Origin of the sequence: Vibrio sp. Of7-15, from assembly GCF_022347565.1 — a bacterium.
Classification (GTDB): domain Bacteria; phylum Pseudomonadota; class Gammaproteobacteria; order Enterobacterales; family Vibrionaceae; genus NORP241.
Genome location: NZ_JAKRGH010000025.1, coordinates 1 through 57,408, shown reverse-complemented (window position 1 = coordinate 57,408; position 57,408 = coordinate 1). Strand labels below are relative to the sequence as shown.

Genomic DNA, 57,408 nt, shown 5'->3' with positions numbered 1-57,408 from the left:
TGTGTTTGGGATCAGGTTACTTGTGTCGACGCAAAGCTAAAAAGTTGTTGTGGGTAGGTAGTATTTAAATTAGCTCACGAGATAAAGAAACGAAATCAGCGTCACTGTCATCATAAACTTGATAGCCTAATTTCTGATAGAAAGAAATCGCCTTATGGTTCACTTTAAAGCTGGATAACGTTACGCGACTGCGTTGTTCAGTTAAAGTGAGCTGATGAACATGCCTCATCACTTTTGAGCCAATGTTCTGATTCTGGTAGTCAGGAAAAACCAGTAATAAGTGAACATGGTATGCGTTTTTATAGGGTTTGAAACAGAGCAAGCCAACACGTGTATTGTTGATGATAATCCAATAAAACCAAGAGGGTTTGTAGTCTTTTTTTAGCCTAGCACGTTGAAAATTATCATCCCAGCCAAAGACGGCATCCACATAAGGGTAAAGCCCCTGTTTTACCGTTGAAAATAACGCTTCAAATTCACTATCTCGTACTGGTTTAAGGTTCATTGAGAAGCCTTCCTATTTTTCGCTGGTGGTAAATCGAATGAAATGCATCATCAGATCAATATCGAGTTCTTGAGATAAGACGTATTCTTGCTCGACTATGTTGGTAATCGCGGATAACCAAAACTGTAGACCGTCGCTGTTTTCAACCAACACCCGTACTTGCCATTCTCCGCTAAACTGTGTCGTCAAAAGTTTTAGCGCTTTTTTGCCAACGCCTTTTCCTTTAAATGCCTTCAAGACAAAAAATTGCTCGATATCATAAGTAGATAATTGAGTAGGGTAGCGCCGAATTAAAGCAAACCCTGCGATTTCTGAGTCCACATAAATAAAAAATGGGGTGTGATCGTCTCTTTGCCAGTATATGTCTAGCTGAGAGTGATTCACGTTATATTGACCCATTTCATTTGTTGATAAAGCGAGAAAGCCAGACATGTCATAAACGTAATATTGAAATAGGTTTTCCAGTACTGGACGGGAGGACAGATCAATTTCGACTAACGAGACTTCCATGTTTAATCAACTTATTTTTATGAATACCGTGGGTTTATTATCTTACTTAAGTTATCAATTTTGTCGATATCATGGATGGGCTTATTCAAGTTCGCCATAACAGCCTAAAACAGCAAGTTAATGGGCCAGTTCATACCGTGCATAACTGTTGGAGTCATTTTTCGTCGCGGTTAATGAGGGAGTTTTGGTAATGGGGTATGTCGGATTTTCAATGAGGTAAAAGCAGTTCGGTGAAGTGACAAAAGAGTGTATGAAGCAGGTGAGCCCCTCCATTGTTGTTTATTTAAAAGGTTACAACGCTAGAGGGGATATCGTTGGTTATTTTGTCATTACAGGGCAACAGGTTTTTGGAGACTGTTTTAATTCTTGGTGTTCAGTAAATGCGCATATTATCAACATGGTTTAGCATTTGATGACTTTTGTACCCGCGATTCTTTCATGTAAACAACGTTTCTGCTTACCAAAAATCATAGCTATACCGATGAAACTCACTATTGTTCCAATAAACGGGATATAGGGGATCAATACGTAAGGGGCATAGCGTTTGACTAAAATATCAGTACGACTTGGCTGGGTTCCGTCTAGGTTCACAATTCGCATATCCATGACGTTTTTACCGACTGTTTGCCCTTTCTTGGCCAGAAGACTCCAGTTAATCGCACAATAAAGCCCTATGCTTAGAATTGAGAGCAATATTTGGTAGGAAAGAGGCATTGCTACCGGGGGATTTTGAAAAAAGCCATCAAAGCCACCAGTGAAGTAGATTAAAGGTAGCAGGAAAATCAGTGAAATGATCATGTCGATCAAGGCTGCGCTGAGTCGAGACCATCGTGATGCAAGTTGAGACTCATCAGACAGGTTAAGTTCTTGCTTTTTTTGTTGCGTCATTTGTATTGCGGTTCCTTATTAATAGTTCGCCATGTATCAATGTAAGGTTGTGAAACTCATTTTATGATGGTTTCAGTTTAACCAACTTAATATAACTTATAAATATGCATATCAATTAGTATTCGGGCTGTGGAGACAATATTAAAATTCGTGATTTGATTGCATTGGTTGAGTGATTAGAAAAGTCTGGCGAAGAAGAGATCAAATATCAGGCCTTTCTGTCATGTTTGACATTCGTGAATTTATTCAGGGGAAAATAGAGGCAGAGGCTGACTGATTATCTACGTTGTATTTTGTTTTTCCCTTTTCTATCTTTTGAATATAGGGTTAAAGAGAGAGCTTTTTCGTTGGTGAAATTATGAATAAATTAGTCGCTATTTTATTCTCTTTAATACTTTTTAGTGCGCAAAGCTTTGCAGATACAATAACATGGTGCGCCTTTTACAATTGGCCTCCTTGGATCTATCCGAGTAAAGGTAGCTATGCTGGTATTTTGATCGATCAGCTAGAAATTTTTAAGAAACGCAACCCAGATATTCAGGTAGAAGTCCGTGTAATCGAAAACTGGAAGCGCTGTCAGGCAGAAGTAGAAAGAGGGAGAGTGAGTTTAATTTTAGGGGCTTACAAAAGTCCATCTCGTGAAGCCGTACTCCATTATCTAGAAGAAACCGCTTTGATAAATAAGTCGACTGTAGGTGTTTATACGTTAGAAGGTAATAATAAGGTGGGTAAGGTCAGTACCCTCGATGATTTGAGAAATTATAAGCTTGGTGTCATCAAAGGGAATTCTCTTGGGGTTGAAATTGATGGTTATATTAATAGTATTTCCAGTAGACGGGTGATTGAGTTAAGTTTACAAGCGCAAATCCTAAAAATGACGAGCGTTAACCGGATTGATTATTTCTTTCTGGAAGTTGAGCTGGATGAAGCGGTAACGGAGAGCATTGTGCTATTTCCAGAACTTGCTCACGTTAAGTTCAATAAAGTACTGGAAATACATAGAGAAACACCAGCGTATTATGTAATGGGAAAAAATTCTGAACAATATTCCAGATATTCAGGTTTATTGATTTCGGCAATTCGTGAATATTATGATACGGTGGATATCGAGGCGGAGATTACCCGGCACACAACCGCGGCAGAATAGTGCTTGTTCGGTACTATAATTTCCCTCATTTATTTCTTCCTTCTGCATCCCCTGTCTTGATTGTTTAGTGTGTGGCTTTATCACTTACTTGTAATATGCTGCTGTATGATAAGAAATACAGTCATAAAACGACTAATGCGGCAAGCATGTTTTAACGCTTTGCGTATAATCCTTAAAAATAAGCAATAAATGAGTAACATTTTGAATATATTGATCATTGAAGATGAACCCGCCATTGCAGAGAATCTGATCCACGTTTTAGAGGTGGATGGTTACCAAGTTAGCTGGTTTACTACCGCTGGAGCAGGGTTAGCTTACCTTAAAGAGCACAACCCTGCGTTATTGGTGTTGGATGTGGGTTTGCCAGATGGTAATGGCTTTGAATTGTGTAAAACCATTCGTGAGTTTTCCGCCATTCCCATCATTTTTCTCACTGCTAGAAATGACGAAATAGATCGAGTTGTGGGGTTAGAAATAGGAGCCGATGACTATGTTACAAAGCCTTTTAGCCCAAGAGAGATGTTGGCTCGTATAAAGCTGCGTATTAAATCCCGAGCCATTTCTGAGCATGAGCTCGTTGGTTCTCCAGCCGTCACTCCAATGGCAACCACAGTCGAAAATAGCGCTGAGAGTTTGTACGTAGAAAACTTCGATTATGGCTTTGCAGGCCAAATGCTGGGGTTAACAGCGGTGGAGTTCAAAATATTACATAAATTGATCCAGGTGTCGGCGAATGTTCTCAGCCGTGAGCAATTAATGATAGCAGCAGACATGGCTCCAGAAGCGGTGTATGAAAGAAATATCGACTCTCACATTAAGGCCATTCGCAATAAGCTCAAGGGTATTGGTATGGCAGATCGGATCCGAACCAAGCGTGGTTTTGGTTATTATTATAGTCGTCAGGATCAAGAATGAATCGTTGGCCCAGAATCCCACTTGGGATCCGATTGTTTTTCCTGTATTTCATTTTAGTGGGAATGACCGCTTACTTTGTGAGCAAAACCGTCATTCAAGAGATGAAACCAACAGTTCGCCAAGCAACCGAAGAAACTTTAGTTGACATGGCGAACTTACTGGCAGTCCTAGCTGAAGAAGAAATGGCAAAAGGGAATATGAGCGACAGCCGGTTTTCTGATCTGCTTACGGCATATGGTATTCGAGAACCAAATGCGCGAATTTGGGAGCTAGGCAAAAAAGTCATTAATCACCGTATTTATATTACGGACAAGCAGGGGATCGTTGTTGCAGATTCTTGGCAACAAGATGTCGGTAAAGACTATTCCCAATGGAACGACGTATACCTGACATTACGCGGGCGTTACGGCGCTCGCAGTACGGCGTCAGATCCACAAGATCCGCTTTCCACTGTGATGCACGTAGCCGCGCCGATTTATCACGAAGGGGAAATCATAGGCAGTGTAACTGTTGCAAAAGCCAACCGTTCGGTTCAGCCATTTATTGACCTTTCAAAGCGTAAAGTGTTGTTCTGGATGATACTGATGACCGTTTTAGCTTTGATGGTCGGGGCGTTAATTGCGTGGCGTATTCATTCGGCTCTGCATAAATTGGAAAATTACGCTGATAAGATGGGGCGAGGAGAAAAAGTTGCTAAGCCCACTTTTCGTATTTTTTATGAGTACACCACGTTAAGCAACGCTTTGGAAAAAATGCGGAATCAGCTCGATGGCAAGCAATATGTCGAAGAGTACGTGCAAACACTGACCCATGAGTTAAAAAGTCCAATTTCTGCTATTAAAGGGGCCAGTGAAATTCTGCAAATGCCGCTGCCTGAAGAGAAAACCCAACGTTTTGCCAGTAATATCGAACGTGAAAGTGAACGAATGCAGCTCTTGATAGATAAACTACTTGAGTTAGCACGATTAGAAAAAATGCCCCAGCTAGATCAGGTTGAATCACTTTCTCCGAAAATGATGCTGGAGGAGATCTTAGAATCTTCGGCGGCACGATTAAGTCAAAAGGCAGTAAATAGTGATCTCATTACCGATGCGAATATTATGGTTCACGGTGATCGTTTTCTTTTGCAACAGGCACTGTTTAACTTAATGGATAACGCTGTCGATTTTGTCTTCGAGGGTGGTGTCATTCATTGGCGGATCCAGAAAAAGTTAGATAAGGTAGAAATATCGGTTTTTAATCAGGGCCCACATATTCCCGATTATGCCTTGAGCCGGTTAACCGAGCGGTTTTATTCTTTGCCAAGAGAGAATGGCGTAAAAAGTACTGGGCTTGGACTTAACTTTATTGAGCAGGTGATGAAGTTACACCAAGGAAAGTTGTGTGTGGAAAATGTCGATGAGGGTGTCAAAGTGACGCTTTGTTTGCCAACTCCATAAAAACTCCACATTCCCTCCATCCACTCTCCAAATTGTTTTTTTAAAGTAAAAGAAAACTGAGGAGAGTGGTCATGAAAAAATGGTTAAGCAATGAGCTGGGCACTAAGTTCGGCTTCGTATTATTTCTTTTTCTGCTGTTGCAGATCCCCGTAAATATGATTGAAAGCCTGATTTCCGAGCGATCGTATCGTATGGAAGAGGTACGTAATGATATTGCTCGCAGCAGTAGCGGTGAACAGCGCATTATGGGGCCTTTTATCAGTGTCTTATATAAAGAGACAATCTCTGGAGATGAACGTGACTATAAGGTAACGCGCCAGGCCTTCATTTTACCTGAACGATTTAACCTGACTTCGGAACTGAATAGCTTTGAGAAGTACCGTAGTATTTATACCGCGCGTTTATATCAGGCAAATACTCAGTTAACAGGTCATTTTGATTTGTCAGATCTGGAAGATTTTGATCCTGATTCAATTGTGGATGTGAATTTAGTGGTGTCGGTGAGTGATAGCCGTGGGTTAATTGACATTGGTGAGTTGAAGTTAAACAAGCAGTCGATCTCGGTAGAACCTGGTACGGGGTTGAAGCAGCTAGCACAAGGGTTCCACAAAACACTGCCTTTTCATTTGCTGGATCTTACCAAGCCGTTGCAGTTTGACTTTAATTTTATGTTACAAGGGATGGGGCAGTTACAGGTGACACCAATGGGGAAATCCACTCGGGTTGAATTGTCTTCTGCTTGGCCACATCCAAGTTTTATTGGTGATTACCTTCCAATCGCGTCTGATATTTCTGAATCTGGTTTTAAAGCAAGTTGGGCGACAAATAATTTTTCTAGTAATATCAGCCAGCTTTTTTCTCTTTGCATGTCGGATACCTCGCAGTGCCATGAACTGGATGGGCGTCAGATGGGCGTTAGCCTGATTGATCCGGTGGATCATTACTTGAAATCACATCGAGCGGTGAATTATTCATTACTGGTGGTGACGTTGATTTTTGCCAGCTTCTTTTTATTGGAGTTGTTTCAAGCACGACCAATTCATCCGGTTCAATATGGCTTTGTAGGTTTGGCTCTAGCGCTGTTTTATTTGCTGCTGATTTCATTAAGTGAGCACATTGGGTTTAACTGGGCTTATCTTGTGTCTGCCTTGTCCTCCACTGGGTTATTAAGTGTGTATGTGGCGGGGATGCTTAGCAATAATAAACATGGTTCTCTTTTTGGCGCGAGTTTACTGATGCTATACGGCCTGTTGTTTGGTTTGCTACAGGCAGAAAGTTACGCGTTATTGATGGGGACGTTGCTTTGTTTTGCTGTACTTAGCCTAGTGATGGTATTAACCCGAAATGTGAATTGGTATGAGCGCCGTGCAGTGGCTCAAAAAGCAAATAAGGAGAGCGATGATGAGCAGTCGTAGCGGATGTACTCATAATCAAAGTGCTGAGATGACAAAGTCACAAGGTGTTTTTCGTATTTGTTATAAGCGTAGTGGGATCAGCCTTATATTACTGGGAATATTGGTTTTTATTGCTTTGTTTGTGCGGGATGATTTTATTCGGCCTTTTGTAGGAGATGTGCTGGTTGTCGTGTGGCTTTATAGTCTGCTCGGTAGCTTCTGGCGCTGCCAGCCTTTGATGTTGGCTGGATTAGTGTATGGGATCGCGTTTATGGTGGAAATTAGTCAGTACTTCCAAGTATTGAATTGGCTTGGCTGGGGAGCTCATCCTGCGTTACGAGTGATCTTCGGGGCCACATTTGATTGGATGGATTTAGTAGCGTATTTCATCGGGACTGCGGGTTGTGTCATCGTTGAAGCGACGCAGAAGAAAGCTTAAAAATTCGGTGTTAATCAACATTCGAGTAAAATAAGGTAGGTTAACAGTCATGTTATAACATATAACTCATTGTAAATAAGAGCCTTTTACTGTTAGCATGGCGCAGGTCATTAAAGATATCAATGTAAATGCATATTCATCGCTGTAAAGTAGGGTTGAATAGCATATTTATAAGAAAAATGGTTTGTGTAAGGAGATACAAAGTGAAGCAATTTGTAAAAGGCTCTATTGCGCTTATGCTGGGAGTGAGCTCGGTGACGGCGTTGGCAGCTCAACCACCAGCAAACTTAGGGCCTCGTCCTCTTTTTTTAGTGAATAATATGGACGAAGGGCCGCTAAAATCTAAGTTATTGAGTTGCAGTGAAGGGCCTTTTTATCGAAGTGAATTTTCAATTGGTCACCGCGGCGCGGCTATGCAGTTTCCTGAACATACTAAAGAGTCGTACTTAGCGGCGATTCAAATGGGAGCAGGCGTGGTGGAGTGTGACGTGACTTTCACGAAAGACAAACAGCTCGTTTGCCGCCACTCGCAAAGTGATCTTCATACAACAACAGATGTATTAGCTCACCCAGAACTTGCGAAAAAATGTTCTGTGCCATTTAAGCCAGCCAACCCTGCGACGGGGGAAGAGGCTCAAGTAGAGTGCCGCACGTCTGATTTTACTTTAGCAGAGTTTAAAACGCTGAAAGGGAAAATGGATGGTGCAAACCCCAAAGCCACCACGGCTGAAGAATACATGAATGGTACTCCGAGTTGGCGAACTGATTTGTACAGTCAAAACGGTACATTGATGACTCACGCAGAAAGTGCGGCCTTGTTTAAAAAGCATGGCGTAAAAGTGACTCCCGAATTGAAGTCTGCCGCGGTTGAGATGCCCTTTGATGGCTTTACTCAGGAAATGTATGCGCAAAAGTTGGTCGATGAGCTGAAAGCGGCTGGTTTCAAGCCATCTGAAACGTATTTGCAATCTTTTGATTTAGGTGATGTGAAATACTGGATTAATGAAACTCCAAGTTTCGGTAAACAAGCCGTATATTTGGACGCTCGTATGTATGAACAAAAAGATTTTATTGCGTCAGCCGAGAATATGAAAGATCTGCGTGATGCTGGTGTTAATATTATTGCGCCGCCGCTGTTCGCTCTAGTTGAATTGGATGACAAAAATGAGCTGGTGGCATCTCACTATGCGAAGTTAGCCAAAGAAGCAGATCTTGATATCATTGCGTGGACGTTAGAGCGTTCTGGCCCACTAGCACAAGGTGGCGGTTGGTATTACAAAAGTGTTCAGCAGGGTATTAATAATGATGGTGACATGATGAAAATGCTGGACGTGCTTGCTCAAGATGTTGGTGTAATGGGGGTATTCAGTGATTGGCCAGCAACAGTGACTTACTATGCCAACTGTATGGCTAGCCAATCGTAACTGAACCTGAATTCTAGATAATAAAAGCTGGTTCTAAGATCAGAACTTTCGATTAAGAAAGCTTGATTACCAAGGAACCAGCTATCCGTCAGTGAGTAGACCAATTTTTTATGTCGATGATTGTTATCAGGCCTTTCTACCTAAGTGGAAAAAGTGGTAATTAAAAAATGAAGAGCGCAAGCATAACCACAAAGGTTGAATATTAGAAATAACGACCATAAATGACAGGGTCTAAATTAAAAGACGCCATGACTTACAGAGATCTATATCAACTCTTTAAAGTCTAAAAGGTGCTCGTTAACAATTAGTAATCCAGCGACCATTCAATAACCTCTTCACTTCCTTCGACTACTGCATCTAAATAAGCCATATGAGCATTAATATCGAGCATGGTTGTTTGCATCGTTTTGCTCATGTCTTGTATTTTATCAATATAATGTCTCACTTCATGGTAACTCATGGCGAGCTCTCCGCGGGCAGTCTCTATTTTTCTTTCCCATGTACTGCTATTTGCTTGAAGATGACTATCAATCGAGAATTGCCTTTCGATTAAAAGCTCTAGCTTACTTTGACGTTGATTTAACATGGCCGAAGCATGTTTTAGCTTATGCAGATTTCGTTGAATTTTCGGTCCCAGCTCGGATATATCTTTAGCCTGCCACTTAGCTACTTTTCTCAGTGCTTTTTCTTCACCTAAGCTAGCTGTTAACTGCTCTATATTATTGTGTCCATACTGCTCTTTTTTACGTTTTCTTCTTGCTTTATCTACCCCTCCTCCTATTGCATTAATGGTATTGCTGACAAGCTTGCCATAGGGAAGGAGAGTCAAAGGCATTGTTAGTATCTTAAGTGGCTTCTTTTTTTGCTCGCGAATCATATGCACAAGTTTTTTCTTAATCCTGTAGCCTTTACTTCTAGTTGCTATGTCATACGCCGATTTCGTTGTTTCCATGTAGCTTCGAGTAACTAATTCATTTTTATTCGCGTCAAACTTAAAAGAGGGTTCAAATGAGTTAGTAAAATTCATTTTAGGTACAAGCGCGGATTGTATTTTTTGAGCTGCAACCTGACTTATTGATGCAGAAAACTTCATCTTGGCATTGTTAAAAATCATCGTCTGTTCAAGTTTACTAATAACAAGGCTATCTAACTCGGCACCAATTGGATCAGCTACAAACCCTGGAACCATAGGCCCTTTTTTTAGCTGTTGATTTATTTTTTGACCAACATCAACTGGCATAATTTATTTCCTTCTATCTAGTTTTGTGGGTGAATGTTTTGTGAGAATAGCTTTTTCTAGTGCATAGTGAATGATTAGTTATATATATGTCAATATCGGTTTTTGATATTTTGAATATTGTACATAATAAATAAAAATACCATTTATTATCTAGAGGTTATAGTTATGGCTCAAAATCATATATCGCTGGAATAATTTAACTTTTAGCCGATAGAGTGGAGTTGTATTGGTGTGGTTGCTTAATTAGGCTTATAGTTCAGTCCTGCTTTATTGGCTTTTATTTATATTTGCTATAGGTTATATCGAACTAGATTATTATATTTTTGAGTGATAAATGCTTTCTTTGATTTATATTTTCTCTATAGTTTATGTTGATGAACATGGAATAGCCTCAACTGCAATTCTATATCAGTGAAAACATAGGGTAGAACCATGAGGCTAGACGTTTACTTTTGAATAAGCAAACCGTTGTCCGCGACAACAGGATGCCCAGAGCCACGAGTGGTTAATGCTAGATACCGTGATGTTTTGCTGTTTTGGTGTATGTCTACTTATCTGAGATAAATCTTTTAGACATTAACTTGGTATTTGAGATCGTTCACTTCATCCCCTGTGATACCACGAAAGCCCCAGCAGTGTGCTGGTTGTTCTTTGATGGTGATTTCGATATCGATCGGTGAAATACCCAGCTTACTCTCAATATGGGTAAATAGAGATTTGATCAGGGCTTTTTTGGTTTCAACTTTACGGCCTTCCATCATGTTAATTTCAATCACCGTATAAACATCACTTCTTCCTCCGGGGTAATAAAAATCGTCTCGGTTCATGGGAATAAAGCGGTGGGCACGTTTGTCTTCTGGTAAGCCAATAACGGATCCCATACAAGCGTGAATAACCTCGGATAGGTCAGCTTTGATGGGATTTAACCGTTCTTTAATTCCGTATATAAGGATCATCTTGTCTCCTGTCTTTAATGGTAATGCCTGAATGATCGGCGGAGAATAATTGTTGTTAACTTTTCCGTTCTATGTACCAAATCCCTTGGCATGGGCCATTGGTTAAATGCCATTTTCCTTGAATTTTATTGTTGATTGCCTTCCCCGAGAAACGATAGTCCCACTGTTGATGGTTGGCATAGAGCCTTAAGTCGCCACTTTCAGTGATCCACCCTTGAAGCGGTGTACCGTTATAAGTCAGTAAAAGAGAGACTTTGCCATCGACAACCCTTCCGGTGATGGTGGTGCGTTCGCACATGTTGTTATTGGTGGTGTTGATCCTTCGCCCTAGCCATTGGCCATCAAATTGATGGGAAACGGTGAAATCAGGCTTTGATGGAAGCTTTGGAAAGGAGTCTGCATTACTGGTTCCAAATAAATTAAATTGGTTCCCAATCAAGACAAAAAAGGCAAAACCAAGAAAAAAAAGAATGAGCGGTTTTTGGTTCATCACAACTTTTCCATTTGAGTGGGAGGCGGCTACTATCAGCATTAGGGATAAAAACTGAACGGAACTAAAAGCTGGTTCTGCGATCAGATTTTTCGACCAAGAAGGACTCATCACAAAGGAACCAGCTATGCGTAAGTTAGTAGACTTATTTTGTCATGTCGATGATTTTTGTCAGGCTTTTCTACCCCAGTGGCAAAAGTGGCAGCTAGAAAGTGGAGAGCGTAAGCGCAACCAGAAAGAGCGAATGCCCGAAAGTGAAATAATGACCATCATTATCGCTTACTGTTTAAAACCAGAAAAGCCATCGCTGAATATTACGCCTGTTGAAAAAGCAGAACTAATGACAATGGCTTAAACCGATCTCAGGTTAGATACCTTTCTAATTTGATCTCATATCTGATTGAGAGGTAACTCATAGATAAATGTCGAATCAAGCATAAGGAAAAACAAAACGATGAATTTTTCTTATTGTTGAAGTCTCAATTACTATTGGTTCCGGCCTTTGATACATAATAAAAATGTGTTAAAACAACTGTAATTATTGTAGTTGCATATGGTGTTATTATGGATAATGTCTTAGTTTGGTCAGGTATTTGGAGTAGTTTTTTTGTCTCTCAAATGAACAAATGGGAAAGCTCACTAAGGTGGTCGTTTAGGTTTGTTTTGTTCTGGCTCACAGGTTTGTATGGTGGAGCAATTGCCTATTATTTGACGAAATTACCAGATGGTAGCTTTGACTTATTATTATCGGATATAACGAATCCTTTATCATTTGCTCTTATGACAATTATTGCTTTTTTCTCAATTGTTAGTGCTTTTTTTCTGTACATAAGTGGAAAGATTAAATCCAGCCTTTGACCTTGTGTGTTAAATTTAACAATACAATCCAAGCGATGCTTTACACTCGGCGGTTTTGGTAAGGAGCTCGGTGTGCTTTGCTTATTCAGTGAGGCATGCCTTAATACAGTCAGTGTAAGTGCATAAGTGATTTGAGTCTCTTTTTGTGAATATTAGGACAATGATTTTCCAACGACCCGTGTAGTATACGAATATCACACATTTTACTTTCACTCTTTTGTGTTTGTAGTGAACCTACTAGATTAGAAGGTAAGATGCGAGTCTACTTATTGAAAATAAAGGTTGGTTATTCTTTGACACTGATGGACCTTCTTATAAAGTTAAATTTTCAGATTTAGACTGCGGTGTAGTTGCGGAGTTTAATCACACTCCGTTTTATAGAAATAACTTTGAGTTGATCGTCTAGGGAATCTAATAAACGCTTCAAGAGCAATCCTGACGCTAGTGCTCCGAGCTCAATTTTGTAAGGCGTAATGGTTTTAAGTTACTTGATTGACGTAACTCACAAGTTAATACGGCATTATGTTGTAGGAACATATGGATAATATTGAGAAAATCAGGAAGATTATTCCTTTGTGGTATGCCCAAAGAAAATGGGCTGAAGAGTTACTGGTTCAATCTTTCCAATTAGAAAAAGCTGAAGACATACTTCAAAAAAAATATCGCGGAGCAAACCCGATTCCTGGGACTAACTGGATGTATTGCACCCATGGCATTGGTGTAGACATCTATCGAACAGCGGATGTTGGGGGAATTGATTTTGACTTCGACAAGTTAAATCCGGACGAATGGCGTTTACGAATCTTCTTTGAAAAACAATATAATGAAGGTAATTTACCTTTAGCTGAGTATCGAGAGTTATATGAAAATGAGGGATTACTGCAATGCGCAGTTGAACAAGCGCTGAGATAGTTGAAATATAAAAATTTTTTAAAAAAAAGCAGTAGGTTTTCGCTTGGTCACCACTAATTTTAGCCTGCTATCTTTGTGCAGTTAATTAATACGTTATATTTCTAAGGTGGGTACGTTGAGCATAGTAGAGGAAATTAAATCTATTGATTGGGAAAAATACAAAGATATCGAGTATTACAAACCTAATGATGTTGCTCCTGCTTTAATTGCTTTAGTCAGTTTGGATGATGAAAGTATCAATGAAGATGTTTATAACCAAGTGTTATTCGCTATTGGTAATAATCATGGAGGTACATATTATTCTGCGATTAAAGAAGCGTTAAGATTTATCTTAATTACAGCTATTGAAGGGAGCTACGAAGTTTCAAAAAATTGTGCTCTTGAAATATTAACTGATATTTATTGCGCATTTGTTCCAGAATTAACTCAAGAAACTTTTCACCTTTACGGGCAGTTAAAATCCGATGTACAAAAAGACATAGAAGAGTTTTACCCTAAGTTTTTTGAATTAGCTAACTTAGTGGGTGAAAGCCAGCGTAATCGTAAGTTAGCTTCCGACTTAGTTGGATTTATTGACGATACCGAGTGTTAGAAACATAGCAAACACATCAAAAATGGCGTTAAGTACTTGGCCGACACCCAACTTTTCGTCAACTTAGCCTGTTACCTTTCACTGTTTTTCTAAGCGTTATATTTCGGAGGTGGAGTGGAAAATTGATTGGTCTGAATCAGCTAAAATTAGGCAGAATTTATACTTGATATTTTGGGTAAGTGTTAGCCTTATTTTGCTATTTAATTTGGCGTTAATTATAAGTTTTTAACAATGGAGGGCGTTAAAATGAAAAAAAGAATGTGGTTATTTGGAATTATCATGATGTCATTAGGGATTACTAAGACATATGCTGAATTGGGGGCGTGGTATGGCCCTGTTACTGTGACAAGTATGGGGCACTATGTCGATCAGCCTGCTGGGAATCACTCAAGATCTAAATTATTCGTTAAATTTAACGGTTCAATCTCTATACCTAGTTGCACCGTGACAGAAGCGAACAATATTGTTGGCTATGCTTCTCCAAGCCCTAATGCATGGAATGAGGGGTGGACTACGACGTGGCAGTCATTGTTGATGACCGCTCAGGCACAAAAAAAAGAAGTCATGCTGTATTTGCAAAAAGGTAACTGTAATTCAAAAGTTGGTGCACAGTTGTTAGGGGTTGAAGTTTTGATGTGATGCGAGTTATTGCTTTTTCTATTTTGACTATCACTTCTTTTAATTGTTTTTCAAACGAAGGAATAATTAAATCGACGTAGTGTTTACAGTGAAATAGCGTAGATGGAAGTATTTCTTACACTACTTAATTGACCGTTAGCAACAAAGGAGGTAACTGTGGTATCCAGATGTCTACCATATGTGACTATTTTATTGGCATTAGCGACGGTGATAGTGTCATTAGTGGTTCATTATCAGATATCAGGTTCGCTATTTGGACAAATCAAAGTGCCTGAGCTAGAGCCATATGGCGGCTATACGTTTAAGCATCTTTTGAACTATGAACTTTGGAGGCTGGTTGCTTCCCAGTTAATTCATGTGAAGCAACCTCATATGATTTACAATGTTTTGTCTCTCGTGGCTCTTGGTTTTTTGTTTGAATGTAAAATTGGATCGATGACCTTTCTTTCAATTTGGTTTGTAGCGGGTTCCATTGGTACATTCGCAAGTACGTTTACAGTCCCTGAGCCTTGGAATTTGGGTACAGGTGCATCTCAGGCTGTGTTAGGTTTAGCTGCTGCTGGGTTAGTTAAATTCTTGAAAGGGGAGGTGGTCGGGCGTATTGCGTTTTTTGTCTTAGTCTTAACCATTTTGCCTGCCTTTTCTTTAGATGTGTTTTTTAGTGAGTATCACCTTCCTAAGCTCGGGCATGTACTTAGTTTTAGCTTGGGGGCGCTAATTTTGTTTGGCTCTGAGCTCCGTGTAAGATCTGCGGCTAATAAACAGCTTAAGAGTGATGGCTAACCTTTGGTGTGGTGTTATGGCAGAGAAGCTGATTTAGTTCTGAAAGTGAGGGAGTGTGGGCCTTTATGGTTTTGATAGGAGTGGCACTGGGCTTAGCTCTGTGCTTTTTTTACGTCAATCGCGGTGAGTTTGTCGAACGGCAAATCTATTGTGCCATGGTATTTATGGCGCTGTATATCGTTGTCTATTTATTTTTACCTTCTCAATTAAATGGAACCTCGGTGAGGACAGGCCAGCTTTATGAATATGTTCCTTTAGTTTCTTTCGGGGCGATATTGTTCCCTCATTTTAATCCGGCCTCACCTGAAAAAGTGACCCAAATATTAGGCTGGATAGGGCTGATATCGGTGAGTCTCATTTTGTGTATTTTTAAAGTGCTGGTTTGGTAGTCGATCAGGGATAAAAAGGAATGTAAACGATGACGAAAGAAGTTCGAGTTGGGGTAGGTGTATTATTATCAGGAATAATCGAATCTTATTGGGAGAGCGAATTGGCTCTCATGGTGCAAACACGTGGGCTACTCCGGGTGGGCATTTGGAAGTTGGTGAGAGCATAGAGAAATGCGCTCAACGTGAGGTTTTTGAAGAAACGGGGTTAGCCATTGAATCCGTAACCAAGCTTAGTTTTACGAATGACATTTTCAAAGAAGAAGGCAAGCATTATATTACTCTGTTTGTTGCTGCTGAGTGCCATTCAGGTGAGCCTGAAGTAAAAGAAATCGATAAATGTAAACAGTGGCAATGGTGCGATGTGAACCACCTACCTGAACCACTGTTTTTGCCATTAACTAACTTACTTAAAGAAAAGCCTCTTTATCCGCTCTTTTCAAACTGAAGGGCCCTCATTTGTGTTTGCATGAAGCTGTCTTCAGGTGACGTTGGTTGTGCTGACCAAGAATATAAGGTTAAATGATGGCTGCTGTAATCAAGCATACCTGACATGGATATGGTTTCTTCTGTAATGGGGTTATAGCCTGACAGTGATAAACTTTGTGCCATATTTTTGTGTGCATCTACATCGATAAAGCCAGAAAGGGTGAGCTCGATACCTGGTGTAATTAAGTGTGCTTGTGTGTAGCCGGAGATGGGATGGGGCTGATTAATATCGAGCGTGAGAGTGTTATTTTGCCATTTTCCGACTAATGGATAAGACGGCAAAGTTGGTTCTTTTAGCGTGAAGTGCTGGTGGATCGCATCCATCTCGGGTTGGCTGAGTTGACCATTTTTACTAAATACCAGTTCATCAATGTAATTTCCTTTCTGATAATGCTCAAATGCGACTGACACCACAATGGCGTTGGTTAAGGTCATGGTGCCATCTAGTTGTAGTTGGCCACACATCGTGCCAGACCAATGCCAGCTTTCATCTTTAACCCCATCGTGAATATTCTTCCAGTAAATAGAGATAGCGATGCTTTGGCCTAACTGCTCAGATGGACTCAGTTTCGAGCAATGACCGATTAGGCGGTATTCCCCAGTCGATCCAGTATGAGAAGAATAGGTACCAATGATTTGAGTACCATCGACGATGAGAGACATTTTGGAGCCGAAAGAGTTGGTCCAGATTCCAGATAAACACGTGTTCATGAATCGATGTATCCTTTAACGAGAGAATAATGAGGCAGTGGAAGTTTGTCTGTTTTTTATAATTTTGGGGCCATTCGGCTTATTGAAAATCCAGACGCCTTTAGGGCGAATATCATTGTTGGAGATCACTTCATATTCGTACACAGTGTAAAGGTGATCCATTAACACAGAGCCAACCAGTAGCATGTCGTCTGCCCCAGGTAGTCCTTGGAATTGTGAAACTACTTTGCCTTTTTTCTCTCCTGCCTCTATTTTGCATTGGTATATATCTCTAGTGATGTTTAATTCACCATATTCAATGCCATTTTCATCTGAGAGCATAATAGAGACAGGGGGACCATCGTTTTTTGTTAAGTTATACACTTGGGTTAACACTGAGTTGTCCCCTTTAAATTGCGATGAACCAGTATCTAGGGCAAAAAACATGTTGGTGCCAATGGTGTTGCCATTGACTTTTACGGTTGTGTTGGCTGTTGTCCATAAATAACTGGCCTCTTGTTGGTAACACGACCAAGGCAGAAACAAATATTCAAGAGAAGAGGCGTAAGACCTATCCAATGTGCCAAACCCAATATAGCCTGTTGGGTGATCGCACAGTGGCTCTGTTTGTACTGAAATATAAGGGGTAGAAGTGCCTACCAGCCCCATTTTTAGTAGTGTTAAGAAAAAATTAAAGTCTTCATTTGAATTGGTATTCGTGTGGTGCCCCCTAAAAGGATAAGAAGCACTTGGAGCAATCGCTGTTATGTCTTGAGAGCTTGGCAGGCCGATCCCACCATCCCAGTCGAGTTCTTCAAACTGAGTGCCAGAATATTCAGAGGCTAAAAAGAGATCACTAACAATTGAGGGGCCGTGATGGTAGGGGAGGCATAAACGATCTCTTCCTGTTTCTACTTGCATTGTGCCCCATGGCCCAAAATTGACCGATTGTACGTCTTGGTTTATCCATTCAAACGTTGAAGACAAATTTAAATTAAAGCGAGCATTTGCATAATGCTTGCAGCCATCATCTGAGCAGAGATTGGATGTTACCCAGTTGAAGTTACTGCCAGTGTCAAAGCACATTTTGAGTTTTTGCGCAGGAGAGCCAATCCCTAGTTCGCAATACCAAGGCGTTGCTCCATTATTCTGAAATGGCCCTTTTTGGAGTGGTAAGGTGAATCCCGAACAGTGTCTTAAATCCATTTAATTTTCCGTTGATTACAAATGCTGATTGAGTGAACAGGTGAGCGTGATTAAGTTGTGTCGTTTAATATTTGTATTCCGTCCGTTGAGCGTCTATTGTTCCGCTCTATATCTTCTGTATATAAGCTGACTCGGTTTCTTCCGCTAGTTTTTGAATGGTACATGGCCTTATCCGCCCGGGATAACAGATTTTTGATGTCGTCATCGTTTTTAAGTACACCAGTAACGCCGATACTGACGGTTGCTTGCACTGTATACTCTCCTGTTTTGCAGGGGGATTTTTCAATTTTTGCTCTGATTTTTTCGGCGACACATAGGGCGTTTAATGGTGTGGTGCCATCGAGTATTACCGAAAATTCTTCGCCCCCTAGCCGGCCAATACAGTGTGTTGGGGCTAATTCTGACTGAAATATCGAGACAACATGGTTAATCACATCATCACCAGATGAATGCCCGATAGAATCATTGATTCGTTTAAATCTATCTATATCAATCATCAGTAAGGAAAAAGAACGTTGCTCTGAGTGGAAGCGTTCTAACGATTTTGAAAGAGAGCTGGTGAATGAGCGTCTATTGTAAATCCCTGTTAATTCATCTATCTCAGAAAGTGTTTTTAAGCGCTGCTCTAAGTAATGACGCTCCGTGATGTTCTTTGCCATCCACACAACGGTTCTTTCGTTATTTTCTATAAGGGTAAGTGGTTTAATAATGCCTTCGAACCAAATTTCCATAGGGGTCGAGACGTGATCAGGCAAATCAATCATCTCTTGCTTATCAAATTTGTATTTGATCACTTGGATTTTATTGCTTTCTAGCGCTGCTCTAATATAAGCATGAAACTTTTTTGCCATGTCAGGGGGAGATACTTCATAAAGCGAGCGACCAATGAAGGATTTGCAATCAAAGCCCGTTTCATTCTCTTCTCCGCCGTAGACATCAACGTAGCTGCCCGATTCAGAAAAAACAAAAATATGATCTGGTAGAGAGTCTAATACTGTAAAATAACGATCTTTGAAGTCCATTTCCGAAGCCAAATTATCGATTTTCAACATTTATTTAAGTCCACCATACAGACTCCAGACTAATAACCATAACGCTCATTAATGCTTCCATGTCTTTCATTGAGATAAGCAGATGTGTCTCCCATAATTTATAAAAAATATTAATACTTCAGTTGATATGATAAAGGGGACGTTTTTTGTGCGATAGCCGTTGAGAAAATTCCTTTTTAAACCACAAATACAGATGGTGATTCGTTTGCAAAAGGCGATATAATTCCACTTTAATTAAATACACTGTTCAATATAGAGTGGAAGATGAAAAACGTAGCAATACTATTAACTGTAATAGGATTACTACAAGGATGTGATAAAAGTGAAAGTGCCGAAAAAACGAGCGCTCATTGGCAAGGAAAAGTACAAATACCGACAAGCATTAATCACCAAGAACTGTCTGTTTCAAGTCAGTTATGTACGGTATATAACTCTTATCAGATTGATGAAGATCCAAGTAAAAGAGTTCGATCTGTTGGTTTTAATGGTGATGGCACATTCACTCTTATTGATTGTAAAACGGGCCGTATCATCGTGGTGGATAGGAGCGGAAAACCGATCAAAAATTCATCCACAAAAGAGCATGCTCTTCTTGTGAAAAATGCGATCACCATGGATGCCATTTATCACCTGCCATATGAAGAAACGATTGCGACTTGCAACAAAGATAATATTTCATGCCATTTTGGTGTGGATGAAATGGATATAATTGTTGATCAGGAATTCAAAAGCGGTCTATCCGATGTCTCTTATGAGCTTATATTCAAGGTTTCTAAAGAGACAATTAACAAAAAATCGCTAACGCCTAAAATTGTTTTTCAAACGGATCCTTCTCTAGAAGATCAATCGGTAAATCAGGTTAAATACACATTCAAAAAGTGTGTCGATGAAGGTTGCTATAAGAAAACAGTATCCAAGTTAGAGAGTGACCTCATCCAGCTTAATGGCCGATATGAATCGTTACCGTTTAGTCCGTATTACGGCACTGGCAACGATCATTACTCAATTACGGATGTCTTTTTCAATACTCCTATTACGGTGTCATTTGAATTGGAATCCAAATACAGCTCAGAAGATATCAACATGGCAACGACTTTTGAACTGAAGAGTTTGTATAAATTGTTGAGCCCTGCGTTTGGTTATGCGCAATTCGATTACAGCAACACAAATAAGCAGTAAGATCATCATTTGGGCTCTAATATGAAAGCAAGAAGCATTATTGGTAGCGTTAGTAAAAACTCAACGCAAAAATTGAGCTTATCTAGACACTGTAATACAAATTTTTAAGACTGCTTAAGAAGGCGGTTATTGTTTCTTGTAAGTCGAGCTATATTGAGGCTCGGCTTTTTTGTGAAGTTTGCATTTCTGTATGCCTTCTTTGGTACAGATTAAGGAATGATCATGGTAAGGAAAGAGTGAATGAGCTACAACGTCAGAAAAGCTGTCATGGAAGATGTCAGTGCCATAGCAAATTTACATGTTAATTCGTGGGCTGTTGCGTATAAGGGATTGATGCCAGAAAGCTACATTGCTCGGTTTTCTTATGAGCGCCGACATAAATTGTGGACTAGAATGGTGGGCGAGCAATTAGCACATGTGTTTGTGGCGGCGTATGATCATGACATTGTCGGTTTTATGTGTTTTGATGATTTTCGAGGTGACGATACGGGAAAAATAGCAAAAGTGAGCACCTTGTATGTACGCCCTGATTTTTATAGAAAAGGTATTGGTTCATTGTTACTTGCGCGTTGTGAGTCGGAACTCGTCAGACTCGATTATGAAAAGGTTGTATTATCTTCGCTAGAATCGAATGAATCCGCTCTTCGTTTTTATTCCTCTCAAGGTTATCAAGCCACCGGAGAAACTAACTCTGAGCAACTTGATGATTACATTCTTCATGAGGTTGAATTAGCAAAGGCACTGCTTTCTTAGTTTTCAGTGTGATTGAATACTCACCCAGTGCGTATGAAAGGCAAACCTTTGCTGCCATTTATAAACTGCTACCTACGATAAGTTAAAAATTATGGGCATGATGTCGTTATGGGCTTTTGTACGATGCATGCCAATTTTTGTCTTGGTGATCTCCCATTAAGTGGCAAACAATGCCTGAGCGTTTGACAACGTAAATCATCATAATGGATAGCGTCGTCAAGGCAAAAACAAGGGAAAAGCTGTTGATCAGAGTGATGCCCAGTTTTGCAGTGATCAGTGTCATTAATGGTCCCCATAGGAACACAAAGATTGATTTATGGAAGATAAATACCGTTAGTGAGTACATACCAATCCAATTAATTGGAGGCCAGTTTAATTGGATCCCTCGTCGATGCAGTATCAGCACACTACTGATCACCAAAAATTCCATGCTCCATATCCCAATGCGGCCCAAAACACCTTCTGCAAGGGAGTGTTCCTCTGCGTAAATATTGGCTAAATTGATAGAGATCGCATCGCCAAAAATGACATAAACGATCAGTGCGATGATCGACGTGGCGATGACGACATAATTGATGAGATCTTGTTTTTCAGGTTTGTGATGCCATACCCAACCATACAGAAAACCAAAGCAACCACTGGCCATAAACAGCTCAACTCGGGCATCTAATTCAAAATCTGGGTGGATCAGAGTTCGGATGGCAATTTCAAGGTTGTTGATGGCTTTAGGTACGCCGAGTTGGCTTATGAACAAGCTGATTAACGTTAAAGCGAGCATGCCACGGATCCCTGCAAAGGCGTAAACAATCGCAAAAAGTGCAAGCAATATCATCCATAGCATGACAGGGTAAAAGGAGATCGCTTCACCGAAATTTGGGGCGACGATCAAGCCCTCAATGCACAGAATTAATATGATAGAGCCAAAAAGCATCAGTTTTTTTATGAGCCCAGCTCGGATCTGTTGTTGGTTTTTTATCGCAAGGTTAAAGCCCGCCAGAGCCAAGTAGATTTGGCTCACCCAAGGTACTAAAAGAGCGCTCACGGATGAAAAAGTCGATATACCAGTAATTTAGGTAGCCAGTGTAGTGCTCAAATACCGCCATGAAAATCATGAGCCCCCTTAGGAAATCAAGACTGACGATACGTTGTTTAGTATTCATAGCAATTGCCTTAGATTGGAAAATAAAATGTAACGCTGCAATTGTTGAAATACGAGATGCTTCGTCCTTTGTGCTAAGTTGCCAGACAATTAACAGGTTGTTTAGTTATAAAGTAAGTGAGTATTTTTCATTAATACAGTGTTCTATTGTCGGAGATTGCATGTTGCTCACATACAAATCCATACATTTGAACTCTGTTTTTTTATATACAGATTAATGGTGGTTTTGTATTTTACGCTGATAAGAGATCTAGGCTTGGCTACGCTTGTATTGGTGAGGCTAACAAAGAGTAAAGAGCGAGTTTGCCGCTTAGATTACCTCCCCCTCTGGCTGTATTAGTGATTTTAAGGCTGATGACGAAAATGCCCCATATAGTTTTGGTAGAAGATGACGAGAAGCTCAGTGCACTGTTGACGGAGTACCTTTCTGGTAGTGGATTTGATGTAACTCCTGTTTACGATGGCGCAAAAGCCGTTGCTGTGATTTTAGAGCAGGGGCCAGAGCTCGTTATCTTAGACTTGATGCTTCCTGGTCTGGATGGTTTGCAGATTTGTGGTCAAGTTCGGCATCAGTATTCAGGGCAAATTTTAATGTTAACGGCCAGTGATGATGATTTTGATCATGTATCAGCGCTTGAAGTGGGGGCTGATGATTTTGTATCTAAACCTGTGAAACCTCGGGTATTGATGGCCCGTATTCGGAATTTATTACGTCGTCAGGTACGCGCGGAAGAAGTTGCCCCCAGTACCCAAACTGAAAAAGTGGTGAATAGCGATCGGCGTTTTGGTGGGCTGTACCTAAATCAAATCCAGCGAATGTGTACCCTTGCTGAAGTGAACGTGAAATTGACCGACGCAGAGTTCGATTTATTGTGGATCTTTGCATGTAACCCAGATCAAATTTTATCGAGATCGTTTTTGGTGTCAGAAACTCGAGGTATTGAATACGATGGGCTAGACAGAACAGTCGATAACAAAATTGCTATTTTAAGAAAGAAACTCGGGGATGATCCAAGCAACGCATTTAAGCTCATCACCGTGCGTGGCAAAGGGTATGTGTTTGTCTCAAAGCAATGGTAGTGAGGAGTTATGAGACGTATTTTTTTAGAGATTTTTGCTGGATCGTTTCTCTGCTTCTTCTTGGGGCTGGTGTCAATGTCGTATTATTTTCAAGAGATCAGGCCTGATTACGATACTCAACTTGCGGCGACACATGTTTCTTCTTTCGCCCGGGTGGTGGATGATGTCACCGTTATCGGTCATGAAAAAGCGGCCAGCGCCATCGAAAAATTTGTAAGAGACAGTTTTTTTGATGTAAGAGTGATTGACTGGAAAGATGTGAATGGTCTGAGTAGCCACAAACATGCAGAGCTCAAGGAAAAGCGAGCCATAAGCATTGATGATAATGAATATTTGTTGTACATCGGGGAAAGGCTTTATTACTTATTTCCGGATCGTCAGTATTCCATTTGGGGCGAGCTGGATTATGAAGACTCATTTGCGTTTTATTGGTTTGGTGGAGTTTTCTTTTTTTATAGCTTAGTGGTTGTTTTTCTTCTTCATCGTCGTTTAAAACCTTTGGAAAATGCGACTTATGAGTTCGCTAATGGTGTTTTTTCAGCCCGGGCTCCTGAAAAGGCAGGGATCCGGCTAGGGGCGCTTAACGAGCAATTTAACGGAATGGCACAGCGGGTGAGCCAGCTCATTACTAGTCAAAAGCAACTTAGTAATGCGGTTGCTCATGAACTACGGACACCATTATTTAGGATGGAGTGTCAGCTCGCACTTTTAGATGAGTTGGAAGTGAATGAAGATGTTCAACGCCATTTGGATGGACTAGCCGCTGATATTGATGAATTGGAAGAACTGGTGGAGGAGCTGCTTTATTATGCGCGTTTAGAAGGACTTGATATGAAACCCTGTCGTACGTTAGAAGCGCCATCAAATTGGCTTAATCTCTTGGTGAAAAAGCACCAAGTGGTGAGCCCTGTGCCCATTTTATTGGAGTGTACTGATGAAGAGGTGAATGTGGATCATGTTCAACTTCAGCGTGCGATGTCGAACTTGATTGGTAACGCTATTCGTTATGCAAATAGTGAAGTAAAGGTCAAAGTTTATGTAAATAATGGGCAATTTGTGCTTCAAGTTGAAGATGACGGTCCGGGAATTCCGGAGTTTGAGCGAGAAAGCGTATTCAAGCCTTTTTATCGAATTGGTACGGCACGGGATCGTCAAAGTGGTGGTCATGGGCTGGGTCTTGCAATTGTTGCGCAAGTGATTCATGGCCATTTGGGAACCATAGTGATTGAATCTAATGAACGAAGCGGTGCGGTTTTTGTAGCTACTTTGCCCATCCATTAGAGCTTTTTACGGACTTTAATTTTCGTTTGTTAACTTAAAATCTTTAAATTACACACAGTTATAACAATCGGTTGGCGTCTTTATAAAAGATGGTTAATATTACGGCCTTTTATCAATAACTGCTTTATTAAATATTTTTAATGATTAAAATGCTTCATCACTTATCTCTATAAATACTTAACTAATAAGCAGGAATTATATTTGATGGAATTTAGAGCTTTAACTCTACCCCTCTCTTTGGCGTGTGCGTTTTCTTTCAATGCTTTTGCTCAAGATGGAATCTCGCCTTATATTGTAGATGGTAATACAAGCCAAACGGGCTCTATTCCATGGCAAGTGCAAATTAAAAGTCAATCTATTCAAGGCTTTTATATCTACACTTACACTTGTGGTGGTACCATCCTTAATAATAATTGGGTTCTTACAGCGGCACATTGCCTCTACGACAGTGATGAACAGCGTATTACTGATAATAACATCACCATCTATTCAGGCAGTAATGTAAAAGACGGAGGGGATGCCCATGCTGTAAGTGAAACTATTATCCATTCTGGTTACTCAACGTCCAATAAAACAGGCTTGAATGATATTGCTCTTATCAAGATAGATGGTGTCCTAAAATCTGGTACTCCTATCACTCTGCTTGATAGCCAAGGGCAGCAAAGCATGGATGACGCTTTTCGTAACCAGTGGAGTGGCTTTGATTATGAATACAATCAAGATAACGCAGCAACTTTGCTGGTTTCTGGTTGGGGGGATACTAAAGATCAAGCTATATCCAGTAATAATTTAAGACAAGCCTTGCTGGTGGGAGTGACTGATACTGTCTGTGATACTAGCTGGGCGGAGCTGAGAGCTATATACAGAGGCCTTCAGTATGATCCTGATACTACTCTCTCTATGTGTGCGATGAAGCCCCAGAAAAATTCAAAAACCGACAGCTGTCAAGGTGATAGTGGCGGGCCTTTAGTGTGGCGTGATCCGTCTCATGTCTCTGATAGTGATAAAGGTATGCGCTTAGCTGGGGTAGTGAGTTATGGTAATGGATGTGGATCTAGCACTCCTGGAGTTTATACTCAGGTATCAAGTTACCTTGACTGGATTAGATCTAACACGGGGCTGAATTCTGAACTTACTGATGCCAATAAACATGTATTTTACGCGGATCCTTTTGCGGTTAAAAATGAAGTAGCTACTGAGGTGGATACTGGCACGGGTACAACGATTAGCAATAGAACAGTCACTACATCAGGTGGCTCTACTGGCGTATTCTCCATGTTGTCTCTGCTTATTCTTGCTTCTCTTAGAAGAGTAAAAAAGTAGTAAAGTTTTCAATAGTGTAGATATTCCGGAGGTAGTCTTTTCTATGCCTCCGGCTTTTTCATTAATGTAATGATTTATATTATACCTATCATATTGTTATAGCTCCCTTTCACCTTCTTCGTAGTCTTTCTTAATTCCTCGTGTCCAAAAGAAGGGTATACGCGGCACTTGGGGCAAATCACGTTCTTACTTTATTGAAATGATTCCTGATAAAAGGCTTTATAAAATCAAAGGTTAAATTATAATCCCTGCTTGATTATAACTATAAATATGCAATTAATAAGCAGGAAAAAAGCTTTGATGAAAACGAAATACTTACCTCTTTCTCTTCCTTTAGCGTGTGTGGTTTCACTCAATGCGTTTGCTCAAGATGGAATATCGCCATACGTTGTCGATGGTAATATAAGCCAAACAAACGCTATTCCATGGCAAGTGCAAGTAGAAGGCAAAAAAACGCTCCAAGTCAATGGAGAAAGTGTGAACGTGACTTACTTGTGTGGTGGAATTATTCTCAATGCAAACTGGGTACTGACTGCCGCACATTGCCTAGCCAATAAAAACCAGAGTTACGTTGATACCTCAAGAACCGTTACCATTTACTCTGGCAGTACTCTTAAAGGCAAAGGTGTATCTCATGCGGTGAGTGAGTTAATTATTCACGAAAGTTACTCTCCAGTTACGGTTGTAAATGACATTGCGCTTATTAAGATCAATGGCGACCTTAAATCTGGAACGCCTATTACTCTACTTGATAGTGAAGGCCAGCAAAGTATGGATAAGGCTTTTGCCAATCAATGGAGTGGTCATAATTACAATTACAATCAAGATAATGAAGCTACCTTATTGGTTTCCGGCTGGGGTAATACAGTGCCTCTTTCATCTGCAACTGAAGACGATACGTCCAGTCGTTTAAGGCAAGCTTTACTGATTGGAGTACCAGATAACGCGTGTGAAACTACTTGGGGAATTAGTTTACCTGACGATTTAATGATATGTGCGGCAAAACCTGTGCAACATTCAAACACAAGCAGTTGTCAGGGAGACAGTGGTGGTCCTTTAGTGTGGCGTGACCCAAGTAATACAGCTGATATCGATAAAGGAATGCGCTTGGTGGGGGTAGTAAGCTTTGGCACGAGTAATGGGTGCGGTGTAGGCGAACATCCAGGAGTTTACACTCAGGTATCGAATTATCTAAATTGGATTTCCAGTAAAACAGGCATTACAGTGAATCAACTTACTGGAGCTAATCAATACACGTTTAATATCGATCCTTTTGTTGTTAAAAATGAAATAGGCTCTGATGTGGTTACTGTTGGTGATAACAGTTCAACCAACCAAAGCTTATTCTCAACAGAAGGAGGGTCGACAGGTTTATTATCATTCCTTTCTTTATTTATCTTTGCCTCAATGCGAAGAATCAAAAAGAAGTAAGTCTACTGTAATATAGACATACCGGAGGTGGTATCTTACATCCCTCCGGTTTTAAATAAGTGTCACATCGGAAAATTCTATTTATTACACTCCACATTTATTCTGTCAAAGCCTCTCATTTTCTTTAGATCATTTTTAATACGTCTAACTTCAATTGATTGTACGAGTTTGTATTTTTTCTATACAAAGCCTGACGACCTAGGTGTATAAGCGTACATGCTTGCTTTGTAAAGTAGTGTTCATCGAAACTACACGCAGAGCGAAGTATGCTTTTACCTATAAATAAAAATAAAGTGGCTGGTTTTATTGTTGCGGCACTCGGAACCACTATTCACGGCTTAGCATTTGGCAATAGCAGCGTTCCTGAAACACACCATATTGCGCCAGATAAAGTATCGAGCTATATCAAGTTATTTGAAAAACAGTTTGCCCGAAATAGGTTGGTGGTAGACGGTGAATCCTGCCCATTGTCATTGACCGAGTTAGATTTTGGCGATGATATGCTGGATTTGACCGCTGAGTGCAATGATAAATCAATTCGCTTTGAAGTTAATACGAATGAGTCAAGAGCTGAAAACGTGGTGTTTACCATACCTAGCAACGACTCTTCCTTTCATAATCTGCCGCTTACTTTTTATAGCAAAAAAAAGGGAATAAAGATCTTTGAAGATCAAGCGGGTAACCAGATATTTAACGGCTATCTGTACGATCAAAAGGAGGAAAGTTCGAAATGGGTTAAAGTCGTGTTTAACGACAGCTTTATTGAGGCAGGTAATTCAGAGCTAAAAGTGAAAGGTAATAAAGCCGTGTTGTCGGGGGTATTAGGAACAAAAAGTTATATTCAAATTAAGGATCTGATTGAGCAGCACCCAGAAGTGAAAACGTTGGAGTTTGATTTTGTTCCGGGCTCGTTGAATGACGACATTAATATGCACACAGGTAGGCTGATTAGAAATGCGGGCTTAAATACTTACATTTCTTCCACAGGTGAAGCGTATTCTGGCGGTGTGGATCTTTTTGCTGCGGGAAAGGTGCGCCAATACCAAAGCGGTGCCAAGTTGGGTGTGCATTCTTGGTGCTGTAAAGGGGATAAACCTGCCAATTTATTGAATGAATCAGATAAAGCCCACTGGTCACAAATTACTTATTTTAATGAGATCCTTATTAATGGCAGTGATTTTTATTTCTACACCATTAATGCTGCCGATTTTGATGATATTCATATTATGAAAAAAAATGAGCTACTGGATCACAACCTCGTCACTGAGTTTTTACCTAATTAATAAAATATTGGAATTATTATGAATATTAAACCTATGATGCTAATGGCGGCTTCTACTTCTCTTTTTTCTGTGTCTGCGGCCGCTGATTTAGCCATTGATGAGGGTTTTGGTGGTTATATTGGGGTGGTGACGAGTTACTCTAGTAGTGTATCTAACATGGATCCGAGCAATGAAAACCACTCAGGGCCCGGAAATGATAAATCGTCTGGAAGTAGCTTGGGCCCGATTGGTGAACTGCATTATACGTTTGGCCAAGAGCACGATCATCAGGTGTATGCTGGTCTTGCAGAAGACGATCTCATTGAAGGGGTATCGTTGTTCCAACTAGGTTATAAAACAGAGCTTAATAATGGGACGGTTGTTGGCTTTGCGTATTTGCCTGCCATAGGCAGTGGTGAGGTATACAGTGACCCATATATAAATAAAAAGCTGCGGACCAAATCTAAAGCGAGCACACATGGAATAAGGATGATGGCCGAAAATATCTTCGGTATGCCATTATCACTGGAAGCTGCCTTTGCAGATACCGAGATAGACAAGGAACAGTCTGGGCTGAACTTATCTCAGTCGCAGCAAGCGTTATTAAAACGGGATGCTAAATCTTATGCCGTGGAAGGCAGTGCTATTTTTGAAGCTGCTGAAGCCATTTATGTAGAGCCTAGCCTATCTTACCTTCGTTATGATGCCCAAGGTAAAGCCAGTGCGTTCCATAAGGTTGGTGTTGGGGTGAATTTCCATACATTTGTCGAGAACCATCAGATCTCGCTATCAATGGGGTATGCTCATCGTAACTATGATGCTGCTCATCCTGTATTTAGTAAAGAGCGTTCAGATAATAGCTATGATGCGACTTTGACCTACCAATATGAAGACATGTTGGGCTGGGATGATTGGTCTTTTGTCGGCACGTTAGGGTACGAAAAAAGAAATTCTAATATCGCCTTTTTTAATGAAAGTGACAAATCAGTTGGTGTTGGTATGATTTATCAGTTCTAATTTGTCAGAGATTTGTGCAGAGTCATTGTTACATGGCTCTGCCTTAAAGTATTTAGAATAAGTTTACTCTTGGCCTGCTATTTACACCGTTTATGCATGTCCTTCTGCATAATAAATGGCTTATTACTTTCCCATGTATTTTTCTCTTTGCAGAAATTCTCTTTCTTTCATTTAAAACGATGGTTGCTACCACTCTCCATGCTTGCAGCAATATTTCTTACTAATTTTAATGTCATTAAATTGACTTTAAATCATTTATGTAAATAGTCATTCACTTTCCATTTCTGAGCTTAATAAGGTAAAAAGTTTGTTTTTAGCCTAGCTGATGACCACTGAGAATAGCTCGTTAATGACTATTTTGTCATTATTGGTGGGTTTTAGTCATATTATTGATGTACATGGACTTTTGGTTTTTTTGTTTCACCTAGTGTTATTCTTCTTTCATTCTTTATTTTTAAGGCAATAAAACTAAATATCCTGTCAAAATAATGGTTAAAATCTTATCCCCATATCAAATTTGTGATAGCAGACAGCCTTTAATATTCCCCAGATTTACACAAGTAGGTAAACCTGTAATAGTGGTTACAACAGGTGAAACGCTACATAAACAGGGAGTTTTCCGTTAAGAATTCGTTTATTAAGGGGCTGTTTTTATTTATCGATATAAAAAGCTCGTTTTGTCTAGTTATTCGGTGAGATTGCAACCCTTTTTACCTGTTACTATTTGAAACATCCTTGGCAATTATAGTCTCATCAATAAGCTGGCTGTCATGGATTTAGAACCTATTCCCTATATTGAACTTCAGCATTGCTGATTAGGAAAATAAATGTCATCTAATTCGAGTAAAAAAAGAAAACAGTCCAATGAAATGAATAACGTGTTAGAGCAGGCAGTCAATACGTCGAAGCGTCGCTCTAGTAATTCAAAATCAGAGACCAGAGCGCAGCAAGAGAGCAGTCAAAAGTTTGCCAATATTCAGGCGAACACATTTTATGGGATTATTTTAGATCCAAGCTTAACGCCAACGGACAAGAAGAATGCCGTTTCAAAAGCATTGACGTTCAGTAATAACAAAGACGAAGCTAAAGAGAAACTGGAAGAATTCAACCAATTCAAAGAATTCTTACAGCATGAACGTAAGCGCATGGCACAAGAAATCATTTCCCTAACGGATACTGGTGCATTCTCTGAGCTAAAAACCGTTTACGATGACATCAATACTGCGTTGATGTCATTTGAAGATAAGATCTCTCCACTAACCGACATCGTTGACGCGGTATATACCCTACGTATGAATGGCGTGACGTTTGATGTATTCCGAGAAATCGCTGAAGATAAAGAGGCCGAAGCTGAGTTGGCTGCACTGCGCGCCGAGCAAGAAGAGCAACTATCTTCTCTAACATCACTGATGGATGAGAAGAAAAAGTACATTACTAAACTGGGTGAAGATAAGTCATGGTTTGGTTTTGGTAATGTAACCCGTAAATCGCGCGAACAGATTGCGCTTTTACAAATGGAAATGGACAAACACACCCAAGAGTTAGCCCAGTTAACTCAAACTATCGCAGATACTCCGCAACACCCAACAAAAGAGTCCAGCCTGAGCGAGTATGCGGCTCAAAAAGCTAAACTACGCGAGCTGCTTGATATCTCTTCTAACGAGCACAAAGACAGACAAAAAGCTTTAGTCACGGCGGCGCAAGACTTTATTGAAACAACGGAAGTTCGAGTGGGTACGGTTTCTGAGCATTTTGACATGATGAATGGTCAGATCGAGAACCTTAATGAGGCAAACTTCAGCATGCGTGAAATGTACGCCATCATTAACGATGCGACTAAAGAAGCCGATGCTCAAAACGAAGCATTACGTGACACGCTGCAACCAGGCGGAGAGTCAGAAGGTGACATCGAGCGTATGACTCGTGAGCGTCACAAGCGTGATCTGGAAAACCACATTAAATCGTTAGGTAACTCGGCGATTGATACGACGTCAGTACTGGCGGAGCTAACGGGCTCAGGCCACCGAATCAAGTCGATGCAGGATGCCAATGATCAGCAAATTTCTAAAACACGCCAACTGCACAGCTCGGGCGTCGCTGGCGTTGCGGATCAGCTGAGCACGGTACTGCAAGCAGTGTCTTCTGCGGCATTGGGCGAATCGTCAGAAATGGCGCGTATGTCCCTTGAGCGTATGCAGCAAACCACTTCTAACTTAGGCCAAAAAGAAGTGATCCGTGTTGCCCTTGGTACACAAGAGCAAAACAATGAGCTGAGCAAAGCACTTGAAGATTTAGAGCAATATGGCCAAGTGATTGAAACAGCGACAGGCATTACCCGCGATGGTCTGCTTGAAACGAAAGATCTATTAAGCCGTTTAGAGAGCACAGCAAAAGACGTACAAGAGAGCGTACAAGACTCTATCTCGGTTGCCGCTGACGTTACGGCTGGAAAGTTTGATGATGAAAAACAAGCGGAACAACCACAAAAGCAAGCAGAAAAGAGCCCATTTGGCTTTTAATCTAACTGTTTAGCTCCCTAAAAATAGCTCCTTTCTGGGGCTATTTTCTACTTTGTTTGTTTAAAGAGATCCCTTATGCCACAACAACATAACTACTTAATTCGTGGGCGTGATAAGCTAGCCCAACATACAGATTTTCAACTGGTTGGCCGTGATAAAGAATTAAAGCAGCTGACGGGTATTTTAATGCGTAAGCAAGCCAACAGTGTTTTATTGGTTGGTACAGGCGGTGTTGGCTGCTCTGCGTTGTGTTTAGGCTTGCAAGCCAGCAAAAGCGACCAGCATGCGTCTTTCGATATTATTAATAAACGTTTTTACTGGTTAGATACCGATGGTTTGTTTTCATCGGGCGATCCAAACAGCATGAATGAACACTTTCAAAAGCTATTGCGAACGCTAGGGCGCTCAGCGGAAGCGATTTTGATTGTTGAAGACGCGCGTGATTTTATTGAAGCAGCCCGTAATAATGGTTGCACCAACTTTATCAATGCCTTAGTACGAGACGTTCGTTTAGGTAAGTTTCAGGTTATTTTTGAAACACGTGATGAAGATTTAGAAGTCGTGTTGAAATGTCACTCAGATATGCGTGAATATTACACCATGCTCGACATTAAAGAGCCGGCGGATGATTCTTTGTTTGACATCATTACTACCACCAGCAAACGATTAGAGCAGCACCATAAAATCAAAATCAGTGCAGAAGCGATTAATACCGCTATCGATTTAACCAATAAGTATCGTGTACGAGAAATGAGTTTAAGTCGTGCTCAGCCTGAGCGTACTTTGAACTTACTTGACCGTGCGTTGACAACTTACCGTCAGCAAGCTCATGCTTCACCAGCGGCATTAACCGAATTAAACCAACAGCTGAGCCAGATTGAAAGCGCCTTAGCTGGAGATGAAACCAGCGAACTTACGCATGTACCTGCTGAGCAGCTATTAGCGAAAAAGAATGAGCTTATTCAGGCAATTAGCCAGCAACATGAGCAATGGCAAGCGGTTCAACAACAATTGCGTAAGTGTTATAAAAATCAACGTGATGGTGAAGAAGGGCTGCTGGAGCTTGAAGAAGCGTTGCTAAAACAGCAAGAAATCGAACAACAAAAAGGCGAGAAAAAAGCTGAGCCAGAAACCGTTAACCAATTCCGTTCATTTTCTGCTTCATTAGCCGCTGGATTTGAGTCGGAAGCGATCAGTAAAATTCGTGCTGACATTACGAAAATGGAAGCCTATGTACAAGAAAATAAAGCGGCCTTTGATCAGCTGACAGCGCAAGTTAATGCAAATTTGTCTTTAGATACAGACAGCGTATTATCGAAGTTCAGTGCCATTTCAGGTATTGCAACAGATAAGTTGAATCAAGACGAACGCAGTAAATTACTTAAAATACATTCCGTATTAAATTCTCGCGTGTATGGTCAAGATCATGCCGTGAATCAATTAGCAGACGCGGTACGAGTTGCGCGTGTAGGCTTAAAAGATCCTGAAAAACCACAAGCTTCTTTCATGTTTTTAGGCCCATCGGGTACGGGTAAAACTGAATTAGCAAAAGCGCTGGCGGCGGCTTTGTTTGATGATGAGCGTGCCCTGCTTAGATTTGATATGTCCGAGTACATGGAAAAACACGGTGTGGCGAAGCTGATCGGTGCTCCTCCTGGTTATGAAGGTTATGAAGCGGGAGGAATTTTAACCAACTCAATGCGTGCAAACCCTCGTGTTATCATTCTTTTTGATGAAATGGAAAAAGCACATCCAGATGTATTTAACGTACTACTTCAAGTGCTTGATGATGGTCGCTTAACCGATAACCGTGGTTTAACGGTATCATTCGGTGAAGCCATTATCCTGATGACAACTAACATTGGTCAACCTAACTTCCTAGATGAAAGCCTCACCTTTGATGAAGCCGTGAGTGCAACAATGGAAGAGCTGGATGAAGTGTATCGCCCTGAGTTCTTGAACCGCTTTAACGGTCGTGAAAATATTGTGTGTTTCAATCGCTTGGATCTTGCGGTGGTGGAAAAAATTGCTCGCCGTGAAATTGAAAAACTGAATCATCAAATTCAGGCTGGTGGTAAAAACATTCACATTAATATTAGCGACCAAACATTGGCCGATATTTGTCAAGATATCTATGTGCCAGCGATTGGTGCGCGTGGTTTGCCTGGTTACATCACCACACGCATTAAGCCTGCGGTGGCGAATACGCTTCTTCAAACGCCAAATGCGGAAGGAGAAATGGTGATTAAGTACGACACTACCACAAAAGAGCTGGATATTTCTGCTCCCGGCGTACCGTCAGTATTAGATCCGGCTTAATTCGTCGTTAGAACTTGAAAAATGAAAGAAGGGCACACCATGAAGCAAGAGAATGAGACTAATCTAGATCGAGATGAGCTGCTACGTCGTGCTCAGCAAGCGGTAGCCGACAACTCCCCGCCTCCTGAGCCAGTACATAAAAACGCCTCATTTTTGGTTACTGCGATTGCTGGTGTGCTCCGCTTTTTTGCGTCCATTCGTGATGTATTATTACGCCCCTTTTTGTGGCTAAAGGATGTTTTTAGCGAGCGTAATCGAGTATTTCGTTGGCTTAAAGCCGCTGTAATTTGGTTGGCTTTTGAGCCTGTACCAGAAGGGAGTAATAAGGAAGACAATGAACTTCGTTTTTCTTCTCGACGTTTGGGTATAAGAGGAGGTTGTGTCAGTGGTGTAGTCATTGCGGGCTACTTTGCTGTCATCGCCAGTTACTTTTATGGTACCCAATTTGAAGAGCTAGTGTATACAACGGGTAAGCAAGAAATTGAAGCTGGTGAACAGTATCAATTTACGGGCTGTACCTCTTTACCTTGCAGTACTCAAGCGGATAACGGTAAGTATTATAAAATAGAGGCCAGCCACTTTTTTCCCTCTCTTTATTACCCTGAAGAAGATGTTTTTGCGAATATCCCTCAACAGGATGGGGCATGTTATGCAAAAGGCTATGGTGTTTATTTTAGAAACTTACGCTCATTGTTTAAGTACTTTCAGTGGTATCAAAAAGTCTATGACGTGTCATGCCGCCCTTATACTGAAGAAGAAAAACAGATGGCTGTTGGGACAGGGAAAATAAGCAAAGTCGAGCAGTAATTTAGACACATTGAGCATGGGTAGAATAATAAAAGGTGTTCTATCCTGTGCATCACGAATTCAATTAACCAAAAGCCGGCACTGAGTCGGCTTTTTTATTACTCGGATTAGAAAATGGCATTTGTTCTGATATCAAGGTAATTCCGGTACACAGTCTCATCACTAAACCTAATTAAATTATTATAAATCAGAGGTTTAGTGGTGGGTAAGGATACGACAGTAGAACTTAGCAATGGAGAATAAAGAGTCATAAAAGCGATGGATGTTTTCGAATGCCCCTGATGTTTCTAATAGAAAAATTTAAAAAACAATATCTCAGAACATGACAGTACCGACCTTTAATGTGTTGATGGCATGATAAATTTGGTGTTTATTCTGTAAGTTAAGGAATTGAATGTGGTTACTGTGGCGATTGTGATATTTGATGAATTTACGGATATCGACTTTTTCCTGATGCGAGATATTCTTGGCCGAACCAAACCGGATTGGGAAGTAAAGGTTTTAGGCACAAAAGAGGTACATACCTCAACATTGGGGATGAAGGTACCTACGGATGGTCATGTATCTGCTGCCAATGACGCTGATGTTGTTCTATTTACCAGTGGTTATAAAGGAGTCCCTATGGCTCTTGAAGATAAGGAGTTTATGTCGTCGTTTCGTTTACATCCTGAAACTCAGTTAATTGGTTCTATGTGCGCAGGATCTTTTATCTTGTCTAAGTTGGGTTTGTTAAAGGGTCAGAAAATAACCACTCACCCAGACGCCAAAGCAGCGCTACAAGCCATGGGAGAAGATGTGCAAGATAAGCCATTGGTGGTTAATGGCAATGTTGCGACCGCTGGTGGGTGTTTATCTGCTATCTACTTAATTGGTTGGATGGCTGAACGCTTGTTCGATAAGTCAAAACGACAAGAAGTATTAAGGCAACTTATTCCCGCAGGGCAAAAAGAGATCTATGAAGAGCTGATCACTTCATCCATTGATTCGGCTTACATGTAGGTTAGTCGTCACTAAATCTTCACTTTTGAGATCCAATTAGTAAAGGTGCAGGAGCGATCATTTTTGAAAAGTACCTATTTTTCATAGGGCATAAAATAGATCGAGTTGGTTATTTTATGATTGTTTTTTGTACCTTAATATTGTTTTTAGCCTCAAATATTCGTCATTTCCCTATCTTAATCGCGCAAGTAAAGACTTACTTTCATTTATTACATGAAAGGTGTTTGAACGCACAGTTTTGTTTGCCTTCTTCATTTTTAAATAATTTTATTATAAATATCAAAGGGTAGTTTGATTTCGTGTTAGGTTAGTGGTGAAGGTATTTACGTGGCACAGGGGGTATTAGTTATGTCTTATGAAATGTTAGTGGGCTTGAATGTGGTTGATAGCGAAGTTTATCAACAGTATCGAGAAGCCATGACACCAATTTTAGCAAGCTATGGCGGTGGTTTTGGTTTTGATGGGAAAGTGTCTGAGGTTTTATTGCCACTTGGAAGTGAGGATATTAACCGGGTTTTTACTATCTTTTTTAAAGATCGTCATGCGATGGAGCAGTTCTTTGCCCATCCCGAGTATCTCAAAATAAAAGAGCAGTACTTTCAAAAGTCGGTTGCCAGTACCGTGATTATTGCCAGCTACGATAAAAAACTGGATGAAGTATGAGAGGGATAGTTTGGTTTTCACTGAAATAGAACCAGAACAAGTACCAATGGCTTTATTGTTAGAAGCCGACCCATCGGTATGTAGTGTGCAACGTTACCTTAATAAATCGTGGTGTTTTGCCACCATAGAAAATCAATGTGTGATCGGTGTTTGCCTTATTTGTCCACTTTCTCATACCACAGTGGAGTTGGCGAACATTGCGGTTCTTCCAGCGTTACAAAGCAAAGGGATTGGTGCTCAGTTATTAAGATTCACTCTAAAAACATTGAAAAGTCGAGGAATTGTAACTGTGGAGCTGGGTACAGGGACATTTGGCCATCAGTTGGCTTTTTATCAGCGACAAGGCTTTCGGGTAGAGTCCGTTGTGAAAAACTACTTTTTGGAACATTACCAAGATCCTATTTTTGAAAACGGTATTCAACATAAAGATAGGTTGCAATTAACGTGTGATTTACGTCATTTTGAGTAGAGGGAAATGAATAGATGCAACAGCCCACGATTGAAACAGAAAGATTACGATTAAGGCCGTTTACACTTGAAGATGCCAAACAGGTACAGACATTAGCGGGTCATACGCTTATTGCCGAAATGACGGCTAATATCCCTCACCCCTATGAAGATGGCATGGCAGAGGCGTGGATTGAGACCCATCAAACGTTATGGTTTGCTCGCCAAGCCGTCGTATTTGCAATTGAAAGAAAAGAAGACAGTGTCTTGATAGGCACCATTAGCTTAACGGAAATGACTCAGACGGATGGTAATCTGGGGTATTGGTTAGGCGTTCCTTATTGGGGTAAGGGGTATTGTACAGAAGCCAGCCAGGCCTTGGTGCATTTTGCTTTTACAACCCTCAATCTTCCCATGTTGTACGCCCGGCATTTACTTCATAACCCCCAATCTGGTGCGGTGATGATAAAGTCAGGGTTCCAGTATATCTCGGAGGTCACTGCGTATACTTCTGGTGTAGAGCGAAAGGTAAAGCATTATGAGTGTTACCGTGGTGAATTGCATTATTAAATAAAGGTAAACATGGACGTTACATTTAAAGATATCGATACCGAACAGCATTTTTAAATGTGTTATGAGTTTAGAAAAGACTCGTATTTTTGCAGTTTCGGTACACTGGAAGGGTACGAGCAAAGTGTTATTGGTTATCAAGATAAAATCACAACGCGGATGGGCTCTCCTGAATGGTTTTATGTTCATATTTGGCACCATGACCGTATAGTCGGTCAATTAGAGTTTAAGACCTTTTCGTTTAAACCTGATTACGGCTACGTTCACTTAGTTTATGTGGTGCCTGACTATCGAGGGACTGGGGTTGCCTCATCAATTTTGCCTTATATTGAGGCACAACTGCGGGCGAGAGGTTGCCAAGGAGTCATTTTGTCGGTAAGTCGAAGTAATGAACGCGCACTGAATCATTATAGAAAATGCGGTTGGCGGTTTTTGAGTAAAAATCCCAAGCATGAATTAACCGACTTTTATGAATACACTTTTTCGGGATGAAAAGAGGAAAATGAATCGTTTATATTGCAATCTAAGCCCAGACGAGCGAGCTTAGATTGCATTATGATCTACTTTTATTCTTAGTTTTCAGGAAGAGCGAGATAGCCTTCGCTGGAAAACTCATCGTTGTAGAAATCAGCCATGATCGCGAAAGGGTTTATGCCACGATTTACGTGCAGTTCACCTTCTTCATCTTTGTGCGATCGAACCCCTGCGGCAGAGACCATTTCATAGTGGAGTGGAATCGGCAAGAAGAATGGGTTATACATTGAGAATTCAAGCACACGATAGATATAGCGGCTTTTTTCATAGAATGTAATGCTGACTACGGTCACGGGTTTACTTTCACCATCGATATCGCGAAAAGAGTCAATCTCCCTTACGGCAAAATCAGTGATTTGAGGGTGATCTTTGAAGAGCGTATTTAGTGTCAAATCTGTGGACAAACCGTTGTTTTCGATGATGGTGGTAATACGATTGTGTAGCTCGTCAGTTTTACCTTCAGCAACCATGTGCAGGTATTCTCGTGGACGATCGTATCTTGCCTCATCATTGACCAAATCCCACATGTTCATGCGAAAAACATAGTTAGTTGGGGAGTTGTACCAACTTAAACCTAAGAAGGCTACAACCAACACTGCAACTACCCCCAGCCGCAGTTTCCACTTGCCTCGCGTTTTTTCTTTTTGATTTTTTGTTGTAGCACGTTGCCCTTGGTGATGTGGTTTGTTGGTTTTCTTTGATCTGTTAGCCCGAGATTTGTTTTTTTTAGCCATTTTAATTACTGCTATTGATGATTGTTACTCCAAACCATAGTGTTATTTGAAAGAAAATCTATGAGATTGAAGGAATTAGAAATAGAAAGGGGGATTATGCGAAACTTGATTGGGGTCGACAAGTGTTCACATTGTGTATGGTGATGTTAAGCCAGTTTTATAAAAAACGAGCCGATTTGAGTCACAGTCCATCGCTAGACGAACGAAACCTTCGTGACATGTTTGGCGAGTTATCCTCAGTTGTGCCATTCAGAAATAAGGTAGGGCGATATCTTTTATTCATAGCTCCTTTTGTAATTGAGCCATTTCTTTTGATGCTACGCACACTAAACTCTAGTGATAATTCACTGTTATTACATTTCATTATATCTGGAATCTCATTCTGTAAATGGAATTAAAGAAATGAATAAACTTTAGTAAGTTTATGGATGATAATACCGTCATGCATGCTGTTTGGTTGTGTTTTTAGGAAAAATGAAAGCCTAAGAAACAAAGAATAACATTCATGCTTCTCACTTTATACCGGATAAAGCAAGACACCATTTATCTATAAGTAGCTGATTATTAGTAGGTTGTTTTCGAGTAATTAGTTGACAACGTTATACAAGGAATCAAAGGTTTACTCATGAATATCGATTTTTGCAAGACACAATTTAAATCAACACTGTTAAGTCAAATCATCACGTGCAGCGTTATTTCTAGCGCGGCTTTTACTGCACCGGTATTGGCGGAGTTTCAATTAGAAAACAGAACTTCGTTGAGACAGCATATTGAAGTAGAGCAATCTGGTGGTGAAGTTATTGCATCATTTATCGATAAAAATGGCGTCATTTACTCTGGTGAAGGCCCTAAAGTGGTTATTCGAGACATTAAGCGTAATAAAGAGCCGAAATGGAAAGGGCAAACGGATGCGTTACCGGGTGTGGTGACGGCGATTGCGAAGCATAAAAAGGATACCTTATTTGTCGCATCGGCTGGATACAATGATTTTAGTGGCGGCGTACATATTTTCGATATGGAATCCGACTATGATCTGAAATACAAAACAGAGCTTGTGTACGGAGTGGAAGGCAGCCTTCGTGTACCAGAAGATATTTTCATCGAAGGGAATACGTTGTATTTGTTAGACAGCAATTTGGGTATGTTTGCTTTTGATATTTCTTACCCCAAAAAGCCAGAGCTGATTGCGAGTGCGGCTTTTGCTAAGGGGCAAGCGATAGAAAAGAGAGGGGATTTTCTATTTACCTTTAATACAGGAATAACTGGCGGGTACTCTTATATTTATCAGTTTGACGCAAACACATTACGCCCAATGGGTTACGGACAAGTTCCGTTTGCGAAAGACGCAACCTTTCAGCAAAACTTAGAAAATGGTGCGATCACGGCGCATATTCAAACTGTCGATGAAAGGTACATCGCGTATAATATTGACGATATTCACCAGCCAGTAGAATTGTTTGCTACTCAGAATAAGAGTCAGGCCATATTTTCTGAAAATGGGCGCATTTACACTGCCAGTGAAGAGGGGCTTCGTCAATATGATGCGTTCACTCATCACTTGATTGGTCTTGATCCAACACCCATGAAAAGAGTCACCAGCATCACCAAAGGGGCAGAAGGGCATATCGTTGCTATGTCTGATAAGGGCTATTTGTATCAGGGTGAAGTGTCAGATCAAGAAACCGTTGTTAACCATACCGTGGAACTTGCGGGATGTACCGCATGCATGTCAACGGTATCTGACGAGGGTTATGTTTATGCGGCCGATAATATTAACGGTTTACGAGTGATGGGGAAAAATAAGCAGGATGTTGGCCGTTTAAATTTCCTCCGTAGCGCTGTTGTTGAAGATATTAAAAAGAAAGGCGATACCGTGTATTTAGCCGATTGGGCGGGTGCATTGTCTGTGGTCGATGTGGCTGATCCAACGGAGCCTTCACTGCTCACGAATCTGTGGGTTAATGGCTTTCCTTCTTCACTATCTATTGCCGGAAATAATTTATACGTAGGGCAAACCACCAATGGTGGCACTTTATGGACTTATGACATTACAGAGCCATCAAGCCCCCAATTACTGAGCCAGTATAATTTGGGTATGTCTGCTCAAGTGAAAGATTTACATGCGGTGGATTCGACCTTACTTCTTGGCACGACAAGTGGCCTAATGATGGTAGATACGTTGGATCCTTCCAACCCTCAGGTGGTTGGGCACTTTGAAGGCTGCGATGCGGTAATGGGCGTTTGGATGAGAGCAAAAGATAAAGTGGGTGTACTGGGTTGTAATAACCTCGACGGCCGAGCGGTCGTGTCGGTCGATTTAACGGATATTACCAACCCAACTCAGATCTCTAAAGTGAATTTACCCAGCGAATATCACAATGTTTGGTCATTAGATGGCAATAATGACACGGTTTATGTGGGTCAGACCGCTGCGGTAACAGCCTTTAGTTTGGATTATGCTGGTCAGCTAGTCGTAAAAGAGTCTTATCCCACCACGGAAATTCCGTTCAATTTAGAAGCGTCAACCACCTCCGTAACCGTGTCTTCGGGTAGAGGAGGCATGTTCACGTTATCTGGTTTGGCGAAATAACAGGCCCTTGGTAAATATTGGGAAGTAATTACAGCCTTTGCTGATAAGAGCTGCTTAGTTTGCGCTAGGTGGCTCTTTTTATTTATCATTAGCCGTTTTTTATATGTAAAATTTCATTATATATCAATTTGTTATTGTTGACTTTTAAATGGCTGAGTGTGACCATTCGGTAATATTGATAAAAATAAAAGCTTAAAAATAACCATGTCAAAAATAAAGAAAATCGTCGGCGGCCTAGCGCTCGCTGGCATACTGACTGCCTCCACCCTCGCCGCACTTCAGTTTACCAACACCCCCGATGCTCAAACTCTTGAGTATGAAGCCGAAAGCTATCAGCATGTTGTTGATTGGAAAAATCGGCTGCTTAAGCCTTCTAGAGAGCACATCAAGGAAATGGATACACGCTCGACTCACTATTTTATGGCTAGAGGAATATACCACAAAGCCCCTGTTAACTGGGATGAAGGTAAAGTCTTAGGATTTGGGGAAAGTAAACTGGATCGATTTAAGACCCAGATCATCAATGATGCGGATGCAATGATATTACTCATGTATTTCATTGGCTCCACCTACCTTGATGAAAAAGATCCAACCAAAATAAAAGAATCACAATACACTCGTGGTTACCACCTTAGAACGATAGAAAAGCTCAATACCTACCTACCTTACGTGTCACCAACAGTTGCAACTATGATTGCGAACCCTTTCGAAACGACTTTGGCCATAAAAACGAATCAGCCATACAAAGGAATCAATGTGGCTGATTACATATTGGTTAAAAATGGCACGCCTCTTGATGTTGAAAGTAATTACAACGACACTCGTGGCTATTACCACGCATACAAAGAGTTTTGGATAGATTACGTGTTTAACGATGTGTTCTATCACGACTTGATTGATACTGAAAAACCGGATTTTAAATACGTCGGTGTAAATTGGTATTAACACCACCAGCCTAAAATCGAAAGCAATCATTTTTCTCCTTAATTGCGGTGAAAGGTGATTGTTTCTCTTTTTATTACAACCTTACGAAGCAAATTTAATGATGTTTATTATTTTTATCTGCTCGATTCGGAAAAGCCAGAATTCCAATACTTAGGAAAAAACTGGCGTACATATTTGTAAGCGGTTATACACAAAACATGATTCATCTCCCTGTATTTTCAAACAGCCAATGTGAAATTTCATCGTTATCAGAAGATAAATAGACTTTATAAAATAGGAAGTAAAATGGCAGCAAAACACATTATTTCAATCTCTGAAGGAAAAAATGCTTTCCATCGATTTTTGCGAGGATGCTTTGTAGTTTTAAGTGCAGTGATTATGGTTTTATTTTCAGAGTTTATTCTACAAGTAGTGTGGGCTAAATGGCTAGGGTTAGACATTGATACTCCTGGGCGTCTAATTGAAAATCATTGGATTCCTGGAACTATGCTAGTGATTACTTTGCTAGCTTCCTTCTTTGTGTTCATATTAATGCTAAAGATTTCCGCTTGGTTATTTAGAGTGTTGAAGATTTAGTTGAGATATAAGAATAATGTCGAATCATAATGGGATCACGGGCGATTGGAAAAGCTGCGGAAAAAGCCGTGCTTGGTACTGAGCTAGGGAGTTAACAAGTAAAAGCTGAAACCAAAATGCAAAGGGGATCAACAGACAGTTAATCCCCTTTGAAAACAACGCACTCTAGTTAACCATGTTGGGCTTCGACTTGCTCTGCTTTATGGAAGGCATCGTGCGTTTCCAGTTGGGCTGCGTAGCGTTTAATGTTGGCAAATTGCTCGAACATGCCGTATTTTTCAACAAGTTCAACGATGAACGACATCATGATATCGGCACCAGTTAAACGCTCTTCTACTAAATAGGTTTTCCCTTCCAAAGATTGATCAAAGTAGCTGATCACTTTTTGGGTTTCATCGTCGGCATAATCTGCCAAGAAGTTGGTTTTCACACCGTCTTTAGCGACAAACATCTTCAAAAGCAGGGGTAAAATGGCCGAACTTTCAGCAAAATGTAACCACTGTGAATATTCAATGTAGGCCTTGCTTCCGTATTCTGGAGCAAACTTCTCTTTGCCGTATGTGTTGATCAGATATTCGGTAATGGCACCGGATTCGGTGATCACCATGCCTTGATCTTCAATCACCGGAGATTTACCTAACGGGTGAATACTTTTCAGCTCAGGTGGTGCTAGAAAGGTGACACTGTCTCGTTGATAAGGGACGATGTTATAGTCAACGCCAAGCTCTTCCAACAACCAGATAATACGCTTTGAGCGAGATTGATTTAAATGGTGTAGTGTGATCATGTTAGTGCCCTTACAGTGGTTGATTGGTTTGAACAACAAGCTTGCCGAAATTTTTGCCTTCAAGTAGGCCAATAAATGCTTCAGGTGCGTTATTTAGCCCATCGACAAGGTGCTCTCGGTAGTGGATTTTTCCTTCTGCCAACCATTGAGCCATGTCAGTCGCAAACTCGTTGTAACGGTGGGCATAGTCATCAAAGATGATAAAACCTTGCATTTTGATGCGCTTAACCAGCAGTTGCCCCATTAACATCGACATTCTGTCTGGGCCTTCCGGTAACGCCGTAGCATTGTATTGAGAGATTAAGCCACATAATGGAATGCGAGCCCCCGTGTTCAGCAGTGGCATGACAGCATCAAATATCTTGCCGCCCACGTTTTCGAAATACACATCAATGCCGTTGTGACATGCATTGGCCAATTGGTCGGCAAAATCTTCGGCTTTATGATCGATACATTCATCAAAGCCTAATACCTCTTTGGCATAGCGGCATTTTTCTTCGCCGCCAGCAACGCCAACAACTCGGCAGCCTTTTAGTTTGCCAATTTGACCCACCATAGAGCCTACCGCTCCAGTTGCAGCACCGACAACAATGGTGTCGTTTGGTTTTGGCTGACCAATATCAAGCAGCCCCATGTAGGCCGTAAAACCGGGCATGCCCATTACGCCTAAGGCATAAGAAGGGTGACTTGGGTTCATACCAAGACGAATAACGCCCTCGCCATTGGAAATGCCGTAGTCTTGCCAACCCGTGAACGCCAATACCCATTCACCTTGAGCAAAATCAGGGTGGTGTGATTCCACCACTTGGCACACGGTGCCGCCGACCATGGTTTCATCTATTTTTACGGGATCTGCATAGGATTTTGCCTCACTCATGCGGCCACGCATATAGGGATCTAACGACAGGTACACACTACGCAGCAACATTTCCCCTGCTTGTGGTGAAGGGATAGCGGTTTGCTCTAAACGGAAGTTGTCTGTCGTTGGTGCACCCACAGGACGAGAAGCGAGCACAATTCTACGGTTTGTTTCTGTCATGGAGAGTCCTTATGTGTATTTTATTGATTAGACCGGTCGTCTAGTGTTTGTTTCAAAAAATCCCGCCAGCAATTGGCGGGTTGTAAGCTGTTTAATCGAACGGGTGTCAATCTGCTGGTGGTCAGGTTTACATACGGTTCGTTAAGATCTTTTTGGTTGTTTCAAGTGCTTGTTGCAAGCCTGATAAATCTTGGTTTAGTTTATTCAGTAAGCTGGCCCCAAGCCAAAGCTGATATAGTGTTTGGGCCATTGTTTTGCTATCTATACTTGCGATTGAGCCATCTTGAATACCCGTTTCAATACAAGTCGCAATGGTGTTTATTACCTTATCGGCACCCGTTTGTAGGGCTGATCGCATGGGATCAGAAAGATCAGAGACTTCCGCACTCAGCTTAACAACTAAGCATCTGTTGGCGTTGCATACGCCATTTTCTACTTGCATCCAGCGAGAGAAATAATCAGTCACTCGTTCCAATCCTGTCCCCGGTGCATCTATCAGCAAAGCAGAAATACGCTCTAGGTATTGTTGGAAGTAATCTTGGATCAATGCCTCACCAAATTGCTCTTTAGACTTAAAGTAATGGTAAAAAGAGCCTTTTGGGACATCCGCTTCTTTTAATAGTGCAGATAAGCCCACACTGGTGAAGCCTTTGGATACCACCAATTGGTAACCAACATCAAGAATATGCTGTCGTGTATCGTTTGTTTTTGTGTTCATGTTGGGCACTATAAAACAAATTAGACCAGTCGTCTAGTTTCTGTTTGCTGAATTTAAATTGCGTTATGGTTAATGGCTGGATATGTCTTTCCATTTTAACCCAAATTTAGCCAAGTATTTTTGTAATCGACTGGAATCGTTCGGCTGCGACTTCATTGTACGGCTGACATTAAATAGCTCTCTGCCAGCAGATGCCATGCTGCTGTGTTGCTGACAAATACCGAGTACATAATTAAGCTGGTTGGCATCAAATTGATCCAGTTGAGTGAGCTGATTATCAGAGAGGTATTTGTCTAGGTGCCTTGTTGATGTTTGTGGCTTAACAGGATACCAAGACTGTTTTAGTCTCGCTATTTCATCGGTGACGTCATCAACCGTAATTCGTGAAGAGTCGGCCAAAGTACAGAGCCTTGTGATGGCTGAGCTGAGATCGCGAAAATTACCCGACCACAGAGCTTGGGCGGAAGTGGCAAAATCAATGAAGGCACTTTTGGCTTCTTTGTTAAATTGCACCCGTTGCCCGGAATTTTTAGCAAATCGCTCCATTTCATACTCTACGTTAGCGGGTATGTCTTCCTTTCTGTCTTTTAAAGCGGGTAACTCGTACGTCCACAGGTTGATGCGAGCCAGTAAATCCTCTCGGAACAGGCCTTTTTCAATGTCTTGCTTGAGGTTTCTGTTAGTGCCAGCAATGAGTTGGAAATCACTTTGTACAGGGGTATCACTGCCCACTGGGTGAAAGGTTTTATTTTCGATGGCATGCAGTAACATGGCTTGCTCTTTTAACCCCAGCTCACCGATTTCATCGAGAAACAAAACGCCTTGATGGGCGGTCAGTAAAAAGCCATCTCGTGATTTTAGAGCGCCAGTAAATGCCCCTTTGGTATGGCCAAATAACGCAGCCATGGCATTGTCACCTTTTAACGTGGCACAGTTGACAGAAACTAAAGGGCCAGTGAGCATGGAACGCTTCTTCTTTAGTTGGTAGATCCGTGTGGCTAACTGACTTTTTCCTGCCCCTGTTGGCCCGGTTAATAGCATTGGATCATGGGATCGAATCGCCACTTTCTCTATTTGAGTGATCAGCTTGTTAAAGGCTTTGTTCTTAGTCTCAATACCATCTTTTAGAAACTCTTTACCTTCAAGGTGCTCTACGTCAAAACGTGTGGCCAGCTGATCGTATTTCGATAAATCCAAATCAATAATTTGAACATAACCAACCGATTTGTTCTTATTTTTACTGTCCGGTGCAGTTTGAATAAGACGACCCGGAAAATGGCGACTTTCGGTGAGTAAGTAACTGCATATTTGAACCACGTGAGTGCCAGTGGTGATGTGAAATAAATAGTCGTTGTTATCCGTATCAAACTCTTGTTGTTGGCACCAATCGAATAACTTGGCATACACCTCTTCAAAATCCCAAGGATCAGTAAAGTTGATGGTATGCAAATGAGTGGTGGTTTCAGGGGAAACCGACTTTATATCTTCGCTGATTGTACTCGCGAGGTTGTTCTTATGGTGATCGTGCAGTAGGTGCAGGTGATGGACGAGAAAGTTTTCTTGGCTACACAGGCTCACGTTGGGTCGCCATTTTTCCCACCGATCAGCTCTTTTCCCTACATAGTCTAACTGTGTGCCCAGCAAACTAACAACGATGGTATTCTTCTTCATGCCCTATCCAAATAGATATACTCCTATCTTTAAAGGTAACTTTCTGCTATTTCATTTTCAATCTTATTTTATAGAAAATCCATCTAGATCTATTTATTTCTCATCATTAACAAAGGCTTATAAATTAATTTGAGGGTTTTTATCTATGTTGGCACGTGACTTGTAATTACTTCAGTGTCTGATTCATGAGGTGTGATTCAAAAAGTCACTTCGGTGCGCCAAGCCATGCAAAGGCGTATGCCGAATCAATGGGTCAAACAACCATTTAAGTAGCTCAGTTTGGTAGAGCGGCGAACTAAAGGTTCGTTTGTCATGGGTTCGATTCCCATCTTAAAAACATACAGGTAAAACACCGAACAATGGTTTCGGATTGTTAGGGTTCAAATCCCAATCATTTTTCATTTGTAAGTAAAAGAGTTAGTAAGTCGTGAGTGCCAATGTTTGATGAATGCCGAGTACGAATACGTAGTGGCAAGCAGGACGCTCCCCGCTGTAATGCAGTCTTGGGCCTTTGTTAAATACGCATATCACCCTTACTAACACCCCATTTAAGCGCAGAGGTTAACGATGTTGAGAAAAACGCAAATAGTGGCTGAAAACCAACGAGTATTGGTGTTTAAGAACCAAGCACTAGACAGGGTATTAACTCCGGGTAAGTACCACATGTGGGACATAAAAAATGAATTGGAATGCATAACTTTTGATATTAATGATTTGTACTTTAAAGAAAAGAATGCAGAAAGATTATATCGTCATTATCCGGAATTAAGTGAGCACATTTCTCATTACCAGCTAGGAAGTACAGAAGCTGGCTTATTGTATGTGAATGATTTGCTAAGAGGAGTGGTTGCCCCCAGCACTCATTTATATCTGTGGAAGGAGAGCGGTGAAATACGGTTAGACACAGTGCCTATTGAAGACAATATTAATGTCGATGAGCACGCTCTTTTTTTGATTAATCGTGCTGGAGCAAATACGGCGGCGAGGCTGATCAAAAACGATCAAACGGTGGCCATTAAGCCGATTGCGGATCTTTATGTGGCTAAAAATCATATCGGCTTGCTGTATGTGAACGGACAGCTTGTTAAGCAACTAACGCCGGGTCAGCATGGTTTTTGGCAATTCAATCATACAGTCGAAGTGAAGTCGTTCGATTGTCGAGCGCAAATGTTGGAGATTTCTGGTCAGGAGATCTTGAGTAAAGATAGGGTGAGTCTGCGTATTAATTTAAATGCCAGTATCCAAGTGAATGACGCTGAGCTGGCGGCGCGCAGTGTCGATGACGTAGGAGACTTTATTTATAAAACTTTGCAACTGGCTTTAAGGGAAGCGGTGGGGACTAAGTCACTCGATGATATCTTATTGGATAAATTATACGTCAACGAAACCGTGAAAGAGTTAGTTGTAGCGCGTTTGTCTAACATAGGGATTGCGCTGTTGAGCGTTGGTGTGAAAGACATCATTTTACCGGGCGAAATGAAAGCAATCCTCAATCAAGTCGTGGAAGCGCAAAAAGCCGCTGAAGCCAACGTGATCAAAAGGCGTGAAGAAACCAGCGCAACACGAAGTTTACACAACACAGCAAAAGTGATGGAAAACAACCCAACCTTAATGCGACTAAAAGAGTTAGAAGCCCTCGAAAAAGTCGCAGAGCGCATTGATAGCTTAACGGTTTACGGTGGTTTAGACGGTTTGATGAACGGTGTTGTGAAAGTTGCTTAATGCTTCAGGGCTCTGAGTTATAAAAATAAACAGATAGAAAGGTAAAACAATGTGTAAAAATTATGATGTTATTGAAAAAAAAGGGCACGCAACCATCAAATCATGGACAAAAGGCGTGCCGTTTGATGAAAAAGCACAGCAGCAGTTAACTAATATTGCGAAGATGCCTTTGGTGCATTCTCATATTGCGGTGATGCCTGATGTGCATTTGGGGAAAGGGGCGACTATTGGCAGTGTGATCCCATCGGTTGATGCTGTTATTCCTGCGGCAGTCGGGGTAGATATTGGCTGTGGTATGGTCGCAACCAAAACAACACTAATGGCAAGTCAATTACCCGATAACCTATCAGCGATTAGACACGCTTTTGAAGCTGCGGTGCCTCATGGGAGAACGAGTGGGCGAGGAAGAGCAGACAGGGGCGCATGGCACAATGTTCCCGAGGTTGTCGCGAAGGAATGGCTGAAGTTAGAAGCTCGCTTTGAGAAAATATGCGCGAAACATCCAGCCATCAAAAAAAGCAATCATGTGAAGCACCTAGGCACAATGGGAACGGGCAATCACTTCTTAGAGCTGTGTTTAGATGAAAATGATGCCGTGTGGATCATGTTGCACTCAGGAAGCCGAGGAGTAGGAAACCGAATTGGCACTTATTTTATTGAGCTGGCTAAAAAAGAAATGCAGCGCCATCAGATGAACTTACCTGATATGGATTTGGCTTACCTTGAAGAAGGAAGCGAGTATTTTGAAGATTACGTTGAAGCGGTAGAGTGGGCACAAGATTTTGCCGCTAAAAACCGTGAAATTATGATGTTTAATGCCATTTCTGCACTTAGGAAACAGCTGCCGGTCGAGTTCTCCACCGCTGAGTTGGCGGTGAATTGTCACCATAACTACATTTCGCGGGAAAAGCATTTTGGCAAAGAGTGTTATGTTACCCGCAAAGGAGCGGTGCGCGCTGAAAAAGGTGAGTTAGGCATTATTCCAGGTAGTATGGGGGCGCGATCGTTTATTGTCCGCGGATTAGGAAATCCTGATAGTTTTAACAGTTGTAGCCATGGGGCAGGCCGAGTGATGTCTCGTACTCAGGCCAAAAAGGTGTATAACATTGATGATCAGGTAAAAGCTACGGCTGGTGTCGAGTGCAGAAAAGACGCTTCAGTGATTGATGAGATCCCTCATGCGTATAAAGACATTGAGAAGGTGATGGACGCCCAAAAAGACTTGGTGGAGGTGGTGCACACCTTAAAACAAGTGGTGTGTGTGAAAGGTTAAACAACAAAGGGCAGAAGCATGTCTTATTTAGTGATTGATGGTTCTCAAGGGGAAGGTGGCGGTCAGATACTTAGAACAGCACTGACACTATCCATTCTTACTCAGACAAATATTGAATTAATTAACCTTAGATCAAAAAGAAAAAAACCAGGGCTCTTGCGTCAGCATCTAACGTCGGTGTTGGCGGCTCAAGAGATTTGTGGTGCTACAACAGAAGGAGTAGAGCTTGGATCTACACGCATTCGATTTTCTCCCGGCCGAGTAAAAGCAGGTCATTTTCATTTTGCCATTGGCACGGCGGGCAGTACGGTGCTAGTTTGTCAGACTATCTTACCTGTGTTGGCTTTGGCTAAAGAAAAATCGACGGTCACCTTTGAAGGGGGAACCCATAATGGCATGTCGCCTTCGTTAAGTTTTTTAGAGCAGTCGTATCTGCCCATATTGAGGCATATGGGGGGTAAATGTGACATAAAAACGATACGCTTTGGATTTTACCCTGCTGGTGGCGGTAAGTGGCGACTTGGTATTGAGCCAACTGAAAAGCTAAGGCCAGTTCATTTGTTAGAATCGGGGAGTGGTTTTGCTCAAGATCTGCATAATTGTTCCCTTCATGCTTTGATCTGCTCACTCCCTGAGAGTATTGGGCGACGCGAAATACGCACTGCTCAGAGCATCTTGAATTGGCAAGGTGCCACAAGCCAAGTGCAAGATGTTGTAAGCCCAGGGCCTGGTAACAGTTTTCAATTAAGCATTCAAAGTAGTTTTCATCGTAATGTGTTTGAAGTCGTTGGCGAGTTGGGAGTCTCTGCCGAAAGAGTAGCAAAACGAGCGGCGGGTCGAGTGAATAAATTCCTTCATTCTCAAGCGGCTGTCGAAGAACATTTAGCGGATCAATTGTTATTGCTGATCGCGCTGGCAGGAAGCGGTAGTTTCACAACCACCCAACCTAGCTTACACACCATCACCAATGCGAAGGTGATTGAGCAAATGACGGGAATTCAAATCAAGATAGAACAACGTAATGAGGTACTGTGGTATGTATACGTAGTGGAATAGTCTGATAGTCTACCGTTAGGTCTGCTGATTTCATTCGTCATTCTAGGTTTCAATAGAGAATGAAAATAGCTGGAGTAACCTGCTAACGAGGTGTATTTCGAGGAAACCTAGAAACAGAGGAGAGAACAGCCTTCAGCAGATGTTGAGTTTGTTGAAAGCTGTAAAATAGGAATGGCTAGCAGAGGCTATGTTCGCTTATGAATTGAGGGTACGTTTTGGCCCATTACGCACCATGTCTTTACCATTTTCAAACACTTCTTGAGTTACCCAGCGTGCGAGCAGTAGCTTCTGATTACTGTCGAATACCGCAACAAAATGACGTCCATCGGAGTTGTTTGTTGCCATACCGACGCCAGAAACGTCTTCTAAACCAAAACCGCCGTCTTCCACTGAGATCAGAAAACGTTCTAACTCTTCGAGGTTATCAATTACATCAAGTTCGCTATTCATGTGTTTAATACTCTTATTTACTTCATTTATTGACTTGCTTGAGGCCATCATAATCACATTGTGTGGCTACATTTGGCTACTTGCTTCAAGCATAGAGCAAAAAAGCATTCTTGCTCCTATCTTACCTTCCATGATTACACATACGATGCATACGGAGGGTGGCGCGTACTTTACAGATGAAATCGCAGAATGGGAACCAGTGCAATTATTTAAATTATTACTGTCGTTATTCTTAAGTTAACCAGCAAAAAGCGGTGTTCCAATTCGGTAACTTAATTGTTTTTAAATAGTCATCAAATTAGAGTTTAAGTATTACCCTCGTCTTTTTACACCGGTATTTTGGAAGTAAATTCATACAATCATAATATAAAGTGTGATCTACATATCATTATTTTGTATAATAAGTGCAATTATTGTCCAATAAAATGAGAACTTAAATGAGTGCTAAATATAAGTTACTGACTTCCTATGGCCTTTTGTCTGCCATTATCATTGCCCTTATTGCTACTTTTAGCTACCGATCTTTTCAAGCCTCTTCAGTGGGTAATTTCCATGAGAGTTTGACGAATCAAGCCTCTCTTATTGCCTCCAGTGTTGAACAACGTGTTTTGCGTCGATTTGATGCGTTGAAATCTGCATCGTATGCTATTGAGTTTGATGGTCAAGGAAGTGTGGATGAGCGCTCATTACTTGCGACATTAAAAAAGCTGGAGCAAGACTTTGATATTGTGAACGCATTTTATGGCCGAGCTGACGGCATCGCGTATTTCTCTTCTGGCGTCGTACCAAATTTTAATGCCAAAACGCAGAATCGAGAGTGGTACACACGTGGTATGGCAGCTGAAGATTATGTGATCACAACCCCTTATGCCTCGAAATCGGGTGACATTGTGATGTCGCTGGTGGTACCTATTAAAGATGGCTTCCAAGTTAAAGGCATCTTGGGTGTTAATATTGGCATTAATGGCATTACTAAGTTTGTTGGCACTTTATCAAAAGAAAATAATTTGTTTGCGGTGAGACAAGATGGTTTCATCATGTCATCACAAGACTCAGGCAATATTGGTAAAAACATTTTTGATATTCGTCCTAGTTATGCAGAATATCGTCATCAAAATGGCTCTAGCCACTACTATGAGTTTGATGGCACAGAATTTTTTGTTGTGAATGGCATTTCTCCGACTTTGGGGTGGAGCATCTGGGCTTTTGAAGCATCAGATAACATTTTTAAAGCGTCGACAGATAACCTGGTTTCAACTCTTAGCATGGCCTTAGTATTGATTGCTATTTCTCTGGTATGCAGCTACTTCATCATTCATAAAATTATGTATGTGCCTCTTGGTGGTGAGCCAAGTCATATCGAATCTATGGTGAAAAATGCCGCTGATGGCGATCTTCGTTTAGATAGTGCTCATGTTGAACGACGTGGTGGTGTTTATGGGGCGGTAATTTCTATGATTGAAAACCTGAAAACCATCATTGTGGATATTCGCACTGCGTCAAGTACATTGGGATCGTTCTCCAGTGCCATTGCCGATTCAGCCGGTACAGTGCGCAGTTCATCGGAAAGTCAGTTACGCCAATTAGAGCAAACCTCTACTGCCATGCATGAAATGACGCTAACGGTAGAAGAAGTGGCTCAAAGCGCTTCAAAAGCATCGAGCTCTGCACGCGAAGCGACGGAACGTTCAGAAGATGGTATTCAAATCGTTAAAGAAATGAACTCTGAATTGTCTCAGCTTGTCACTGGTGTTGAGAAGGTAGTGGAAGTAACCACGGAATTAGAGCAAGAATCACATAACATCAGCAGTATTTTGCAAGTGATTGATGATATCTCAGAGCAAACTAACTTGTTGGCACTTAATGCGGCCATAGAAGCTGCACGTGCTGGCGAGCAAGGTCGAGGTTTTTCTGTTGTGGCAGACGAAGTGCGCAACCTAGCAAACCGTACTAAGCAAAGCACCCAAGAAATTCAAGAAATGATTGGCAGTTTGCAAGTGAAAGCCAGTAACTCAACGAACTTAATGCGTGAGAATATGACAGAAGCCCAGTTAACGGCGTCAAAATCCGATGAAGCAAATGCGGCTTTGGATTCGATTTTGGTGGCGGTATCGATGATCAATGACATGAATGATCACATTGCGACATCGGCTCAAGAACAAAGCCACGTAGCCAATGAGATCAATCAAAGCATCATGGACATTAACGACATGGCGAAAACCACTTTTGATGTGTCTAGCCAAAATACTCAGCGCGCAAGCGAGCTACAAGGCATGGCGAAAGAGTTACAACAATCTGTGGAACGTTTCGACGTGTAATTGACAGGCTATATTAGAAAATGCTCTTGAAGTTTGAGAGCTTAAAACCACAAATGGGGCTTACTATCAGAGCCCCATTATTTAATTGAATTACTGTGTTTAGTTTGTTTCAACTAAAAGGTACAACACGCTTTCATCCGGCACTTCCGCCTCTCTACTTGGTGGGGAAAATACACAACCCTCATCATCTTTTCGTTTTTATAATCATGTACATTAAGATCAACAAATCCTGAATTGGAACAGATAAAACTTCCTGAAATTGGAAGAATGGGTAGGCTAATGGGATAGATGCGAAGTTTTACAGAATGAAAGTTGATTTCTTATGTGTATAGTTCAGATTACTTCCATTTGTATGTACAATTAATGATACATTTATGGCTATTTTTGTGAACCTATTCTGAGTTCGGTATATATGGTTCAAATCCGTATATCTCCCCCAAAACCCAGATATATACGGATCTAAGCCATATAGTTAATGTTAGCACTATTCGGAGATAGTAAATGGATTCAGAAGTACGAAAATGTAAATGTGGTCGTTTCGTAGCAGATATTTACCATGATGATGGTGACTTTTACTTCACGACAGAACATTTTGGCTCTCGCTCCAAAGCAGTGCAGTGGGCTGAAGATTGGTGTAATTGGGCTAACCGCGTCGCCGACGGTGGTGTCGATAGCATTTACTATATTATTCAAGTTCCTGACACATGGCCTGGACCAGCTGTTGACGCTCATCCATATCATGGTTTGTTTGTTAAAATTGGTCGTTCTAAAAATGTTCTTCAACGTCTTAAAAACCTACAGACGGGCACTTATGGCGACTTGGTTATTCACGCCCTTGAACCTGGAGGTAGTGAAAGAGAAGCTGAGCTTCATAAGCAATTTGCTAGTTTACGTCGTCAAGGTGAGTGGTTTTCGTGTAGTCAATCGTTGGCTGAGCATATATTTGATACTTGGAAAAAATACAAAATGTTGCCCCCAGAGCATCAACAAAAAGTTCTGATGCTGGGTGAGCGTTCAATTGCCTATCGACAAGTTAGAGAAATTCTTGGAAAAGCTCCAGATACAGTGAATCCTTCGTTAGAAGAGGACTGGCACGGTTCATTCTTTGTAGATCTGGTTTATAGTTCTTTAGCCAAATCAGGAAAATAGTGCTAACAAGCAATTCAAGCTGATTCGCAACGCTCGGCACTTTTGGTTTCAATTGGTTTGGTGATTACGGTGAAGTGTTTAGGTAATGTGGCAGCGTTGCTCACAACTTAATGCGGCGTTATATGCTTTTCTGTCGCGAAACGTATAGAATCACTCTAGTATGCAAGTAATAAAATTAGCAATTAATGAGGATGTATAATTGTTTGATATTAATAACCATATCGCAAGTATTTCAGATCAACAGATAGACGCAATAGTTAAACCTACTATTGATTTCTTTGAACAAACCCCTTTTTACCAGATGACAAACATCCCTTCCTTTAATGGCGTTGGTGTTTATGCTCTATATTTGAAATCAACGGACGAAACTTGTTACCAAGGAGCGCTACCTGCAATGTATCCAATCTATGTTGGTAAAGCTGTCCCAACAGGTTCTAGGCAGGGGCTTACGACTAAAGTTGGCAGCCAACTTAAGAATCGTTTAGCGAAACATCGTAATAGTATTACTCAGGCGGAAAATCTTGATGAAAATGATTTTCTATGCCGATTTATAATTTTGCAAGGTAATGCTACAGAGATGATAAGTACAATCGAATCATATTTAATCCGAGAGTATAATCCACTGTGGAATTCTTACATCGATGGTTTTGGCATTAACGCCCCAGGTAAGGGGCGGTATAACCAACAACCATCTGAATGGGACACTCTCCACCCTGGTCGAAGCTACGTTAAAATGCTTACTGGTGAACCAAGGGATAAAGACATCATCATGGAGAAAGTGGTAAACTACTCGGTCAAAAAATAGAGATAACTTGGGGGTTAATAATGAATTCAGTCGAACTTTTTGCCGGCGCTGGAGGACTTGCGATAGGTTTAAGTAAGAGTGGTTTTAATCCAAAAGCAGTTGTTGAACTAAACAAGCATGCTTGTAACACTTTGAAAAAAAACTCTATTTTTGGCTATGGCGAAAGTTTGTTCGAGGGTAATGTTGTTGACTTTGATTATAAGCAAGTCAATGAAGCTATTGATCTAGTATCAGGTGGCCCCCCATGTCAGCCTTTTTCAATTGGGGGAAAGGCTAAAGGAAATGATGACTCTCGCGATATGTTTCCTGAAGCTGTTAGAGCTATCAGAGAAAAGAGGCCGAAAGCGTTTATTTTTGAAAACGTTAAGGGTTTATTGAGAAAGAATTTTTCAGAGTATTTCGAGTACATTATTTTTCAACTGCAATACCCATCTGTAGTGAAAGAAGAAAGTGAAACTTGGGAAGAGCATCGAAGTCGTTTAGAAAAGTATCATACAAAGCTTCAGCATGAAGAGTTAGAGTATAAAGTAGTTTATAGGCTTGTTAATGCAGCTGACTACGGTGTACCCCAAAAACGAGAAAGGGTGTTTATTATTGGCTTTCGCTCTGACGTTGATGCCGAGTGGGCTTTTCCTGAGGCAACTCATTCGGAAGATAGTTTGCTCTGGGATAAGTGGGTGACGGGTGAATATTGGATACGTCACAATATAGATAAACCATGTATAGATGAACGTACAGACAAGAAAGTTGCGAAACTACATAAAAAATATGGTCTTTTCAGACCTATTGAAAGTCCTTGGGTTACTGTACGTGACGCAACTTCAGATCTTCCAGATCCAAAATCTCCCGTAGCTGCTCAGCATGACCAGCATATCTTCAAGGATGGTGCAAAGATCTATCCAGGGCATACAGGAAGTTATATTGATGAGCCATCTAAAGCTTTAAAAGCTGGAGCTCACGGCGTTCCTGGTGGAGAAAATATGATCAGATATGAAGATGGTAGTGTTCGTTATTTTACTGTCCGCGAAAGTGCTCGCATACAAACGTTTCCCGACGATTATTTGTTTGAGGGGGCGTGGGGTGAAATTATGAGACAGTTAGGTAATGCAGTACCTGCTAAGTTGGCTGAAGTCATTGGGCTATCTGTTTTTAATGCAGTATCCCAAACACGCATATAACAAACGACTATGGCGTCAATAACTAATTTTTAGCTGTGCTTTCATCCCACATGACGCCATCTCGTAGCATTGAGTTTAGGATAACGACCATCTTACGAAC

At 41.1% G+C, this 57,408-nt stretch carries 57 protein-coding genes, 1 tRNA gene and 1 pseudogene (1 of these 59 only partly in view); 42 read left to right on the top strand and 17 right to left on the bottom strand.

Annotated elements, in window-relative coordinates; translation table 11 throughout:
- A protein-coding gene (locus MHO82_RS20355) for a LysE family translocator (RefSeq protein WP_239187113.1) crosses the window boundary here: on the top strand, window positions 1-40 show its end. Its footprint begins 590 nt before the window's first position; the window shows 40 of its 630 coding nt (coding positions 591-630); its start codon lies beyond the left edge, outside the window; its stop codon occupies window positions 38-40.
- A 24-nt stretch (window positions 41-64) separates the two neighbouring features.
- On the opposite strand, the gene MHO82_RS20350 is transcribed toward MHO82_RS20355, so the two are convergent.
- The 3 genes from MHO82_RS20350 to MHO82_RS20340 all read right to left on the bottom strand — a co-directional run bounded on the left by MHO82_RS20350 (window position 65) and on the right by MHO82_RS20340 (window position 1,903).
- Window positions 65-505, bottom strand: a complete 441-nt coding sequence (locus MHO82_RS20350) for a GNAT family N-acetyltransferase (RefSeq protein ID WP_239187110.1) — start codon at window positions 503-505, stop codon at window positions 65-67.
- Between the two features lie 12 nt (window positions 506-517).
- Window positions 518-1,015 (bottom strand): GNAT family N-acetyltransferase, encoded by a 498-nt coding sequence (locus tag MHO82_RS20345; RefSeq protein WP_239187107.1) that lies wholly within the window; start codon window positions 1,013-1,015, stop codon window positions 518-520.
- Window positions 1,016-1,417: 402 nt separating this feature from the next.
- Complete coding sequence (locus tag MHO82_RS20340; protein WP_239187104.1) at window positions 1,418-1,903, bottom strand: RDD family protein; 486 nt, start codon at window positions 1,901-1,903, stop codon at window positions 1,418-1,420.
- A 358-nt stretch (window positions 1,904-2,261) separates the two neighbouring features.
- Here MHO82_RS20340 and MHO82_RS20335 point away from each other — a divergent pair, with 358 nt between their 5' ends.
- The 6 genes from MHO82_RS20335 (at window position 2,262) to MHO82_RS20310 (ending at window position 8,661) form a co-directional block, all read left to right on the top strand.
- Window positions 2,262-3,050 carry a transporter substrate-binding domain-containing protein gene (locus MHO82_RS20335; RefSeq protein ID WP_239187101.1) on the top strand — a complete coding sequence of 263 codons (789 nt, stop codon included), beginning with the start codon at window positions 2,262-2,264 and terminating at the stop codon, window positions 3,048-3,050.
- Window positions 3,051-3,239: 189 nt separating this feature from the next.
- Entirely contained in the window at window positions 3,240-3,965 is a 726-nt protein-coding gene (locus MHO82_RS20330; RefSeq protein ID WP_239187098.1) for a response regulator, read from the top strand.
- Entirely contained in the window at window positions 3,962-5,404 is a 1,443-nt protein-coding gene (gene creC, locus MHO82_RS20325; protein ID WP_239187095.1) for a two-component system sensor histidine kinase CreC, read from the top strand. Before MHO82_RS20330 ends, creC begins: the two co-directional genes overlap by 4 nt.
- Before the next feature lie 71 nt (window positions 5,405-5,475).
- Window positions 5,476-6,819: a cell envelope integrity protein CreD gene (gene creD / locus MHO82_RS20320; RefSeq protein WP_239187093.1), complete on the top strand. Its 1,344-nt coding sequence runs from the start codon at window positions 5,476-5,478 to the stop codon at window positions 6,817-6,819.
- Window positions 6,803-7,237, top strand: coding sequence for a DUF2809 domain-containing protein (locus tag MHO82_RS20315; RefSeq protein ID WP_239187091.1), 435 nt, complete (start codon window positions 6,803-6,805; stop codon window positions 7,235-7,237). Before creD ends, MHO82_RS20315 begins: the two co-directional genes overlap by 17 nt.
- A gap of 203 nt (window positions 7,238-7,440) precedes the next feature.
- Window positions 7,441-8,661 carry a glycerophosphodiester phosphodiesterase family protein gene (locus MHO82_RS20310; protein ID WP_239187089.1) on the top strand — a complete coding sequence of 407 codons (1,221 nt, stop codon included), beginning with the start codon at window positions 7,441-7,443 and terminating at the stop codon, window positions 8,659-8,661.
- 304 nt (window positions 8,662-8,965) lie between these two features.
- Here the strand turns inward: MHO82_RS20310 and MHO82_RS20305 are convergent, their stop codons facing one another.
- From MHO82_RS20305 to MHO82_RS20295, 3 genes are all read right to left on the bottom strand, one after another.
- The gene (locus MHO82_RS20305) at window positions 8,966-9,901 is read right to left on the bottom strand and encodes a hypothetical protein (RefSeq protein ID WP_239187087.1); all 936 of its coding nucleotides are present in this window, start codon (window positions 9,899-9,901) and stop codon (window positions 8,966-8,968) included.
- Between the two features lie 569 nt (window positions 9,902-10,470).
- The gene (locus MHO82_RS20300) at window positions 10,471-10,857 is read right to left on the bottom strand and encodes a tautomerase family protein (RefSeq protein WP_239187084.1); all 387 of its coding nucleotides are present in this window, start codon (window positions 10,855-10,857) and stop codon (window positions 10,471-10,473) included.
- Window positions 10,858-10,912: 55 nt separating this feature from the next.
- The gene (locus MHO82_RS20295; RefSeq protein WP_239187170.1) at window positions 10,913-11,347 is read right to left on the bottom strand and encodes a hypothetical protein; all 435 of its coding nucleotides are present in this window, start codon (window positions 11,345-11,347) and stop codon (window positions 10,913-10,915) included.
- Between the two features lie 127 nt (window positions 11,348-11,474).
- Here MHO82_RS20295 and MHO82_RS20290 point away from each other — a divergent pair, with 127 nt between their 5' ends.
- From MHO82_RS20290 to MHO82_RS20255, 8 genes and pseudogenes are all read left to right on the top strand, one after another.
- Window positions 11,475-11,702, top strand: a complete 228-nt coding sequence (locus tag MHO82_RS20290) for a hypothetical protein (RefSeq protein ID WP_239187081.1) — start codon at window positions 11,475-11,477, stop codon at window positions 11,700-11,702.
- Between the two features lie 209 nt (window positions 11,703-11,911).
- On the top strand, window positions 11,912-12,205 hold the full coding sequence (locus tag MHO82_RS20285) for a hypothetical protein (protein WP_239187078.1): 294 nt from the start codon (window positions 11,912-11,914) through the stop codon (window positions 12,203-12,205).
- A gap of 537 nt (window positions 12,206-12,742) precedes the next feature.
- Window positions 12,743-13,117 (top strand): hypothetical protein, encoded by a 375-nt coding sequence (locus tag MHO82_RS20280; RefSeq protein WP_239187075.1) that lies wholly within the window; start codon window positions 12,743-12,745, stop codon window positions 13,115-13,117.
- Window positions 13,118-13,232: 115 nt separating this feature from the next.
- On the top strand, window positions 13,233-13,709 hold the full coding sequence (locus tag MHO82_RS20275; RefSeq protein WP_239187072.1) for a hypothetical protein: 477 nt from the start codon (window positions 13,233-13,235) through the stop codon (window positions 13,707-13,709).
- Between the two features lie 246 nt (window positions 13,710-13,955).
- Window positions 13,956-14,348, top strand: coding sequence for a hypothetical protein (locus MHO82_RS20270; protein WP_239187069.1), 393 nt, complete (start codon window positions 13,956-13,958; stop codon window positions 14,346-14,348).
- A 156-nt stretch (window positions 14,349-14,504) separates the two neighbouring features.
- Entirely contained in the window at window positions 14,505-15,131 is a 627-nt protein-coding gene (locus tag MHO82_RS20265; protein WP_239187066.1) for a rhomboid family intramembrane serine protease, read from the top strand.
- Between the two features lie 65 nt (window positions 15,132-15,196).
- Window positions 15,197-15,520 (top strand): hypothetical protein, encoded by a 324-nt coding sequence (locus MHO82_RS20260; RefSeq protein WP_239187063.1) that lies wholly within the window; start codon window positions 15,197-15,199, stop codon window positions 15,518-15,520.
- A gap of 29 nt (window positions 15,521-15,549) precedes the next feature.
- Window positions 15,550-15,965: pseudogene (locus MHO82_RS20255) on the top strand (NUDIX hydrolase).
- Here MHO82_RS20255 and MHO82_RS20250 read toward each other — a convergent pair.
- From MHO82_RS20250 to MHO82_RS20240, 3 genes are read right to left on the bottom strand one after another with little or no spacing between them, the layout of a single operon-like run.
- Window positions 15,944-16,717: an avidin/streptavidin family protein gene (locus MHO82_RS20250; protein WP_239187060.1), complete on the bottom strand. Its 774-nt coding sequence runs from the start codon at window positions 16,715-16,717 to the stop codon at window positions 15,944-15,946. The pseudogene MHO82_RS20255 and the gene MHO82_RS20250 overlap by 22 nt on opposite strands.
- Window positions 16,718-16,732: 15 nt before the next feature.
- On the bottom strand, window positions 16,733-17,902 hold the full coding sequence (locus tag MHO82_RS20245) for a pepsin-like aspartic protease (protein ID WP_239187057.1): 1,170 nt from the start codon (window positions 17,900-17,902) through the stop codon (window positions 16,733-16,735).
- Window positions 17,903-17,952: 50 nt separating this feature from the next.
- Complete coding sequence (locus tag MHO82_RS20240) at window positions 17,953-18,954, bottom strand: sensor domain-containing diguanylate cyclase (protein ID WP_239187054.1); 1,002 nt, start codon at window positions 18,952-18,954, stop codon at window positions 17,953-17,955.
- Window positions 18,955-19,218: 264 nt separating this feature from the next.
- Here MHO82_RS20240 and MHO82_RS20235 point away from each other — a divergent pair, with 264 nt between their 5' ends.
- Together MHO82_RS20235 and MHO82_RS20230 are read left to right on the top strand one after the other, a co-directional pair.
- Window positions 19,219-20,133 carry a hypothetical protein gene (locus MHO82_RS20235; RefSeq protein WP_239187051.1) on the top strand — a complete coding sequence of 305 codons (915 nt, stop codon included), beginning with the start codon at window positions 19,219-19,221 and terminating at the stop codon, window positions 20,131-20,133.
- A gap of 240 nt (window positions 20,134-20,373) precedes the next feature.
- Window positions 20,374-20,886: a GNAT family N-acetyltransferase gene (locus tag MHO82_RS20230; RefSeq protein WP_239187048.1), complete on the top strand. Its 513-nt coding sequence runs from the start codon at window positions 20,374-20,376 to the stop codon at window positions 20,884-20,886.
- 106 nt (window positions 20,887-20,992) lie between these two features.
- On the opposite strand, the gene MHO82_RS20225 is transcribed toward MHO82_RS20230, so the two are convergent.
- On the bottom strand, window positions 20,993-21,904 hold the full coding sequence (locus MHO82_RS20225) for a hypothetical protein (protein ID WP_239187045.1): 912 nt from the start codon (window positions 21,902-21,904) through the stop codon (window positions 20,993-20,995).
- Entirely contained in the window at window positions 21,870-22,046 is a 177-nt protein-coding gene (locus MHO82_RS20220; protein ID WP_239187042.1) for a hypothetical protein, read from the bottom strand. Before MHO82_RS20220 ends, MHO82_RS20225 begins: the two co-directional genes overlap by 35 nt.
- 353 nt (window positions 22,047-22,399) lie before the next feature.
- Between MHO82_RS20220 and MHO82_RS20215 the strand changes: the two genes are divergently transcribed.
- The 14 genes from MHO82_RS20215 (at window position 22,400) to MHO82_RS20150 (ending at window position 38,255) form a co-directional block, all read left to right on the top strand.
- On the top strand, window positions 22,400-23,125 hold the full coding sequence (locus MHO82_RS20215) for a response regulator (RefSeq protein ID WP_239187167.1): 726 nt from the start codon (window positions 22,400-22,402) through the stop codon (window positions 23,123-23,125).
- 9 nt (window positions 23,126-23,134) lie between these two features.
- Window positions 23,135-24,406 carry an ATP-binding protein gene (locus MHO82_RS20210; RefSeq protein ID WP_239187039.1) on the top strand — a complete coding sequence of 424 codons (1,272 nt, stop codon included), beginning with the start codon at window positions 23,135-23,137 and terminating at the stop codon, window positions 24,404-24,406.
- Between the two features lie 204 nt (window positions 24,407-24,610).
- Window positions 24,611-25,729 (top strand): serine protease, encoded by a 1,119-nt coding sequence (locus MHO82_RS20205; protein WP_239187036.1) that lies wholly within the window; start codon window positions 24,611-24,613, stop codon window positions 25,727-25,729.
- A 300-nt stretch (window positions 25,730-26,029) separates the two neighbouring features.
- Window positions 26,030-27,160 (top strand): serine protease, encoded by a 1,131-nt coding sequence (locus MHO82_RS20200; protein WP_239187033.1) that lies wholly within the window; start codon window positions 26,030-26,032, stop codon window positions 27,158-27,160.
- A gap of 266 nt (window positions 27,161-27,426) precedes the next feature.
- Complete coding sequence (locus tag MHO82_RS20195; RefSeq protein WP_239187030.1) at window positions 27,427-28,443, top strand: hypothetical protein; 1,017 nt, start codon at window positions 27,427-27,429, stop codon at window positions 28,441-28,443.
- Window positions 28,444-28,461: 18 nt separating this feature from the next.
- The gene (locus MHO82_RS20190; protein ID WP_239187027.1) at window positions 28,462-29,439 is read left to right on the top strand and encodes a DUF2860 family protein; all 978 of its coding nucleotides are present in this window, start codon (window positions 28,462-28,464) and stop codon (window positions 29,437-29,439) included.
- A gap of 827 nt (window positions 29,440-30,266) precedes the next feature.
- Complete coding sequence (locus MHO82_RS20185) at window positions 30,267-31,958, top strand: hypothetical protein (protein ID WP_239187024.1); 1,692 nt, start codon at window positions 30,267-30,269, stop codon at window positions 31,956-31,958.
- A gap of 75 nt (window positions 31,959-32,033) precedes the next feature.
- Entirely contained in the window at window positions 32,034-34,277 is a 2,244-nt protein-coding gene (locus tag MHO82_RS20180; protein WP_239187021.1) for an AAA family ATPase, read from the top strand.
- Window positions 34,278-34,316: 39 nt separating this feature from the next.
- On the top strand, window positions 34,317-35,084 hold the full coding sequence (locus tag MHO82_RS20175) for a hypothetical protein (protein ID WP_239187018.1): 768 nt from the start codon (window positions 34,317-34,319) through the stop codon (window positions 35,082-35,084).
- Window positions 35,085-35,480: 396 nt separating this feature from the next.
- Window positions 35,481-36,083 (top strand): DJ-1/PfpI family protein, encoded by a 603-nt coding sequence (locus tag MHO82_RS20170; protein ID WP_239187015.1) that lies wholly within the window; start codon window positions 35,481-35,483, stop codon window positions 36,081-36,083.
- Between the two features lie 348 nt (window positions 36,084-36,431).
- Window positions 36,432-36,746, top strand: a complete 315-nt coding sequence (locus MHO82_RS20165; protein ID WP_239187012.1) for a DUF1330 domain-containing protein — start codon at window positions 36,432-36,434, stop codon at window positions 36,744-36,746.
- Window positions 36,736-37,215, top strand: coding sequence for a GNAT family N-acetyltransferase (locus MHO82_RS20160; RefSeq protein ID WP_239187010.1), 480 nt, complete (start codon window positions 36,736-36,738; stop codon window positions 37,213-37,215). Before MHO82_RS20165 ends, MHO82_RS20160 begins: the two co-directional genes overlap by 11 nt.
- Before the next feature lie 14 nt (window positions 37,216-37,229).
- On the top strand, window positions 37,230-37,763 hold the full coding sequence (locus tag MHO82_RS20155; protein ID WP_239187007.1) for a GNAT family N-acetyltransferase: 534 nt from the start codon (window positions 37,230-37,232) through the stop codon (window positions 37,761-37,763).
- Between the two features lie 57 nt (window positions 37,764-37,820).
- Window positions 37,821-38,255: a GNAT family N-acetyltransferase gene (locus tag MHO82_RS20150; protein ID WP_239187004.1), complete on the top strand. Its 435-nt coding sequence runs from the start codon at window positions 37,821-37,823 to the stop codon at window positions 38,253-38,255.
- Between the two features lie 80 nt (window positions 38,256-38,335).
- Here MHO82_RS20150 and MHO82_RS20145 read toward each other — a convergent pair whose 3' ends face one another.
- On the bottom strand, window positions 38,336-39,031 hold the full coding sequence (locus MHO82_RS20145) for a hypothetical protein (RefSeq protein WP_239187001.1): 696 nt from the start codon (window positions 39,029-39,031) through the stop codon (window positions 38,336-38,338).
- Between the two features lie 625 nt (window positions 39,032-39,656).
- Between MHO82_RS20145 and MHO82_RS20140 the strand changes: the two genes are divergently transcribed.
- The 3 genes from MHO82_RS20140 to MHO82_RS20130 all read left to right on the top strand — a co-directional run bounded on the left by MHO82_RS20140 (window position 39,657) and on the right by MHO82_RS20130 (window position 43,142).
- On the top strand, window positions 39,657-41,621 hold the full coding sequence (locus MHO82_RS20140; protein WP_239186998.1) for a hypothetical protein: 1,965 nt from the start codon (window positions 39,657-39,659) through the stop codon (window positions 41,619-41,621).
- Between the two features lie 204 nt (window positions 41,622-41,825).
- Window positions 41,826-42,566 (top strand): hypothetical protein, encoded by a 741-nt coding sequence (locus tag MHO82_RS20135; RefSeq protein ID WP_239186995.1) that lies wholly within the window; start codon window positions 41,826-41,828, stop codon window positions 42,564-42,566.
- 285 nt (window positions 42,567-42,851) lie between these two features.
- Complete coding sequence (locus MHO82_RS20130) at window positions 42,852-43,142, top strand: hypothetical protein (RefSeq protein ID WP_239186992.1); 291 nt, start codon at window positions 42,852-42,854, stop codon at window positions 43,140-43,142.
- A 169-nt stretch (window positions 43,143-43,311) separates the two neighbouring features.
- Here MHO82_RS20130 and MHO82_RS20125 read toward each other — a convergent pair whose 3' ends face one another.
- From MHO82_RS20125 to rtcR, 4 genes are all read right to left on the bottom strand, one after another.
- Window positions 43,312-43,929: a glutathione S-transferase gene (locus tag MHO82_RS20125; RefSeq protein WP_239186989.1), complete on the bottom strand. Its 618-nt coding sequence runs from the start codon at window positions 43,927-43,929 to the stop codon at window positions 43,312-43,314.
- Window positions 43,930-43,939: 10 nt separating this feature from the next.
- Window positions 43,940-44,968: an NADP-dependent oxidoreductase gene (locus tag MHO82_RS20120; RefSeq protein ID WP_239186986.1), complete on the bottom strand. Its 1,029-nt coding sequence runs from the start codon at window positions 44,966-44,968 to the stop codon at window positions 43,940-43,942.
- 127 nt (window positions 44,969-45,095) lie between these two features.
- The gene (locus tag MHO82_RS20115) at window positions 45,096-45,686 is read right to left on the bottom strand and encodes a TetR/AcrR family transcriptional regulator (RefSeq protein ID WP_239186983.1); all 591 of its coding nucleotides are present in this window, start codon (window positions 45,684-45,686) and stop codon (window positions 45,096-45,098) included.
- Between the two features lie 69 nt (window positions 45,687-45,755).
- Window positions 45,756-47,357, bottom strand: a complete 1,602-nt coding sequence (rtcR, locus tag MHO82_RS20110; protein WP_239186980.1) for an RNA repair transcriptional activator RtcR — start codon at window positions 47,355-47,357, stop codon at window positions 45,756-45,758.
- Between the two features lie 263 nt (window positions 47,358-47,620).
- On the opposite strand from rtcR, the gene MHO82_RS20105 reads away from it, so the two are divergent.
- The 4 genes from MHO82_RS20105 (at window position 47,621) to rtcA (ending at window position 51,408) form a co-directional block, all read left to right on the top strand.
- Window positions 47,621-47,691, top strand: a tRNA-Phe gene (locus MHO82_RS20105).
- Between the two features lie 233 nt (window positions 47,692-47,924).
- Window positions 47,925-49,079, top strand: a complete 1,155-nt coding sequence (locus tag MHO82_RS20100) for a slipin family protein (RefSeq protein WP_239186977.1) — start codon at window positions 47,925-47,927, stop codon at window positions 49,077-49,079.
- A 49-nt stretch (window positions 49,080-49,128) separates the two neighbouring features.
- Window positions 49,129-50,352: an RtcB family protein gene (locus tag MHO82_RS20095; RefSeq protein WP_239186974.1), complete on the top strand. Its 1,224-nt coding sequence runs from the start codon at window positions 49,129-49,131 to the stop codon at window positions 50,350-50,352.
- An 18-nt stretch (window positions 50,353-50,370) separates the two neighbouring features.
- Window positions 50,371-51,408: an RNA 3'-terminal phosphate cyclase gene (gene rtcA / locus MHO82_RS20090; RefSeq protein ID WP_239186971.1), complete on the top strand. Its 1,038-nt coding sequence runs from the start codon at window positions 50,371-50,373 to the stop codon at window positions 51,406-51,408.
- Window positions 51,409-51,603: 195 nt separating this feature from the next.
- Here rtcA and MHO82_RS20085 read toward each other — a convergent pair whose 3' ends face one another.
- Entirely contained in the window at window positions 51,604-51,858 is a 255-nt protein-coding gene (locus tag MHO82_RS20085; protein ID WP_239186968.1) for a hypothetical protein, read from the bottom strand.
- Between the two features lie 437 nt (window positions 51,859-52,295).
- Between MHO82_RS20085 and MHO82_RS20080 the strand changes: the two genes are divergently transcribed.
- The 4 genes from MHO82_RS20080 (at window position 52,296) to MHO82_RS20065 (ending at window position 57,308) form a co-directional block, all read left to right on the top strand.
- Entirely contained in the window at window positions 52,296-54,176 is a 1,881-nt protein-coding gene (locus MHO82_RS20080) for a methyl-accepting chemotaxis protein (RefSeq protein WP_239186966.1), read from the top strand.
- Between the two features lie 501 nt (window positions 54,177-54,677).
- Entirely contained in the window at window positions 54,678-55,325 is a 648-nt protein-coding gene (locus MHO82_RS20075) for a GIY-YIG nuclease family protein (RefSeq protein ID WP_239186963.1), read from the top strand.
- Between the two features lie 199 nt (window positions 55,326-55,524).
- Window positions 55,525-56,130 carry an Eco29kI family restriction endonuclease gene (locus tag MHO82_RS20070; RefSeq protein WP_239186960.1) on the top strand — a complete coding sequence of 202 codons (606 nt, stop codon included), beginning with the start codon at window positions 55,525-55,527 and terminating at the stop codon, window positions 56,128-56,130.
- 20 nt (window positions 56,131-56,150) lie between these two features.
- Window positions 56,151-57,308 (top strand): DNA cytosine methyltransferase, encoded by a 1,158-nt coding sequence (locus tag MHO82_RS20065; protein ID WP_239186957.1) that lies wholly within the window; start codon window positions 56,151-56,153, stop codon window positions 57,306-57,308.
- The last annotated feature ends 100 nt before the right edge of the window (window positions 57,309-57,408 follow it).

What these genes read in the sequence shown, in the direction of transcription:
- MHO82_RS20350 (WP_239187110.1), bottom strand. Translation starts at nt 505, where the DNA reads ATGAACCTTAAACCAGTACGAGATAGTGAATTTGAAGCGTTATTTTCA.
- MHO82_RS20345 (WP_239187107.1), bottom strand. Translation starts at nt 1,015, where the DNA reads ATGGAAGTCTCGTTAGTCGAAATTGATCTGTCCTCCCGTCCAGTACTG.
- MHO82_RS20340 (WP_239187104.1), bottom strand. Translation starts at nt 1,903, where the DNA reads ATGACGCAACAAAAAAAGCAAGAACTTAACCTGTCTGATGAGTCTCAA.
- MHO82_RS20335 (WP_239187101.1), top strand. Translation starts at nt 2,262, where the DNA reads ATGAATAAATTAGTCGCTATTTTATTCTCTTTAATACTTTTTAGTGCG.
- MHO82_RS20330 (WP_239187098.1), top strand. Translation starts at nt 3,240, where the DNA reads ATGAGTAACATTTTGAATATATTGATCATTGAAGATGAACCCGCCATT.
- creC (WP_239187095.1), top strand. Translation starts at nt 3,962, where the DNA reads ATGAATCGTTGGCCCAGAATCCCACTTGGGATCCGATTGTTTTTCCTG.
- creD (WP_239187093.1), top strand. Translation starts at nt 5,476, where the DNA reads ATGAAAAAATGGTTAAGCAATGAGCTGGGCACTAAGTTCGGCTTCGTA.
- MHO82_RS20315 (WP_239187091.1), top strand. Translation starts at nt 6,803, where the DNA reads ATGATGAGCAGTCGTAGCGGATGTACTCATAATCAAAGTGCTGAGATG.
- MHO82_RS20305 (WP_239187087.1), bottom strand. Translation starts at nt 9,901, where the DNA reads ATGCCAGTTGATGTTGGTCAAAAAATAAATCAACAGCTAAAAAAAGGG.
- MHO82_RS20300 (WP_239187084.1), bottom strand. Translation starts at nt 10,857, where the DNA reads ATGATCCTTATATACGGAATTAAAGAACGGTTAAATCCCATCAAAGCT.
- MHO82_RS20295 (WP_239187170.1), bottom strand. Translation starts at nt 11,347, where the DNA reads ATGAACCAAAAACCGCTCATTCTTTTTTTTCTTGGTTTTGCCTTTTTT.
- MHO82_RS20290 (WP_239187081.1), top strand. Translation starts at nt 11,475, where the DNA reads ATGCGTAAGTTAGTAGACTTATTTTGTCATGTCGATGATTTTTGTCAG.
- MHO82_RS20285 (WP_239187078.1), top strand. Translation starts at nt 11,912, where the DNA reads ATGGATAATGTCTTAGTTTGGTCAGGTATTTGGAGTAGTTTTTTTGTC.
- MHO82_RS20280 (WP_239187075.1), top strand. Translation starts at nt 12,743, where the DNA reads ATGGATAATATTGAGAAAATCAGGAAGATTATTCCTTTGTGGTATGCC.
- MHO82_RS20270 (WP_239187069.1), top strand. Translation starts at nt 13,956, where the DNA reads ATGAAAAAAAGAATGTGGTTATTTGGAATTATCATGATGTCATTAGGG.
- MHO82_RS20260 (WP_239187063.1), top strand. Translation starts at nt 15,197, where the DNA reads ATGGTTTTGATAGGAGTGGCACTGGGCTTAGCTCTGTGCTTTTTTTAC.
- MHO82_RS20250 (WP_239187060.1), bottom strand. Translation starts at nt 16,717, where the DNA reads ATGAACACGTGTTTATCTGGAATCTGGACCAACTCTTTCGGCTCCAAA.
- MHO82_RS20245 (WP_239187057.1), bottom strand. Translation starts at nt 17,902, where the DNA reads ATGGATTTAAGACACTGTTCGGGATTCACCTTACCACTCCAAAAAGGG.
- MHO82_RS20240 (WP_239187054.1), bottom strand. Translation starts at nt 18,954, where the DNA reads ATGTTGAAAATCGATAATTTGGCTTCGGAAATGGACTTCAAAGATCGT.
- MHO82_RS20235 (WP_239187051.1), top strand. Translation starts at nt 19,219, where the DNA reads ATGAAAAACGTAGCAATACTATTAACTGTAATAGGATTACTACAAGGA.
- MHO82_RS20230 (WP_239187048.1), top strand. Translation starts at nt 20,374, where the DNA reads ATGAGCTACAACGTCAGAAAAGCTGTCATGGAAGATGTCAGTGCCATA.
- MHO82_RS20220 (WP_239187042.1), bottom strand. Translation starts at nt 22,046, where the DNA reads ATGAATACTAAACAACGTATCGTCAGTCTTGATTTCCTAAGGGGGCTC.
- MHO82_RS20215 (WP_239187167.1), top strand. Translation starts at nt 22,400, where the DNA reads ATGACGAAAATGCCCCATATAGTTTTGGTAGAAGATGACGAGAAGCTC.
- MHO82_RS20210 (WP_239187039.1), top strand. Translation starts at nt 23,135, where the DNA reads ATGAGACGTATTTTTTTAGAGATTTTTGCTGGATCGTTTCTCTGCTTC.
- MHO82_RS20205 (WP_239187036.1), top strand. Translation starts at nt 24,611, where the DNA reads ATGGAATTTAGAGCTTTAACTCTACCCCTCTCTTTGGCGTGTGCGTTT.
- MHO82_RS20200 (WP_239187033.1), top strand. Translation starts at nt 26,030, where the DNA reads ATGAAAACGAAATACTTACCTCTTTCTCTTCCTTTAGCGTGTGTGGTT.
- MHO82_RS20195 (WP_239187030.1), top strand. Translation starts at nt 27,427, where the DNA reads ATGCTTTTACCTATAAATAAAAATAAAGTGGCTGGTTTTATTGTTGCG.
- MHO82_RS20190 (WP_239187027.1), top strand. Translation starts at nt 28,462, where the DNA reads ATGAATATTAAACCTATGATGCTAATGGCGGCTTCTACTTCTCTTTTT.
- MHO82_RS20185 (WP_239187024.1), top strand. Translation starts at nt 30,267, where the DNA reads ATGTCATCTAATTCGAGTAAAAAAAGAAAACAGTCCAATGAAATGAAT.
- MHO82_RS20180 (WP_239187021.1), top strand. Translation starts at nt 32,034, where the DNA reads ATGCCACAACAACATAACTACTTAATTCGTGGGCGTGATAAGCTAGCC.
- MHO82_RS20175 (WP_239187018.1), top strand. Translation starts at nt 34,317, where the DNA reads ATGAAGCAAGAGAATGAGACTAATCTAGATCGAGATGAGCTGCTACGT.
- MHO82_RS20165 (WP_239187012.1), top strand. Translation starts at nt 36,432, where the DNA reads ATGTCTTATGAAATGTTAGTGGGCTTGAATGTGGTTGATAGCGAAGTT.
- MHO82_RS20160 (WP_239187010.1), top strand. Translation starts at nt 36,736, where the DNA reads ATGAAGTATGAGAGGGATAGTTTGGTTTTCACTGAAATAGAACCAGAA.
- MHO82_RS20155 (WP_239187007.1), top strand. Translation starts at nt 37,230, where the DNA reads ATGCAACAGCCCACGATTGAAACAGAAAGATTACGATTAAGGCCGTTT.
- MHO82_RS20150 (WP_239187004.1), top strand. Translation starts at nt 37,821, where the DNA reads ATGTGTTATGAGTTTAGAAAAGACTCGTATTTTTGCAGTTTCGGTACA.
- MHO82_RS20145 (WP_239187001.1), bottom strand. Translation starts at nt 39,031, where the DNA reads ATGGCTAAAAAAAACAAATCTCGGGCTAACAGATCAAAGAAAACCAAC.
- MHO82_RS20140 (WP_239186998.1), top strand. Translation starts at nt 39,657, where the DNA reads ATGAATATCGATTTTTGCAAGACACAATTTAAATCAACACTGTTAAGT.
- MHO82_RS20135 (WP_239186995.1), top strand. Translation starts at nt 41,826, where the DNA reads ATGTCAAAAATAAAGAAAATCGTCGGCGGCCTAGCGCTCGCTGGCATA.
- MHO82_RS20130 (WP_239186992.1), top strand. Translation starts at nt 42,852, where the DNA reads ATGGCAGCAAAACACATTATTTCAATCTCTGAAGGAAAAAATGCTTTC.
- MHO82_RS20125 (WP_239186989.1), bottom strand. Translation starts at nt 43,929, where the DNA reads ATGATCACACTACACCATTTAAATCAATCTCGCTCAAAGCGTATTATC.
- MHO82_RS20120 (WP_239186986.1), bottom strand. Translation starts at nt 44,968, where the DNA reads ATGACAGAAACAAACCGTAGAATTGTGCTCGCTTCTCGTCCTGTGGGT.
- MHO82_RS20115 (WP_239186983.1), bottom strand. Translation starts at nt 45,686, where the DNA reads ATGAACACAAAAACAAACGATACACGACAGCATATTCTTGATGTTGGT.
- rtcR (WP_239186980.1), bottom strand. Translation starts at nt 47,357, where the DNA reads ATGAAGAAGAATACCATCGTTGTTAGTTTGCTGGGCACACAGTTAGAC.
- MHO82_RS20100 (WP_239186977.1), top strand. Translation starts at nt 47,925, where the DNA reads ATGTTGAGAAAAACGCAAATAGTGGCTGAAAACCAACGAGTATTGGTG.
- MHO82_RS20095 (WP_239186974.1), top strand. Translation starts at nt 49,129, where the DNA reads ATGTGTAAAAATTATGATGTTATTGAAAAAAAAGGGCACGCAACCATC.
- rtcA (WP_239186971.1), top strand. Translation starts at nt 50,371, where the DNA reads ATGTCTTATTTAGTGATTGATGGTTCTCAAGGGGAAGGTGGCGGTCAG.
- MHO82_RS20085 (WP_239186968.1), bottom strand. Translation starts at nt 51,858, where the DNA reads ATGAATAGCGAACTTGATGTAATTGATAACCTCGAAGAGTTAGAACGT.
- MHO82_RS20080 (WP_239186966.1), top strand. Translation starts at nt 52,296, where the DNA reads ATGAGTGCTAAATATAAGTTACTGACTTCCTATGGCCTTTTGTCTGCC.
- MHO82_RS20075 (WP_239186963.1), top strand. Translation starts at nt 54,678, where the DNA reads ATGGATTCAGAAGTACGAAAATGTAAATGTGGTCGTTTCGTAGCAGAT.
- MHO82_RS20065 (WP_239186957.1), top strand. Translation starts at nt 56,151, where the DNA reads ATGAATTCAGTCGAACTTTTTGCCGGCGCTGGAGGACTTGCGATAGGT.